The sequence below is a fragment of the Sulfurimonas sp. genome, assembly GCF_026196735.1.
Lineage (GTDB): Bacteria > Campylobacterota > Campylobacteria > Campylobacterales > Sulfurimonadaceae > Sulfurimonas.
Genome location: NZ_JAPHUF010000012.1, coordinates 461,372 through 519,042 on the forward strand (window position 1 = coordinate 461,372; position 57,671 = coordinate 519,042).

The window sequence follows — 57,671 nt, forward strand, 5'->3', positions numbered from 1 at the left end:
TTTCGCACCCATGCCAAAAGAGACACTAAAGCGGCTAGTCGCAAGTTTTACACCTCGTTCAAAGTCAATCCAACCATTTTGCTCGGCAAGCTCCCAATGTTCTTTAGGAGTAAAGCCAAACTCTTTTGGAGTAAGAACTTTTTTTATCTCTACATTGTCATCTTCATCTTCACCATCTGGAACACTGTCGTCTGGCATATTTGGAATTGCCATTGCAAGAGTTTCTAACTCCTCTTGTGCAGTTCTTTGAATATCTAGAGCCTCTGTTATTTTGATTTTATTTGCATCGACTTTAGCTTTAAGTTCACTAATGTCTTTGCCTTCTCTTTTATAGATACCAAAATCTTTACTCATAGAGTTTTGAGCTGCTTGAAGTGTTTCAAATTCTGTCTTTGCAAGTTTTAATTTTTCATTTTTTTCTTTTAAAGTCTTTATAAGTGTCGTATCAACACCTTTGCGAGCCAGCTTTGCGCTAATAGCATCAAAATCTTTTTGTAATAGTTTTAAATCAATCATAATATTCCCAGTAAATAATTATCGTGATTATATCAAAATATAATAAAGCAAAGCTACTTAATAAGTTTAAATATTTTGTGATAAAAATATGATAAAATACAAAATAAAATATGATATTTGAAAGACTTTATAAATGGATTTACCACAAGAGATGCTTAAAAATGAAATGATTCTTGATTCACTAGAGCAGAATATTTTTATTAAAGATGTTAACTCTGTATTTCTTTATGTAAACGCTTCTCTTGCTGATTTTATGGGTTTGAATGCGTCTGAAATAATAGGTAAAAATGATTATGATTTTTTTCCTAAAGAATTAGCACAAAAATATCGTAGTGATGATGCAGAGCTTTTTGGCAGCCAAAAGTCTATCAATGTTGAAGAAGAGATTTTTGTAGATAATAAAAAAAGAATTATACGAACTATTAAAAAACCACTATATGTAGATGGCAAGATTATAGCTTTAATCGGTCTTTTTTGGGATATCACAAAAGAAAAAGAACAAGAGCTTAAATTTAAAAAACTTCAATCAGGACTAAATAAAGCACAACAGCTTGCCAACATAGGTCATTGGGAATTAGACTTGGTAAATAACAGCTTATATTGGTCTGATGAGGTTTACCGTATTTTTGGTCTTGAACCGCAGGAGTTCGGCGCTACATATGAAGCTTTTTTAAATTATATTCATCCTGATGACCTTGAGCTGGTTAATGATAGTTATACAAATTCATTTGAGAAAAAGCATGGATATCATGTTGAACATCGTATTATCCGTAAAAATGGTGAAATCGGCTTTGTTGAAGAGAGATGCGAACATGAGTTTGATAAAGATGGAAATCCAATAAGATCAATTGGCACAGTCCATGATATAACTAAACAAAAAATTGCACAGAATGAACTTCTTTTAGCCTCTGCAGTTTTTGAGAAAATGAGTGACGGTGTACTTATCACGGATGCAAATGAGCAAATTATTACCATAAATAGTGCATTTACTAAAATATCTGGATATGACATTGAAGAGATTATAGGTAAAAAACCAAATATGTTAAGCTCTGGATGGCATGATGATATCTTTTATGGAGCGTTGTGGCATGATGTTAATAAAAAGGGTCACTGGGAAGGCGAGATTATTGATCGTAAAAAAAATGGAGAATTATATACAGCAGAGTCAAGAATAATTGCTTTGCGTAACGATGATGGAATATTGACAAACTATATCTCTATAATAAGCGACATAAGTGAGAAAAAACAGCAAGAAGAGCTGATTCATAATCTTGCTTACTTCGATTCTCTTACAGAACTTCCAAACAGAGTCTTGTTTGAAGAGCGTTTTGTTAGCAGAATACCGACACTTAAACGCAATAATAAAAAAGCTGCTTTAATTTTCATAGATATGGATAATTTTAAAAATATAAATGATACTCTTGGACATCTCACAGGGGATAAATTTCTGGTAGAAGTTTCAAAAACCATCCAAGGAGTCATTCGTGAAGAAGATACTTTTGCAAGACTCGGCGGAGATGAGTTTACAATTATGCTAGAGGGTATAGACTCGGCTATAGATGTGGTTCCTGTCGTAGAAAAGATTATCAATTCATTTAATAAACCAATATTAGTCGATGGTAAAAAACTTTATACCGGGGCTAGTATCGGTATAAGTATTTATCCTGATGATGCTACAAGTTATGAAGAACTCGTTAAAATGGCTGATACAGCGATGTACCAAGTAAAAGATAGTGGAAAAAACAGCTATAAATTTTACTCTCAATCAATGAATGATAAGATAACTGAACGATTGTTAATAGAAAATGATTTGCGCAATGCAATCAATAATAACGAGCTTTTTTTAGAGTATCAACCGCAAATAAGTCTTGAGACAAAGTCTGTGTATGGGATGGAAGCACTCGTGCGATGGAATCACCCAGAAATAGGGCTTATTAGACCTGATCAATTTATAGGTATATCTGAAGAGACCGGACAGATATCAAAGATAGGGCTTTGGGTAGCAAAACAAGCTATAAGTGATACTAAAAAATTACATGAAACCGGGCAAAAGTTAATTGTGTCTATTAATGTATCAAGCAAACAGTTAGAAGATGAATCTTTCGTGGATGATATATGTAATATCGCTGATGAAATTGGTTTAGATAAAAGTTATATTGATTTGGAGATTACAGAGAGTCATCTAATGAATAACATAGAGATATCATTAGTTATATTAAAAGAGCTAGATGCTAAAGGTTTTAAGCTGTCTATTGATGATTTTGGAACAGGTTATTCATCTTTAAGTTATCTTAAAAAACTGCCTGTAAAGACTATAAAAATAGATCGTAGTTTTGTACTCGATATTGATACAGATGAGGACGACCGTTCAATTGTTGGTACAATTATAGCAATGGCTAGAGCTTTAGGTAAAGATGTCATAGCTGAAGGGTCTGAAACACAAGAACATGTTGACACCTTAAAGTTTTTACATTGCCGTAAGGTACAAGGTTATTTCTTCAGCAGACCATTTCCTATCGAGAAATTTAAAGAGTTTATTCGTGATTTTAAATGTGAAGATAAATCAGTATAGATTTTATCTATACTAATATATCTTTAGCTATTTGAAACTGATTTGCTGTCATTAGGTGGATTTTTGGATGAATCTCTTTTAAATCATCAAAAAGTTTTTTGCTTAGTTCAAATCCAACTCTGTACTCTTCCTCGGCTCCTTTTTCATTTGCAACTCTAAGAGCTTCTATCCAATGAATGGGAACATTTATCCCTGGTACATGTGCAGAAAGAAATTGAGCAGTACGAAGTTTTGTAATGGGAAAAATACCCAATACAAGTTCAGCACTTTTATTTTCATTACAACACTCTTTGTTTGCCAAGTCACAAAGTTCTAGAAGTTGCTTAGCGCTCTGGTTATCATAAACCGGTTGAGTTATGATGCCCAAAGCACCGTGTTTTATCTTTTTTTGCATCTTCTTTTGAAGTGTTTTAGGGTTTTTTGCATAAGAGTTCACTACAGCAAAAGGATAAAGTGTTTCAGGCTTAACGCTTAGAGGTTTTCCCGCATAATCCATACCATGATTAAAAGCAGATATAATCTCTAGTAAAAGTGTGCTGTCAGCTTCAAATACACCCTTTGCATGAGGTTGGTCAGATATAGTTGCCGGATCACCGGTAAGTGCTAAAATAGCTCTTATGTCTACTTCATTAGCACCAAGAAGGTCAGACTGAAGGGCAATTTTATTTCTGTCTCTCATACTCATGGTCGCAATAACGGGTTTGTTAAATCTCTCTTGTAACATTTTTGCAGCAAAGAGAGAATTGTACTTTAGTTTTGCTAAAGGATTATCCGTAGTACTAAAGCCATCTACTAATTTATCCAGTCCTAATTCTGCTATTTTATCTATTATTGGAGAAAAAACAGGAGAGTGTCCCGGTGTAGTCTCAAGTGTGATATATATATCGTTTTTTAATTTATTTATTAGTTCATCAAACAAAAATCATCCTAAGTGGGTATAATTGCGACATTATAACTAAAGTGAGTAATATACATGTTGAAATTAGCTGTTTTTGATTTTGATTCTACGCTTATGGATGGCGAGACTATTGATTTTTTTGCCGAGGAGCTTGGTATCGGTGAAAAAGTTGCCGCGATAACAGAAGAGGCTATGAGCGGTAGACTTGATTTTTTTGAATCTCTTCAGCAGAGAGTTGGACTTTTAAAAGGTCTAGATTATAGTGTAGTGGAAAAAATCAGCCACAATCTTCCTTACATGCCCGGTGCTGTTGAAACGATAGCAGAGCTTAAAAAAAGGGGCATGACAGTGGTATGTTTTAGCGGCGGTTTTAGAACGGCGACTACTCATGCAAAAGATATTTTAGGGTATGATGCAGATTTTTCAAACGCTCTACATGTAAAAGATGGAAAACTTACCGGTCTTGTTGGTGGAGATATGATGTTTAACTTCTCAAAAGGCGACATGTTGACTAGACTTCAAAGTATTTTAGGCGTTAGTGAAGAGGAGACTTTAGTGTGTGGTGATGGTGCAAATGATTTAAGTATGTTTGCTCATGCTGGAACTAGAGTCGCTTTTTGCGCAAGAGAGATTTTGGCAAAAGAAGCAAATATAATTATAGAAGAAAAAGATTTAACAAAAATATTAGAAAAGATATAGGGAGAAAATGTGTTAGAGAACTCAGTTTGGAGACAGTATAACAGCGAGAATAATTTCAGGCAAATGTGTGCAAGATTTTGTAAGATGGATATAGCAAGTCTTATAGAAGATGATAAAATTCTTTATGCTGTTTTAAAAGCTAAACTTACAAAAAAAGAGTTGAGACTTTTTGCTATGGATAGCGCTCAATTAGACAATGATGAGATTAAAGCTGCTTTTGAGTATAGTGATGAAGATTTAGAAAAAGCAAAATTTAAATTATATAAAAAGTTAAAGCAAGACAAGGTGCGCCTTGATTTTAGAGCATCTAGCATTGAAGAATAAACTACTTTAGAATAATCTTAAAAGAGACCCTTCTTGATTTCTCTCTATCTTCTTTCTCATTAAACATCTGTTTTTTTGAGAAGCCAAGACCGCTTCCTTTTACCACATTTGAAAGCCACTCTTTAGTAATGCTGTCTTGATTTTTAAATATAAATGCAAGTGTGCTATATGATCGGTTCATAGATAGTTTTTCATTTTTTAAAAACGAATTTGTAAAGTCAGTTGTACCCCATTCGCTTGAAGTATGTCCACTGACTTCGAGGGTGTTTATATGCTCTTTATTTACATGTAGAAGCGGTAAAAGCTTTTTACTAAAGTCTTGTAAAAATATTTTTTGTTCACTGTTTAGTTCATATTGTCCAGTTTTAAAATACAAAGACTCGTCAATAAAACTAATCGATAAATCTTCTTTAATAGTGATTGATTTATTAGCTATTTCTTCTTTAAAAACTTCAGTTAACTTTTTATACATACTAGCAGAATTGGGAGCTATCTGCATCATTGAGATATCTCTGTTTAGTTGCACAATCCACATGTTAGATTCTTGAGATTCATTATTTGTATATACACCAACTGCCGCAGCTTGGGAGTTGTGAAGTATTGTTACAGCGTTAAATACATCGTAGTTCTCATCACCATAATGTTCTTGTCTTAGCATATTTAGATTATTGTCCAGCTGCATAACAAGACCATCTGTGTTGAAAGTATCTTTAACATAACCAACACCGATTAGTTTAGAATCTGAGTACTCTTTGATATCTTTTAATGCACTGCTGTATGTTGTATGAATAATTTTATCATTTAAAATATTTCTTTGTAAATCAAATTTGATAAGTCTTATCTGTTCTTTATCTATTTCATCTTGCTGTGACAAAGAAGCAATAAAATTACCATCTCTTAATTTTATAACTTTATATGGAGTAACATATTTTTCATTTTTGTAGTGTTTTAGCCAAATCTTATCGCCATTTTGCGTGACTCTCATCAATGTAATATTTTTAAACTTATCATAATTTGTCTGGCTTAGAACAACTATAGAGCCGTCATTGGCTTCAACTGCGTCAATCCCCGTATCATCATACTCTGTTCCATATTTTTTGCTCCAAAGTTTAGTGCCATCTTTTGAAAATCTACTGATATATATATCTTTTAAGCCAAGACCGGTTTCAAATAAATTATCATTATATGATCTTGTTGTCACGGATGAGCCGATTGCTAAGACTCCGCCATCTCGAAGTAGTATAAGATTTTGCATTATATTATTGTTGTCTGTTCCAAATGTTCTTGTAAAGATTATATTTCCATTTGAGTCCAGCTTTAAAATAAGTAAAGAACCATCTAGCGTATAACCACCTATAAAGTAACCGTTTGCTGGTGTTTTTACTACAGCTACTGCTTCGTTAAAATTTGAAAGATTAACAGATTTTCTAAGAGTAACTTCTGCTTTGTTGTTTAGTTTTATAAGATGAACTTGAGAGCCGACGGTGTTAGAAAGACTTGCTAAATAATCAAAAGCATTTGAGTAAGTAGAGCCTGTTTTTTGTGAGGAAGTTTTATAGTTTTTAGTAAATCCAACAGCTGTTATAGAACGATCATAATCTTGTGCAACATCAAGCAGTGCATCATTAAATGGTTCATTTATTACAACAGAGAAGTCAGTTGTTTTTGCATAAAGTGAAGCAGTTAGTAGAATAATGGCTAAAATATAGTTCATATGAATACTTTTTTACTACTCTTATAGCAATAAATATTCCTAAACTTTGGAATGAAAATCATACAAGATTATATAGATATTTTGTAGGTTTGAATTGTAAGATAAAACATGTTTCAGTTAATGATTTAGAATTTAAAATATAAAAAAGCAAGAAAACAGGAAACTTGCTTTTTTAGTTTTTTGTTAAAATTTGTAGTTCACACCAACATAAGCTCTTGTCATGTTTTCTAGCTCAAGATAAGCACTTGCATTTGTTAAAACAACATTATCATAAGTACCAGATACAGTTGGAGTAGTAGGTTTTGAATCCATATCAGAATAAGAAACACCTACTTCAAGTTCAATGTTTTTATTTATACTATATAACAAACCAGCTTGAATTCCATACATAATGCTACTATCGTCAAAACCAAGAGCTTCATAATCACTTTGTCCTATATGTGCTCCAACATAAACATTCATATCATTATTAACATCTATTAGATAATCATAATTCAATGTCATAATATCCAACTCAGTTTTTATACCTTCCATATCTGGTTCAAGCTGTGTATAATATGCATAAATACGGTGTGTTTTATCTAATATTACACCAGCCTTAATACCAACTGATGCATCCGAATCATCTGCACTAGCAGAAAGATTTGAATAATCAACTCCATCAATTGTAGCTGTACCAGTAAACCCAACTTTTGTATCTACTTTTGCACTAGTAGCATCTAATCCTACAAATACTTGTGTATCTAACGCCATTACTGAAGTTCCTGCTATTAATAAAGCAGTTGCAAGTAAACTTTTTTTCATTTTAAACCTTTAAGAATTTTCTAACTAGTAATTACTAGTTGATAGAAATAGTATAACACTCTAAAATGCAATTCACTAATATTTAGGTGGATTTATAATGCGAAGCATTGAAGAGTTACCATTAGAAACAATGAATAACTTTCATAAACAAATTGGGTTAAATGTTAAAAAATATAGAAATAAGAAAGGCTATACTCAACTTCAATTATCACAAGCTCTTGGTCATAAATCTGTTGGTTTAGTATCTCAAGCAGAGTTGTACCTTAAAAAACAGCATTTCAATCTTGAACACTTATATAAAATAGCATTTATTTTGGAATGCGATATATCAGATTTAATCCCTCAAACATTGCAAAATAAATCTTAAATTATCTCTATATAAATAAAATAGTAGTTGTATTAATACACAAAAGGTCGTGTAATTAAATACTTGGTTACATATAGTTATAGCGATGATAAATTGAATGTATCTATAAAAGTAGTAGGAAAGTTTGAAAAGTAGTTGTTGGTATAAGTCCCCAATTAAGGAGACTAATAAAACCTATCTTAGGTTTTCAAATGGTGCAGTTACAACTGCTTTACGAGTAACAGTATATGGAACTAATGCCGCAGCACGAGCTCTTTTGATAACTGTTGATATCATGTCTTGGTGACGCTTACAGTTACCTGTTAAACGACGAGGCATGATTTTATATCTTTCTGAAAGTGAAAAGCGTAATGCTCCCACATCTTTGTAATCCATAAAATCTACTTTTGCTTCACAATATTTACAAAATCTTTTTTTGTATTTTCTTCTTTCTGCCATGTTATTTCCTTTTGTTATTTATTTCTAAAATGGAATTTCATCTTCATCAATGTCGATTACTGGAACAGAGTTACTACTTGGCATCTGCTGACTTTGTGTGTTAGCTTGATACTGTTGAGCAGCTGGCTTTTGGTAGCTTTGCGGCTGTTGATAACTTTGCTGTTGTTGAGGTTGATTCTGTCCGTCTTGACCTTGAGGTGCTTGGTAATTGTTACCGCCGCCTTGGTTGTCACTTTTAGAATCAAGCATTTGCATAGTCTCTACAACTACAGAGTGCTTAGAGCGCTTCTGTCCATTTTGGTCTACCCATTGGTCAAAGTTAAGTCTACCTTCTACTAGGATTTTACTCCCTTTACGAAGATATTGGTTAGCAATCTCTGCACTTCTTGCAAAGAATGTAATATCTACAAAACAAACTTCCTCTTTTTTCTCACCATTGCTAGTGAATTTACGGCTTGTTGCAATAGCAGTATTTGCTATGCCCATTCCGCCTTGAGAGTATCTAAGTTCAATATCGCGAGTTAAGTTTCCAACCAAAATAACTTTGTTATACATGAATTTTCCTTATTTGTTTAGGCTGTTGCCAATTACTCTGCTGCTGGTGCTACAGCTTCTTCAGCTGCTGCTTCTGCAACCGGTGCTTCTGCTTGTGCAGCTGGTGCTTCAGTTTTTACTTCTTCTTTTGCAGGTGTTTCAGATTTTTTCTGAGCTTTTTGCACTAGTTTATTGAAAGCGATAACTTCACGGTTTGTATCATATTTGATAGTTACAAAACGAAGAAGATCTTCGTTGATACGAAATCGTCTTTCAATCTCTGTAATTGCTGAAGGAGCAACTGTGTAATAAATAACATGGAAATAACCACGCTCATTTTTATCAATTGGGTATGCTAATTTTCTCATTCCCATTGCGTCTGTTACAGCGATTTCGCCGCCATTTGAAGTAATAATATCTTCGATAGCTTTAACGCTAGCTTGAATTTCTTCTGCTGTTAATGTTGGTTTTACGATTACTAGGTTTTCGTAATTTCTCATAGAGTATAATCTCCCTTTGGTATTTTGCCCATTACTAAATAGTGCAAGGCTTTTGTTTCCCTTTCGGATATAGACATATCATCAAAATTTAATGATACAAAGAGAAAGGAACTCGGGATTATACAAAAACTATACTTAATCAGTAATTATAATTTAATTTATGTCTTGGTTAAAGTTAAAGCTTGAGTTAGATGGATACAAAAAATAGTATGTCAATATGCAATGTAATTGCGTCTGTTTTTTATTTTAGATATAGTTTTATAATCAATGGAGAAAGAATGCCAAAAAGAAAAAATAGTAAGTCAAAAAAAAGTTCAAATATTTTATTATATACAGCGTGGTCATTAGCAATAGTCGCAGCAATGCTTGTGGCACTTGTTGGAGGATATTATATAGGTTATGAACATGCCAAAAAAGATATATCGAGTAAAGATCAAAGTAAAGAGAAAAAAAGACTCTCTATGCTTAAAAAGCTTGAAGAAGCAAGCCTTAAAAAAGAAAAAGATGTAAGCGACAGATTAAAAGATGTACTTAAAAAGAGAAATACAGAGACTCTAACAGATGGCGAAAAGGCTTCAAGCCTGATAGGTGCTGCACATGAGTATGATATCAGCACTTTACCAAAAGCACCAAAGCGAGATATTAAAATAACCTCTAGCAAACCAAAACTTGCAATTATTTTGGATGATGTGAGTGTAAAGTCACATGTCAATGCGATAAAAAGCCTGAATTTGCCTATTACAATGTCTTTTCTGCCTCCAAGCGAGTTTAGACCAAATTCTCATATTTTAGCGGCAAAAGAAAATTTTTATATGGTTCATTTACCAATGGAAGCTGAAAATTTCACAAAAGAAGAACCGTTTACTTTGAGAATTAAAGATTCTCAAAAAGAGATAAGCCAAAGAATTGAAAAAATAAAAAAACTGTTTCCGAAGGTGCAATATATAAATAATCACACCGGCAGTAAATTTACATCAGATGAGTTGGCAGTTAATAAACTTATTTATGCATTGCAAAAACAACATATAAACTTTATAGACAGCAGAACTATCGCAACAACCAAGGTTCCTGCCGTCATGAAAAATTATGGAATGAAATATATGGCAAGAGATGTTTTTATAGACCATGAAATGGACAAAGCGTATATAAAATCACAGATTAAAAAAGCTGTTAAAATTGCCAAAGCTCATGGAAGTGCTATAGCTATCGGACATCCACATGCTAACACCATAATGGCTCTAAGTGAATCAAAAAAACTGTTTAAAGATGTAGAACTAGTGCTGGTAAACAGGCTTTATTAAAATGAATATAGTTCAAGAGAAAATCACTGAACTCTCATCAATGAAAAATTACCCTGATGAACTTTTTTATGATGGCAATCTTGAACTTTTAAAAAGAGTAAAAATATCAATAGTAGGAAGCAGAAAACCATCTAAATACTCCCGTTTAATGATTCAAAAACTCTCATCTTCTTTGTCAAAAGCCGGAGTTTGTATCGTAAGCGGAGGTGCTATGGGAATTGATGCCGTAGCTCACTCGGGAGCGGGCGCATCAAACACTATAGCTGTACTTCCATGTGGGGTCAATGTAAGGTATCCCTTAGTAAACAAAAACCTTTTAAACGATATACAAAAGAGTGGTCTATTGCTTAGTCAATTTGATGCAGATTTTAAAGTCACTTCTTGGAGTTTTGTAGTTAGAAATGAGCTTGTTGTTGCTCTTGGAGATGTGCTGGTTGTGGGAGAAGCCGAGTTAAATAGCGGAACCATGAGAAGTGTAGAATTTGCACTAAAAATGCAAAAAGAGATTTTTGTACTTCCGCAGAGACTAGGCGAGAGTGAAGCAACTAATAGGTTGGTAAAAGAGAACAAAGCAAAAGTGATTTATGATATCGATGAGTTTGTTTCAAGGTTTACAACATGTAATGATGAGCTACATGTAGAAGATGAATTTTTAAATTATTGCAGTACAAATCCAACTTACGATGAGGCTTTAAAGAAATTTCCAGATAAGATTTTTGAAGCTGAATTAAGCGGTGAAATTATTATTCAAAATGGAAGGATATTATCTAACCTATAATATTAACATTGCATCACCATAAGAGTAAAACCTGTATTTATTCTCAATGGCTATTTTATAAAGTTCTTGAGCCTTATCTACACCTACAAAAGATGCTACGAGCATCAGCAAGGTTGATTTTGGCAAGTGAAAATTTGTAAGCAGATGATTGACTCTTAGCGGTTTGTTATTTGGGTGTAAAAAGAGGTTTGCTTCTCCTCTTTGTTTGTCCTTATGTCTTGCGTAAAATTCTATGGTTCTTGTTGATGTTGTTCCAACGCTGAGTATGGGTATATCGGAGTCAAGCAGTTTTTTGGCTTTGTCTGATATGTCATAATACTCAGAGTGCATTGGATGGTCAGTTATAGTTTCACACTCAACGGGTTTGAATGTACCGCTTCCTACATGTAGAGTCACATAAGCATGTGGATGTTTGTCACAGATTCGTTTGTGTTGTTCATCTGTAAAGTGTAAAGAGGCGGTTGGTGCAGCGACCGCACCGGCATTTTGAGCAAATACACTCTGGTACTCGCTTTCATCATCTTTGTTATCTTCTCTTTGTATATATGGCGGCAGAGGAACATGCCCGATTTTATCTAAAACAGGTAAAACATCTTCAAATCTTGCAAGTTTTTTATCAATATAAAAATGCACAACTCTGCTTCCGTCATCGTTTAACTCTTGTACAACTGCAACTAAGTTTTCATCAAAAATAACTTCACTGCCAATTTTCACTTTTCCTCTAATATAAACATTTACATCATGTGCATTTAGGGCTCTGTTTATCAAAAGTTCGATTTTACCGCCACTTGGTTTTTTACCAAATAGTCTGGCTTTTATAACTTTTGTATCGTTAAATATCAGAGCACAACCTTGGGGGATAAAAGTTTCTAAATCAGAAAATATTGCATGTGTTATTTCATCTGTTTTACGATTGTAGACTAAAAGTTTTGCAGAGTCTCTTGGAGAGGCTGGATGTGTTGCTATGAGTTCACTTGGAAGCGTAAAGTCATAGCTTGATGTAAGAAGTTCTTTATTTGTCACTGTCGTTTAGTTATTAAACTAATCTTGCTTAGATTCTTGGAGTCTATTGACTTCTGAATCTTCTTTGGATTCGTTGTCATCTTCTTCATCTTCTTCTTCAAGCGGAGGAGCCGGATTTACCAATCTTACTATAAGTATAGAAAATCCATAAAGAATAATAAGCGGTCCGGCCATAAGTAGTTGAGTTAAAACATCCGGAGGAGTTAAAAGTGCCGCAACAATGAAGATTATAATTACTGCATACTTGAAAAAATCTCTCATCATTCTGTCGTCAATCATACCAAGAAGTGCTAAAAAGTATGCAAATATAGGTAGCTCAAAAGCTATACCAAATCCGAACATAATCTTTGTAAAAAAGCCGACATAATCTTCTATGTTTATAAGAGGAGTAAACTTGAAACTACCAAAGGTAATGAGAAAATCAAACCCAAATGGGGTAACAATATAGTAAGCAAATAAAACACCAACCCCAAACATTGTTGTTCCGCCAAGAATAAAAGGGATAATCATCTTTTTTTCATTTGCGTAAAGTGCCGGAGCTATAAACATCCAAATTTGAGCAAGTATAATAGGTAGAGCCCCTATGATAGCAGCAAAAAATGAAACTTTAAGAGCAACAAAGAATGCTCCTCCAACCTGAGAAGTTGTCACCATACCATCAGCAGCATGAACAGACTTTTTACCTACCTCTGCAAGTGCAACATTTAGCGGTTCTACCATCCATGCTAAAATAATTTCATGAAAGTAAAACATTACAAAAAACATAACAATAAGACTGGCAACCGAGATAGCTAATCTTTTTCTTAGTTCAATTAAGTGTGGTTTTATATCATCAAACATCTTTGTTGTCTTCTTCTGTTTTATTGGCTATTTCACTCTTTTTTTTCTTTTTAAGAGTTACTTCATCTGGTTTATTTTTTGGTGAGTCTGTGTCTTTTTTAGGTTTATCGAAGAATCCATCATCTTCAAATGTGTCATCTTCAAGTGAAGTTAGTTTTGCAGCCATCTGTTTTACATCAGTTGCACTTTTTATTTGATCACCGGCATGAAGCAACTCTTTTTTATATGCGAGAGCTTCCTCTTTTATATCTTTAACATTTAACTCTTCTTCTAAAGATTCTTTCATAGTTCCAAGAGTGTTTTTAGCACTTCTAAAAAACTTTGCTATTTCTACCATAGCACTTGGCAGCTTATCTGGACCAAGAAATAAAATGGCGATAACAGCAATAATCATTATCTCGGTAAAACCCATACCAAACATAAAATATCCTCTAATTTATAATAAAAATAAGATTCTATCTAAAGAATAATTAAACTATGATATAAACAGAGCAATCTCGTCTGCTAAAAGATAGTCATCATTATAAAAAGTATCATTTTTTAAAGTTAGTTTTTTTTCTTTGACTAATAGTTGGGCTTTTTTTAACTCGTCTTTATTTAAAATATCTCCCTTTATTCCAACGCAAGAGCGAAGACCTAGAAAAATTTGTTCAATTTTTTTGTCTTCTTCGCTTAAGATTTCAGTTTTAATATCAAGAGGATTTTTTATATAATCTTCCACAATGCCTGTCGGGTAAAATCTCTTTAAATCAAGTTTTCCGACTGCACCGCTTCCTAAACCGATATAGTCTTTATACTTCCAGTAACCAAGGTTGTGTATGCTTTGATATGTTCCAAAATTACTGATCTCGTATTGCATAAACTTATGCTCTTTGATAGTGTTAAAAAGCCATGTAGTCAACTCAAGAGTCTCTTTTGACATGTAAGGCTTTGACTCAAATGGAGTTCCCTCTTCAATGGTTAAAGCATAAGCACTGAGATGATTTATAGGCAGAGAAAAAGCAGTGTTTATATCCTTTTGTAAAAGCTCTTTTGTATCACCTAAAGTAGCGTATATCAGATCTAGTGAGATGTTTTCAAAACCAAGCTTTTTTGCATTTAAAACCGCTTCTCTTGCCTGTTCTTTAGTATGAGCGCGGTTAAGAAGTTTGAGTTTGTCTTTATCAAAACTCTGCACCCCAAAACTTATGCGATTGACACCAAGCTTTTGCATTTCCTTTAGCCATTGTAAAGTTGCACTGTTTGGATTTGCCTCACTTGTAATCTCAATCCCCTCAGCTAAGTAAGGTTTTAACATGTCAAATAAAGGTTTATAAAGTATTGGTTCTACGGTGGACGGTGTTCCTCCGCCAATAAACAGAGACTCTATCTCTTGATGCTTCGTATCAAATCTCTTTAGCTCGTAATTCAGCTGAGTTATTATGGCTGACATGTACTCTTCTTTTAGATGAAATTTATCAACATATGAGTTAAAAGCACAGTATGAGCATTTGGAGTCACAAAAAGGTATATGTATATATAGTAGCATTGTGAAATTATAGCCATTTAGTAATTAATAATGATAATACAAACAATTTTTAAGTTATATATGATAAAGTTAATATAAAGTTTTATTATATTTTATACTTACTGTGAGTGGAGAGCTTATTTGTTAGAATTCGATAAATGTATAGATAAATTAAAAAACATATATATCAATGGCAGCGATACCAAAAAAAATAAAATCATCAAAGTATTAAATAAACTATCTGTTGATGTTGCTGATGAGGATGACCTTGTTCTAAGCCTGAACGGGATAGATATTATAACAATGCTGCCTAACAGAGAAGCGCTTTTAAGCGACCTTCAAGTGCAAAAAGATGAATCAATGTTAATGTTTCTTCATAATAATCAAATGGCTGCATTACAAGAGCTTTATGGAATGGAAATAGTAAAAAAGATTATTATTGATAAAGCACAAAAATTAGAAAATATTGTGTCAAATGAAGAAGTTAGTGTCTACCATATAAACATACAAAAGTTTGCTATATTGGTAAAGAAAAAGTCACTATTTGATAAATATTTGTCAGTTCTTGAGTATTCAATATTCAACAATATTGATGATTTTATGTATAAGTCTGATGATGGCGAGAGGATTATATCGGATTTTACGGTAGGAATAGCATACGGCAAGGATGAGCTGTTTAATCATGCCAATATCGCACTTCAAGAAGCTATTGTAGCCAAAAAAAAATATAATATTTTTAAGAGTGATGAATACTCTAAAGAGGTAAGTAAAGCTGCACTACAAAGGCTTGATGTATATAAAAATGCTCTTCATAGCGGAAGTATAGTTCCATATTTTCAACCAATATTTGATATAGAAAATAATTCTATTTTGAAGTATGAAGCACTTGCAAGAATAATAACACAAGATGGTGAAGTAGTTACACCGGATAAATTTTTAACATCCGCCATAGAAGATAAGACTTTTGAGTTTTTTACAAGACAGATGATGCAAAAAGTCTTTAATATTTACGATAAAACACATGTAGAAATCTCCATAAACATAACATATGAAAATATCAACTCTGCGGATATGCTTGGTTATATTAAAAATAGACTAGATAAATATGGTGGAGATAGAATCACATTTGAGATAGTAGAAACACAAGAGATACAAGACTATAATGTACTTAAAGATTTTATAGTTATGGTAAAGATGTATGGAGCTAAAGTGTCTATAGACGATTTTGGTTCAGGGTATTCAAACTTTACAAATATAATCAGATTAAATATCGATTTTATCAAGATAGACGGCACCCTTATACAAGAGTTATTTGAAGATGCAAAAGTGCGTCATATGGTAGAAGGGTTGATAAAATATTCAAAAAATATAAATGTTAAAACAATTGCAGAGTTTGTAAGCTCCAAAGAACTCTCAGATGAGGTCAAACGAATGGGTGTTGATTATGTCCAAGGTTACCATCATGGCAAACCAAAAAGTGCTAAGTTTTACGGCTTAGAATAAATGGATTATTTAGTTAATCCACTTAAAGTTTTAATGATTTCATCCATTTTATGGTTCATCTGATTTACTTCTTCACTTACATCATTTACTTCTTTAGCATTTGATGTCAGCGAAGAAGCACTGTCTGCAATCGACTGAATTAAAACATTTGTAGTTGTAGTAGTTTCAGCCAAACTTTTTTGTGTGCGCTCTGCAAGTTTTCTTACTTCATCTGCAACAACAGCAAATCCGCGACCATGTTCACCTGCTCTTGCTGCTTCGATAGCTGCATTTAGAGCCAATAGATTTGTCTGCTCTGCAATATCTCCAATAGTTGCTAAAATCTCTTTAGTCTCATTGGCATTTGTAACAAGACTTTGAAGACTATCAACCATCTCGTTTTCTCTCTCAGAAACATTATGTATGCGATTAACTGTAGAACTTATCATATCTTTAAGCTCAATAATCGTAGTGTCGGTAATATCGCTGATAGTATCGTTTAATTTATTTGAAGTTTCTTGAATATGAGCTTGAGTGTCTTTATTTGTCTGTTGCATATTTTGAAGTGATTCACCAAGAGAGTTGATGTTGTTAAGTAAGTCTGCCATTTTTGCTTCAACATGAACTTCACTTCTTGAATTGAAATCTCCTTTAGAGAAGTTTTGAAGGGTATTGATTGCAACATCAAGGTTTTTTTCTGATGATGCCAGCATATTGTTCATGCTGTTTCTTAGAACATGAACATATGGTGTTTTAGAGTCTGCTGAAACTCTACATGTATAGTGTCCTTTTGAAACTTTGTCAGCTAAAAGAACCATCTCCCCTGCAACTTTTGTATCTTCAATTACAGACTCTTGGTAGCTTGTAACAATTTTGTTGAAGTTTATTTCTGCAATATCAGTAGAGTTTTCGTTGATACTTACTTTATTTCTATTAAACTCCATCATATCTATTAGCTCTAATCTTTTGTTGTTTAATAAATCTGAGTTACTTGAAACTGCTTTTAGATTCATAGCAATTGTGACCAAAAAAGCCACTATTGCTAAAGCAGCATGAATTATTGTAGAGTCGGTAAAAAACAGTGATGCTAGTAAAACAACAAAAACTATTGAAATTGTGATATTTTTTTGTAAAGTATTCATACTATTGTCCCTAATTTAATGTTTTATAAAGTGCTTGAGCTTCTGTTATTTCTTCTTCAGAAGGCTTTCTTCTACACGACATGTAAGTTTTTTCTTTTGTTGCTTCATCATACATTGGATAAACAGTTGCATATACCCAGTAGTAACCGCCGTCTTTAGTGCGGTTTTTTACATATCCGTCCCAGACTTTACCACTTTTTACAGTTTCCCATAAAGATTTAAAAGCAGCTTTTGGCATGTCTGGATGTCTAACAATATTATGTTGTTTGCCGACTAGTTCATCAAGCGAATATCCGGCAACTTTGCAAAAGTCATCATTTGCAAACAAAATAATGCCTTTTTCATTCGTTTGTGAAACTAAAAAATCGTCAGATTTTAATTTGTATTCAGTCATAATAAGTATCTTCCTATCATAGTTTAGTAAATAAAGTTTTGTACTATAAAAAAATTAGCATTAAATTGTCTTTATATTATGTAATTAAAAATAATATATGACTTGAAATGAATTATTTTATACATGTTGTTAATACTACAGTAAATTTGCTTTATATAATTAATAATAAATTATTTTATTTTAATCGCACATTCTGTATAATCCCCCAACTATATAATGAAGTGAAACTGATGAGCGAAAAAGATTTGTACCGTCCTAATGTTGCGATGATAATTGTTTCAAATAATTATCCACAAAAAAAAGAGATTTTTTTGGCGCACAGGAATGACTTAGCCGATGTTTGGCAGTTTCCTCAGGGTGGTATAGATGACGGTGAAGAAGTTCATGAAGCACTTTTTCGTGAACTTGAAGAAGAGATAGGCACGGATGAAGTAGAAGTCGTTGCTGAGTATCCGGAGTGGATAACTTACGATTTTCCTCACAAAATTGCTAAAACAATGAAGCCGTTTATAGGACAACAGCAGAGATATTTTTTAGTTAAGTTAAAAAAAAGTGCAAAGATAAATATTGAGACAGAATATCCGGAGTTTAGTGATTATAAATTTGTCAGTGTTGATGAAGTTTTAACTCTAAGTGCGAGTTTCAAAAAAGAAGTGTATAAGAGTGTTATAAAATATTTTAAAGATGAGGGACTATTGTAGATGTTAATAGTGCAAAAATTTGGCGGGACAAGTGTTGGTGATTTGGACCGCATTCAGAATGTTGCAAACCGCGTAAGTGCGACAAGAAAAGCTGGTAATGATGTGGTAGTAGTTGTTTCTGCCATGAGCGGAGAGACAAATAAACTGGTTGGTTATGCTGAACACTTCTCTAAAAATGCAAGCAGGGCTGAGATGGATATGCTTCTTAGTTCGGGAGAGAGAGTAACTGCCTCACTTCTTTCGATAGCACTTAATGAGATGGGTTTCCCTGCTATTGCGATGACGGGTAGAAAAGCCGGCATAGTTACTGACAGTGTTCATACAAAGGCTCGTATAGAAGGCATAAACCCTGAGGTTATGAACAATGCAATAAAAGAGGGCAAGATTATTGTAGTGGCCGGTTTTCAAGGTGTAAATGAAAAAGGTGATGTTACAACTCTCGGTCGCGGAGGAAGTGACTTGTCTGCTGTAGCAATTGCAGGAGCGATAGAAGCAGACCTTTGCGAGATATATACAGATGTTAGTGGAATTTTTACAACTGATCCTCGTATTGAACCAAAAGCTAAAAAACTTGACTATATCTCTTATGATGAGATGTTAGAGCTTTCTTCATTGGGTGCGAAAGTTCTTCAAAACCGCTCGGTAGAATTGGCAAAAAAATTAAATGTAAATCTAGTAACAAGAACAAGCTTTTCAGATGAAGAGGGAACATTAATAACGAAGGAAGAAAACATCATGGAAAAACCACTAGTAAGCGGAATAGCATTAGACAAAAATCAGGCTCGTATCTCTTTAATGGGTGTCTATGACAGACCCGGAATAGCATCCGAGATTTTTACAAAACTTTCAGACAATGATGTTAATGTAGATATGATTATTCAAAATAAATCTCATGACGGCACTACAAACATTGACTTTACAGTGCCTGTAGGTGACTTGAATGATGCAAAATCAGTTGTGGACACTTTTGTAAGCAGCGGAGATATTAAGGCTGATTCTTATAATGAAAATATTTGTAAGGTGTCAGTGGTTGGTGTCGGAATGAAATCTCATACCGGTGTTGCGGCAAAGGCATTCTCAGCAATGGCTAGCGAAAATATCAATATAAATATGATTTCAACTTCAGAGATTAAAGTATCAATGGTGATTGATATAAAATATGCAGAATTAGCAGTAAGAAGTCTTCATAACGCATATGAGTTAGACAAGTAATCGATTTATGGATGAAATACAAAATTTTGCACAGTGGAGCCTAGATGCCATCAGAGAAGAGGGTGGCAGTTTTAGTTGGCTAGAAGAGCAAAGATTTGATTGGACAACTACAACTTCACAGGCTCTAGAGCAGATTTTAAACGGTAAAACGATTATTTTAATTACAGACAAAAAAAGAAAATGGTTAGAAAAGTACATACTTTCTAATCTAAACAGCGAGAAACTTGAACGCCCTTTACTCCCAATCATAAGTATAGATTGTATGTACCAACACTATGACGGTGTAACCGGCGGAGAGATGATTGATGTTGTCGAAGATATGATTTCATTGTCACATAAAGAAAATTGTTTTTTTTGGTATATCGGTAAGGGCGATGACAAAAGAGCAGATATAGCAAAAAGAAAAGATACAAGTTATTTTTGGATATTTGATGAAGACTATTTAAACGCATTCAATTTAAAATCCTATGACAAATCATTAGATATAAAACTGCTTCAGCTTTATCGTCTTTTTGACGCATCTTTAAATGCCGCAATGTTTGGAGAGGTAGATGTTAATTCATGATTCAAGAAAGAGTCATATTTTAATCTCTACAGAGATTGAATCAGAATTTGAGAGATTACTTGATGAGCTAAAGCCAAACCGTGTTGTAGGATTTATAGAAGAAGATTTTAAAATTGAGCATGCAAAAGCTGTAGTGGCAGAGTCTTATATAAGCGAATCTCAAACAAAGTACATAGTTATCGGCTCTTCTAGCTTTACCAATGTAGCGCAAAATTCACTTTTAAAAGTTTTAGAAGAACCTCCGCAAAATATAGAATTTATAATTATCTCACCTACAAAATCAAATCTTCTTCCTACTGTTCGTTCTCGTTTGCCTATTGTAAAAGGTGAGGTTACACACGCAATACAAAAAGTTGAATTAAACCTAGCTAGGATTGATTATGCTGAAGTGTTCGCCTTTTTAAAAGCAAATGCCAGAATCAAAAAATCTGAAGCAAAAGAGCTTGTTGAAGCACTTTATCATAGAGCCACTGTAGTAGATATGCTCATTCTTTCTGATGAACAACTAGATAATTTTGATAAGGCATACAGACTTATAGAACTAAATTCAAGACCTCAGAGTGTATTGGCCATGATACTTATGAGTTTTGTTGGAGACAAAAATGCAGGTAATTAAACTATCTAACTCTATTGATGCAAAAAAGTATTTAAAAGAGCTTGGCGTTGATGACGGCGGGATTAAAATACTTTCTTTAAAAGCTTATACACATATTGTTTATATAAAAGATTTACATGTAGGCGGGGCAAATATTTTAAAACAAGATGCCTTAAGTATAGGTGCAGACTTGGCTGTGCCTCGCGGAACTGTTATAGCAAAAACTCCACATGTGGACTGTATCTTAATAGCTACAACTTCACAGTTGCAAAAACTCAGCAAAAAAGAGTTGGCTCAGCCATTTGGATTAAAAGAGCTGGCAACAAAGCTTCAAGATATGCTCCGTGTCAAAAAGCCTTCACATGTAGAAATAATGGGTGTGATAAATGCCAACAATGACAGCTTCTTTAGTGGTTCAAGGTTTAATGACAAAGATGCAATAAATAAAATCCAGCAGATGATAGAAGATGGTGCAGATATCATAGATATAGGCGGTGTCTCATCAGCCCCTAACTCTGTACATGTAGATAAAAATGAAGAGCTTGAAAGATTAAGACCAATACTTGAAGTAATTAAAAAAGAAAAACTATATAAAAAAGTGAAGTTTAGTATTGATAGTTACCAGCCAAATGTAATAGAGTCTGCACTCAAGAGCGGTTTTGAAGTTGTCAATGATATAACAGGTTTACAAAATGATGAAGTAAGTAAACTCTGCGCCAGCAATGGGGCAAGAGCTGTAATTATGCATATGCAGGGAACTCCACAGACAATGCAGGATAACCCAGAATATGAAAATGTTTTAAGTGATATTTACTCATTTTTCGAGAGTAGAATCGCAAAGGCAGAATTACTTGGTGTAAAAGATATAGTTCTTGATGTGGGCATTGGTTTTGGAAAAACACTAGAGCACAATCTTTTACTTATCAAAAATCTAGAGCACTTTTTAACTCTTGGTAAGCCGCTGCTTATAGGCGCTTCTAGAAAATCAATGATAGACAAGATTTCATCTTCACCCGCAGATGAAAGACTAGCAGGAAGCTTAGCTCTGCATTTAGAAGCAGCAAACAATGGAGCTTCAATACTTAGAGTTCATGATGTAAAAGAGCATGTTCAGGCTTTAAAAATTAAAAAAGCTTTGGATAAAATTTAATAAGGTGTATTATGAAATTTCCAACAATAGGTGAAATAGCAACAACATCAGTAGTATCAATAGATGTTAAAAGCTCAATCACAGATGCAATAGATATGATGCTTGAACATAACCACAGAAATATAATAGTTATAGATGAGGGTGAATTTCGTATTTTAACAATTGTTGATGTCTTAAATATTCAAACTAAAAAGATAGACTTAAGCACTCAACTAAAAGATTTAAAACTGCCTGCAGTTCCCGCAATATACAAGCATAAAAATGTTTTAGATACTTTGGAATACTTAAGTGATAATGTAGATTATTTATGTGTTATTAATGATGATGACTCACTTTACGGATTTATTACTCATACTGATATTACCAGCAATATTGACCCTGATACTTTGATGAATAATTTTCGTCTCCAAGATTTTTTAAAACTCGGTAAAAGGATGAAGTGGGTAAGTAAAGATGAAAAGACATCTGACTTGATAAATGAAATGGTTCATAACTCATATGACAATGTTATAATTGTTGAAGATTCAAAGCCTGTAGGTATTTTTACTACAAAAGATGTAATGAAGCTAATCAAAAATAATAAAGAGTTAGACTTGCCCATCAGCAAATACATGTCAACACCTGTAGATACCATAACCAGAGGTGCCTCTGTAAAGGAAGCCTTATCTTTTGTAAATGAAAAACATTACAAAAGGGCTGTTGTTGTAGATGAAGATGGCAATTTGTCTGGGATAATCGCACAAAAAGAACTTATCTCTTTAACCTATTCAGGGTGGGCAGAAATCATGAAAGAGTACCATGAGGAACTTAATGAAATCAATGCAAAGCTTGAGAATAAAAACAAAGAATACGAGACTAGAGCTTCTACGGACGCTCTAACAGGGCTATATAACAGATTTAAGTTTTCAGAACTTTATAATTCATCTTACACATCTATGGTTCAAAGACATAATGACATGTCATTGATTATATTGGATATAGACCACTTTAAAAATGTTAATGACACATATGGACATAATGTCGGAGATAATGTACTTATACAAGTTTCGCAAACACTATTAAAAACTTTAAGAAATATAGATATAGTGTGTAGATGGGGAGGTGAGGAGTTTATTATACTGCTTCCAACCGCAAACTTAGGCCAAGCAACTCTATTGGCAGAGAAATTGAGAACTTACATAGAAAAATTAGAAATAGATGTGGTTAAAAAGATAACTTCTAGTTTTGGAGTCTCACAAGTATATGAGGGCGATGATATGAAAACAGTCATCAATAGAGCAGACAAAGCACTCTATTTAGCTAAGAATTCAGGGAGAAATTGCGTTAAAACCGAGAAAGATTTGTAAAGTCTACCCTCCAACTGAGGTGTAGACTTATAGGATAGAGTAAGTTTTACTCTATCTCAGCGTCGATAACATCGTCATCAACTTTTTTCTTCTTTTGGTCAGCTTCACCAGCTTCGCCGCCTTCTTCTTTTTTGTACATTTGCTCAGCCATTTTATGAGAAGCTTCTGTTAATGCTTTTACTTTTTCTTCAATTTGCTCTTTAGTTGCAGACTCATCTTTTAGAGTGTCTTTAAGCTCAGTGATTGCAGTTTCAATTTTTGCTTTTTCTTCTGCTTCGATTTTATCACCAACTTCAGTTAATGATTTTTCACTTTGAGCGATTAGAGCGTCAGCTTGGTTTCTTAAATCAACCATTGCTTTTCTCTCTTCGTCTTCAGCTTTATGTGCTTCAGCATCTTGAACCATTTTGTTAATCTCTTCTTCACTTAACCCTGATGAACCGGAAATTGTGATTGATTGAGATTTGCCAGTACCTTTATCAGTTGAGCTAACAGTTAAAATACCATTTGCATCGATATCAAAAGTTACTTCAATTTGAGGTACACCTCTTGGAGCAGCTGGAATATCGCCAAGTTCAAATAGACCTAAAGATTTATTGTCTTTTGCAAATTCTCTCTCACCTTGAACAACTGAGATTGAAACAGCCGGTTGGTTGTCCTCTGCAGTTGAGAAAATTTGAGATTTTTTAACAGGTATAGTAGTACCTTTTTCAATAATCTTAGTCGCAACACCGCCTAGAGTCTCAATACCAAGAGATAATGGAGTAACATCTAAAAGAAGAACATCTTTTACATCTCCTCTTAGTACACCACCTTGAATAGCAGCACCGGCAGCAACAACTTCATCAGGGTTAACACCTTTATGTAAAGTTTTACCGTCGAAGTATTTAGATACCGCATCTTGAGCAGCTGGAACACGAGTAGAACCACCAACCATGATAATCTCTTTGATTTCATTAGCATCTAAGTCAGCTTCTTTCATTGCTACTTTGATATGATCAATCGTCTCATCAATTAACTTAGAAATCATACCCTCAAATTTAGCACGAGTAAGTTTTACAACTAAATGTTGTGGTCCAGCTTCTGTCATAGTGATAAACGGTAAGTTAATCTCAGTTTCAGTAGATGAACTTAACTCTTTTTTAGCATTTTCAGCTGCATCTTTTAGTCTTTGAAGAGCCATTTTGTCATTTTTAAGATCAATACCATGAGAGTTTTTAAACTCAGCATTTAAGAAATCGACAATTTTGTTGTCAAAATCATCACCACCCAAGAATGCATTACCGTCAGTTGAAAGAACTTCAAAAGTACCGTCAGAAATCTCTAAAACAGTAACATCAAATGTTCCACCACCAAGGTCATATACTAGTACATTCTCTTCAGCTTTGCTATCTAGTCCGTAAGCAAGTGCAGAAGCAGTTGGCTCATTGATAATTCTTAAAACATTAAGACCGGCAATTGTACCTGCATCTTTTGTTGCTTTTCTTTGTGCATCATTGAAGTAAGCCGGAACGGTAATAACTGCATCAGTTACAGTTGAACCTAAATAGCTCTCAGCATCTTCTTTTAGTTTTGTAAGAATCTTAGCTGAAATCTCTTGAGGCGTGTAAATCTTACCTGCAACATCAACAGCAGCCGAACCATCTTTATCTACGATGTTATATGTAACTTTATCGTGTGCAGCCTTAGCATTTTCCTCATTCATCATAAGACCCATAATTCTCTTGATAGAAGAGATTGTTTTTTCAGGGTTTGTGATTGCTTGACGCTTTGCCGGGTCACCAACTAAAACATCACCTTTATCTGTAAAAGCTACAACTGAAGGAGTTGTGTTTTTACCCTCTGCATTTGGGATGATTTTCGCTTCACCACCTTCGTAAACTGCTACACATGAATTTGTTGTTCCTAAATCTATACCTATTACTTTACTCATTATTTTATTCCTTATTTTTATTATTTAATATTTGTTTGTTCTGTACGAATTACTTCGCTACTATAACCATTGCTTCACGCAAAGGTCTGTTCTTGTATCTGTATCCCGTTTGAAATGTCTGTACTATCTGACCACTTTCAACATCTTCACTCTCAACACTTTGAACAGCATTGTGAATATTTGGGTCAAACGGCTCATCGTGAGCAACCATCGTTACACCATGTTTCTCTAGCGATGTTGTAAATTGCTTAAGAGTTAACTCAATTCCTTCATTTAGCTTGTTTAAATGCTCTTGCGGATCAGCTACTGTCGCAGTAGAAGTAAGTGCCATTTGAAGCGCATCCATAACAGGAATCATATCTTTTGCAAATTTCTCATTTGAGTATTCAACTGCTGTGTATTTTTCGCGTTCAAGTCTTTTTTTGATATTATCAAAATCAGCATGTACACGAGCATACTTCTCTTTTAACTCTGTTAATTCATTTTGAAGTAAGTCAAGCTCGTTTTCCACAGCCTCTGAATCAGCCTCAGCTTCTTCATCACTTATTTCTACTTTTTCCTCTTCATTTTCTAGAGGTTTGTTTTGTAATTCTTCATCATTTTGATTTGACATAATAATTAAATTAACTCCTTTTTTTAAAAGATATCAGTATTATACACATTGAGTGTAACAATGTCAAGCTTTAGTTGAGTAATTTTAGTAAAAAGAGTTGAGTCTTTATATATCAAGTTTGAAATTTGGCAAAAAAAAGCAAATTATAGTATCATATCAGTATATATGTATTTGGAGATTTTATGAAGTATTTAGCTTGGTTTAGCGGTGTTTTAGTTACTTTAGTTGCTGTTGTATATGTAGTTATATTTACATCTTTGGGCAATGGATTGCTTAAGCCTATTGTAGAAGACAAGATACAACAACAGACAAAACTAGATAGCAAACTTACAACATTTACTCTTAATATGAGTTCTTTTGAGGTACTTCTAGAGCTAAATGCAAACAATAGTGTTTTAATAAAGGGGAATTACTCTCTGTTTTCACAAGCCTTTGATGTAGCATATAGAGTTAGGCTTGATAATTTAGAGAGTTTAAAAGAGCTTAGCGATTTACCGCTTCAAGGAAAACTTTATACAGATGGAAAAGTTAAAGGTGACATGTCGTTTATGGAAGTTGACGGCAAAAGTGATGTAGGAGAGGGTGATACAACTTATCATGTTGAGCTGACTGACTTAAATCCTACTTCTATAATTGCTGAGGTAAAAAATGCAAAATTGTCATCTCTTTTGTATTTGGGAGCTCAAAGTCAATACGCGAGTGCAGATATAAATCTAGATGTAAACTTTAAAAACATTAATCCGGGTAAACTCGATGGAGATATACTACTAATAACTAAAAATGCTAAAATTGATTCACAATTAATGAAAAAAGATTTTAATGTAACTATCCCAAATACATCTTTTGCTATGAAACTCGATGCTAAATTAAAAGGTAATGATGTAGACTATAGCTATGATTTAAGCTCAAAGCTCTTTAGTATACTATCATCCGGAAATGTAAAACCTGAACCTCTTCAAACAGATATAACATACTCTTTAAACATAAAAGAGCTTGCTCTGCTGAAACCTGTCATAGGTGCAGACCTCAGAGGAGCATTTAAGCTTAATGGAACAGTTAAAGGGAGCAAGGAAAAACTTATAGTAAAGGGCAAAAGTGATTTGGCTGAATCAGATACAAAATTTGAAGCCGTGTTAAAAGATTTTGCTCCAAAGAGCATTGTAGCTAGTGTTAAAAATCTAAAATTAAAAAAACTACTATATATGATAAAACAGCCACATTATACAGATGGAATTTTATTTTTAAATGCTGACATAACCAATGCAGCCGTTGGAAGTTTAAAAGGAAAAGTACAAACAGATATAAAAAACGGTTTATTGAATTCTAAATATATAACAAAATTGGCTGGGTTTGAATCTTTGATGCCACGAACAACTTTTAATTCTACAACAACAACTATCTTAAATAAAAATCTATTGGATACAAAAGTAGATTTTAATTCAAACCTTGTAGATTTAGATATTAAAAAAGCTAGCTATAACCTAAAAGACAGCTCACTTAAAAGTGATTATTTGGCTACAGTTGCAAATCTTGACAAGCTTTTTTTCGTTACTCAGCGGCGCATGAAAGGTGACTTGAGTGTTAATGGCGAACTTGTAAAAATAAAAGATTTGGATTTAACAATCCACACTAAAATTGCCGGAGGCAATGTTGATGCTAAGCTTCATAATGATGATTTTCATGCTGAGTTTAAATCAGTTAGCACCAAAGAGCTGCTAGGCATGTTTATTTATCCTGAGATTTTTCAAGCAAACCTTGATGGCAAGTTAAATTATAATTTAGCACAGAGCAAGGGTGTATTTAGCGGGCATGTTATTGATGGAAATTTTGTTAATAACAATACATTTAATCTTATAAAACAGTATACGAAATTTGACATGTACAGAGAAAGTTTTAATGGAGATATTGCTGCAGAAATAAATAAAGAAAAAATTCTTGCTTCACTTGATTTTCGTTCAAAACAAGCTTCTGTAAAAACAACAAATGCAAAAATAAATACAAAAACTAAAATGATAGATTCTGATGTAACAATTCAAGCAAAGAAAAACACTGTAACGGCAAATATAATTGGAGACATAAATGCTCCAAAAGTTAAAGTAGATTTGGAAAAATTGATGAAGTCAAAAGCCGGAGATGCCTTGAAAAAAGAGATAAACAAGGGGATAGACAAACTATTTAAAAAGTTTTTTTAGCTCGCTAAAATAGTTCATGAACCTCAAGCAGAGTAGATTTTGGCTCAGCAATGTAATAACCTTGCAGATAATCTATGTCTAGTTCTAGTAACTTATCAAAAACTTCTTTTGAGTGAACAAACTCTGCAATAGTTTGCATATTGGCTTGATGTGCGAAATGTATAATGCTTTTTACGACTTTAAAGTCTTTGTCGTTAGTATCGATGTTTTTTATCAGTGAACCATCGATTTTAAGATAGTTTGCTTCAATATCTATAATAGTTTTAAAGTTAGAGTACCCACTTCCAAAATCATCAATTGAAACTTTTGCTTTAAGTGAATGCAGCAGCTTTATTTTCTCTTTAAATAGTTTAATGTTGTCTATTTCATCACTCTCTAGTATTTCAAAAGTAACACGAGACGCAAGATGAGGGTTGCTGCCTAAATGTGAAATAATAGTGTTTTCAATATCAGGGTTTATAAGGTCGGAGAAATTTATATTAATACTTACATGTTTTTCATTATGTTTAAATTTTTCAAAGACAAGCAATAAAATTGTTTGTGTTAATTTATAGTATATATTTGTATGTCTTAATTGAGGTAAAAACTGCAAAGGAGATATAATACTGCCGTCTTTTGCGATAATCCTTACTAAGGCTTCATAATTTTTAATAGTATTGTAGTTGTTACAATATATAGGTTGATAGTAGCATGTTATACGGTTTTCATTAAGGGCTTGCTTGACAAAACCTATATTTTTAGATGAAGAGGATATGTCGTTTTGTGATTTTTCATCATAGCAAACAATTTGATTCCTTCCATTCTTTTTTGCAATATAGAGCATTCTATCAGCAATTTTAATGGCTTCTTGCATGTTTTTTTCTAAAGCCGGATGTTTATGCAGACCAATAGAAACATTTACTTTTATTTCATTTGTATCGTATACAAATGTTTGTTTAGATAGGTTGTCTTTTAGTCTTTCGCATATGCTAAAGGTAGATGAATCTTTATGTCTATTGTTGATTAAGAGTAAAAACTCCTCCCCACCGTATCTTATGAGTATATCACTGTCTCTAATTGATTTTTTAAATACTTTAGCTGCCTGAGCTAGTATATAGTCACCTGCTTTATGTCCATAAGTGTCATTTATAACTTTGAATTTGTCTAAGTCAAGCATCGCTATACTATAATGACTTAGATTAAGCATAGATGATATCTCTTCTAAATAGTTTCTGTTAAATGTTCGTGTAAGCGGGTCTGTAAATATTTTTTTTCTTGTTACAAAGTAGTGAAAAAGTTGCATTACTGTCATAATCATTAATAATATTAAAGAAATTATCAAAACCATAAAGAATGTCTCAAGAGGCTTAATAGATTCTAGTATGATTTCTTGAATATTAGTTGTTATATCAATACTAAAGAGGCCAACAACAGTGTCATTGGCGATTATAGGATATAGATATGTCAAATATAAATTTTCCATATCATGTTGTTTTATGACTTGAGGTTTTTTTATTCTATAAATAGTACGATACTCAGAATTGGTAACATCAAGTTTTTGGTAAAAGTTAGCTTTATCGGTTTTTGAAGCATCTAGCAAAAATCTAAATCTATCTCTTTCATCTTTGTACAAAATATATGCATATTTAACATTTGAAGTCAGCATTAAAGAGATTATATGTTCGTAATCTTCTCTTGTACTCTTATTTTCAAATAGATATAACAGGTCTTTGGAATTTTTTATCTCAGAGTAATCAAGTATATCTTTTTCTATATTTTCTAGTACATGTGATATCTGTTCAACTTGATGTTTTTCAATACGATTGAAAATGTCTTCTTTGGCTTCTTTTATATTATCATAAACATAGATAAAAAATATACCAAGCAAAAACAGAAGCAAAAATAAGAAAAGCTCCTTTTTCTTTACCATACTCTTTCCTCTAGGTATGGCTCAAGATCTTTAGAGATTTTAATTAACTGTGATTTTATCCTCGGCTCTATAAGTACAATATTTGGTCTTCCTTTTTTCCAAAATAGCGCACCAAAACTTTGAGGAACATGGCTTAGAGAGTTATAGTTTAATACAAATATATGTTTTGAGCTACACTCTTTTTCAAGTTTTCTTTTATCTTGTAATATTATTACCGTTGCATCTTCACAGATATTTGTCGTTAAAAGGACATTGTGTTTTTTAAGCTCAGCTAAAAGATTTTTATTGTCGCTCCATACCACTATATTTTTATCTAGATGAATATTTGTAATAATGGTTTCTAAAATCTTTACCTGCAGATGATTTGTTTCAGATGCAAGCAGTACAAGACTTGAAAATAACAGAGTTATTATTGCTTTCATTTAAAAAGTGTACTCCATTGTAAGAATAACTCTTCTGTCTGTTGCTGATACCTTAATATCTCCCATAGGAGTCTCTGACGCTCTGTCAAAAATATTTTCTGCTTTTAGTTTTAGTTCTATTTTCTTGTTCAACTTGTATATTGCTCCAAGCGAGTAGTCAAATCCTTCTTTAATATCCACACCTTCTAGACTTGTGTATTTTGAATGATAAAGCAGTTCGTTGTAAATATCAAATTTTCCAATGGTGTTGAAAAGCTGGATAGAACCACCTTGCTTTGGGCTATAGTAATTATCTCTAAATTGTCTGTAAATCTCCATTTTTATTTTATTGTCTATGTTGAGCTTGTGCTCCATATTTGCAAAAATAAATTTAAAACTCTTCTCTTGAGCACTGTTTACATAGATACTCTCAGATGGATCTGTTGCATTCATATCAAAAATAATTGCGTTGTCTGTCGTATTTTTGCCAAATCCAAATCCAAAAACGCTATCTTTGAGTTTATAGATAATTTCCGCAGTTGTTGTAAGCGACTCTGCACTTTGTAAATCAGGGTTAATGTTGTAGTTTGGTGAAAAAGTTGTTTGCAAAAATGTCGGATACATATAACTCTGCATAGCAAAAAGTTTAAAGGTCCATTTTTCATCAAGAAGTGCTACATAACCGGCTCTAAGTATATGTTCTGTTGAGGACTTGTTGAAGCTATTTTTATAAAAGTCTATTTTTGCGCTAAGAGATATCAGGTGATTCTCATTTATATTGTATAGGTTCTCTGCAAAAAACATGTATATATCTAAATCTTTTGGACCCCAGTTCCTTGCATAATCAACACCGTCTACTTTGTATTCGTCGATACCGAATTTTTGATGTTTAAATTGCGCTCCCAAAAATAGCTCATTATTTGCGTTTATAAACCTTTTTTCTATGATTGCGCTATAAACTTGAGTAGATATTTCAGTGTTAAGCTGTTTTGGAAAAGGAGCTGTTGTTCCCGGCAGCGGTATGCCTATGTCATCCTTGTCGTAAAGTTCAAATTTTTCATAAGATGAAGTAAGCATTATTTTTAGATTATTCTCAAAATATTTGGTAATATGCGTGTATATATCGTTAGTTTGCGTATCTCCATCGACGGTAGCCATGCCTATCCCGCTAAAAATGTCGTATTTTTCTTTAATTGCGCCTATTTCGATATCATAGTCATCTTTTTTTGAAAATTTAAAATAGAATTGACCTCTTTCACCGTCTCTTGAGAGTTCTGAATTGTTTGAGGTATAGTTTTTGTAATAGTTTTTCTTTAAATCAACATTTGTCAAATATGAGTACTCGTCAAAAACTTTTGCATCAACTCCCTGCATTGTTACGCTTCCAAATGAATCAACAGAGGCTTGAATGGATGTGCTGTTTTCACGAGATGGGTCTTTAGTGAAAAGTTTTATAAGGAGTGTTCCCGGTTCGTTACCAAATGTTACTGAATTTCCCGCCTGATAGATTTCTATATAGTCGATAAAATATAGACCCATTCTTCCATATTGCACCAAAACATTACCAAGTGTTGCAGAGTTTAATTCATGAGAATTTATGTAAAGTTTTGCGGGGTGAGATGACATCTGTGTTTGACCGCTTCTTACAAGTGTAGTCATACCGTTTTTTCTTGGTTGAAGCGTAAAAAACCTTAAAGTTTTTAAAACATCGTTTAGTGTGTAAGCCTGCATTTTATCGAGTTCTGAGCGTGTTATTACTCTGATGTGCCCAGCACTCTCTTTTTTTGTGTGATGGTAAAGCTCCTCTGCACTTTTATACTCTTTTAACAGATCATCGAGAGAAAGCTTTTGAGAAAACGCAAGTGTAGACAATAGTAAGACAAGAGTAACTATTCTCATCAAGCGTACCTTAATTATAATAAATATTTATATCTGTAGTATAATGAATGGCTACTTAGTTTAAACTTGCATCGGCTAAAGTTATGCAAAATAATGTATTTTTGTTGTTGTTTTGCATTGTTTTAATTGCACTGTTTAATGTTAAGCCTGTCGTAATTATGTCATCAACTAAAATAACTTCATTCGTATCAATATCTTTGAGTTGAAACTCTCTTGGATTAAGGAGTCTAAATTCTCTGCTTTTTCCCGAATATGATACTCTGTTTTTGGCTCTGAGCTTATTAAACTTGGGTATTATACATTTATTTTTAAGTGCTTTGTTTAAAACAGCTGTATGTGAGTAGCCGTTGTGGGCATAATCATCAACTGCAATAGAAGTTATGATGTCCGGATAACTAAACTCATCAGCAAAGAATTTTAGAGAATTTTTTGCAAGGATAGAGTAGATGTAGTAGCCAAGGTCTGTGTGTTTTGTATGTAGAAGAGTTTTAATATCTCTGTACTTGTAAAAAGATATGACCTCAATGTTGTTTAGAATTTTTCGTTTGTAAATTGAGGGAGTTAAAAAAGTTGTTTGACATGTAGAGCAGATATGTGTGAGTGAAAAGCTCTCACACATCAAACATTTCACTTTTTAATCCATCTTTAAAACTGACATAAAGGCTTCTTGCGGAAGCTGTACTTTTCCTATGCTTTTCATTCTTTTCTTGCCGGCTTTTTGTTTTTCTAGTAGTTTTCTTTTACGAGTGATATCACCACCGTAACATTTTGCAGTAACATTTTTACCCATTGACTTTACAGTCTCTCTTGCAATAACCTGAGAACCTAAAGATGCTTGAACAGCTACTTCAAAAAGTTGACGAGGTATTATCTCTTTCATGTTTTTAACCAAAACACGACCACGAGAGAGAGCTTGATTGCGTGGAACAACAATACTTAGTGCATCAACAACTTCTCCGGCAACTTTTACATCAAGCTTAACAAGGTCGCCAACTCTAAAATCTATAGGGTCATAATCAAATGAAGCATAACCTTTAGAGATTGATTTTAGTGTATCGTAAAAATCAACCACTATCTCATTCATTGGTATTTCATACTCAAGCATAACTCTATCTTCATTAAGATAAGTCATTTTTGTTTGAATTCCACGCTTACTTATCAAAAGAGTTATTATATTACCAAGGTATTGGCTAGGAGTGATTACAGTAGCTTTAACATAAGGCTCTTCAATCCTGTCAATCTTGTTTACTTCTGGAAGTTCAGAAGGATTTTGAACATTGATTTTTTCACCGTTGTTAAGATAAACTTGATAGATAACTGATGGAGCAGAAGCTATCAAATCTAGGTTGAATTCACGCTCTAGTCTCTCTTTTACAACTTCCATATGAAGCATGCCAAGAAACCCTACACGAAAACCAAAACCAAGAGCTAGAGATGTCTCTGGCTCGTAGGACAAAGAGCTGTCATTTAGTCTCAGTTTATCAAGGGCATCACGCAGATTTTCAAATTCATCTGTATCTATTGGGTAAATACCGGCAAAAACAAATGGTTTTGCCGGCTCATAAGTTCCAACCGGCTCCGTCGCAGGATTTTTAGCATCCGTAATAGTATCACCGACATTTATAACCGCAACTTCTTTTAGTCCAAGAACAACAATCCCAATCTCGCCACACTCTATAGTTTGAGTTTTGATTTTTTTCATAGGGTGTGGATACATCAAGTCAAGTATATGATGCTCTTGACCATTACTCATAAGCTTGATATTTTGCCCTTTTTTAACCTGACCGTCAAATACACGAACAAGTGCAAGCGCACCTAAATATTGGTCAAACCAAGAGTCATAAATAATTGCTTTTGTTGTAGCTTCAGGGTCGCCAACAGGAGCAGGCACCCTGTCAACAATTGCGTCAATAAGCTCGCGTATGCCAACACCTGTTTTTGCAGAAACTAAACAGGCATCTGTCGCGTCAATCCCGATACTTGTCTCTATCTCTTCTGCAACTTTCATTGGATCAGCAGCAGGGAGGTCGATTTTGTTTATAACAGGAATAAGTTCCAAGTCATTATCTAACGCTAGATAAACATTTGCAATTGTTTGAGCTTCAACACCTTGAGCAGCATCTACAATAAGTAGTGCGCCATCACTAGAAGCTAGTGACTTGCTAACTTCGTATGAAAAATCAACATGGCCCGGAGTATCTATAAGATTTAAAATATAGTGTTGGCCGTCTTTTACATAATCAAGTCTAACACTTTGAGCTTTGATAGTGATACCGCGTTCTTGTTCGATATCCATAGTATCCATCATCTGGGTACCCAACTCTCTCTCAGTTACAGAGCCACACTCTTGGATAATTCTATCTGCTAGGGTACTTTTACCATGGTCAATGTGTGCAATGATAGAAAAGTTTCTGATATTTTTCAATTAATTACCTCTAATTATTCAAAAAGTGAGTTAACACTCTCGTTGTGATAAACCCTGCGTATTACTTCGGCAAAAAGAGGTGCCACAGATAAAACCACAATATTTTTGTGTGGTTTTGATACTAAAGTGTTTGTAATTATAAGCTCATCCAGCTCGCCATTTTCCAAATTATCATAAGCTTTTCCACTTAAGACACCGTGAGTAGCACAAGCCATAACTGATGCTGCACCTTTGTTTTTGAGTGCAGTTGCAGCTTTAACCATAGTTCCGGCAGTATCTACCATGTCATCAATCATGATTACATTTTTACCATTGACATCACCGATGATATTCATAACTTCGCTCTCATTTGCTTTTTCACGACGCTTATCAACGATAACCATCTCTAGACCCATTCTTTTTGCAAAGTATCTAGCACGAGCTACGCCACCGATATCCGGAGAAGCGATAATAGGGTTTTTAAGGTTTTTGCTTTTTATGTAGGTCTCAAATGTTATTGAGCCATAAAGATTGTCAACAGGAATATTGAAAAAACCTTGAATTTGACCGGCATGAAGGTCGATTGTAACCACTCTGTCTATACCTGCTGTTTCGTACATGTCAGCAACAAGTCTTGCAGTAATAGGTACACGAGGTGCCGCTTTTCTGTCTTGTCTTGCATATCCGTAGTAAGGAACAACGGCAGTTATGCTTGAAGCAGATGAACGACGAAGGGCATCCGTCATGATTAAAAGTTCCATTAAGTTATCGTTTGAGGGTGATCCGGTTGATTGAACAATAAAAACATCACGACCACGAACACTTTCAGAGATTTGAACTGAAATCTCACCATCACTAAACTTTTTAATATCAGCTTTAGCTAATGGAGCATCTAAAATCTGACAAATCTCTTTTGCAAACTCTGTACTTGCAGAACCTGCAAAAATCTTATAACCACGCATGGAATACCTTCTTGGAAAAATTGATAAGGAATTATACAAAAATAGTGCTGAGAAGTTGTTAAAGATAAATGTATTTAAAAAGTTATGACTTTGGTATCGTCACTTTGTAGCGCCTCTGTCAGCATTTCTCCTGTATGGGTAAGTTCTATGCCTAAATCTGCGAGCTTGTCTGAAACACCATAATCATCGCTGCAAACAACACAGGCATTAAATTTTACACCTGTTTCTTGAACAATTTTGAGCTGTTTTTGCAGCTCATCATCATGAGCTAAAAGTTTAGCAGATGGACCCCATATCATTATAGTTGCTTCATCCCAATAAGAGCGAGGAAGCATAACCGAACCATAGAGTAAAATAAGTTTTTTAGCAACTTCTTTTTCGCCGCTTGACCATACTATTAAAAGTTTGTTTTTGATTGTTTTTTTCATGTTGTAATTATATTGTTTTTTTTAGTAACTTTGATTGTGTAACTGTATCTTTTAGTCGGAGGGTAGACAAAGATACAGTTACAAGTTCTTTAAAGACCGAAGGATCAGCCTCCTCCATCGTCAAAGGTCATACTTATCTTTACCATATGCAAAAAAAGCTTGTTCTGGTCAATTTTAGGACAATGTGCAGTAAAAATATCAATACAGTTCATGTTATATCCTTGAGTGTTAAAGTACAGCAGTACTTAGATGTTTAAACAAAGAAAAAGTGTGACGACGATTATATAAAGCAAAAAGTGTTCACAAAAAAAACTTATTTATGATGGCTACTCTATGGTGTTGGATACTTTAAAATTAATTTCACTCTTGGTGCATATATCTTCTTTTAGGCATTTGTTTAGAAGTTTTTTGTAACTTCCGGTTTTCTCGTAAATGTATACTCCATCAACTCTCTCTTCGGAGAGACTTTTTATGGGTAAAATTGCTTTTGATGCAATTGCATAAAATTTAACTTCTCTTCCTAAGTCGTCTTTATATGCGGTTAAATTTTCTACATTTTCATTTGGAAAAAAGAGAGATTCATCTTTTTGTAAACGAGGCACTCTCTGCTTTTCATTTGGGAAAATCATTGCAACATCTAATCCCGTTTCATAAAACAGGTATAAATATCCATCTTGATTTAGTGAAACTTCTACTTCTATGGATTCATCCGGCACATAAGATTTTTTACTTAGGATGATTTTTGCATGGAGCAGGGAGTCTATGATAGTGTTTAGCCTTTTTTCTATAATTATTATGCTCTCATCAGTTTTTGCACTCTGTTTTTCTTTAGCTAAGTTGAGGAGTTTTTTAGCTTTAGAATACTTTTTTTTATCTATTGATGCTAGTATGTTTTTTTTAAGTTCATTAAACTCTTGTTCGTCTTTTATCTTATCAAGTATTGTTTTTTCATTTTTTTCATCTAGAAATATGATTACATGTACTCTAAAGTTTTTTTTGTTTTCATCAACTTCTTTATATGTTTTGAATGCTTTTAGGCTTAAGATAAGTTGATCTGTTTTTGTGTTGTTTTGTGAATTATTTAATTCTACATGTGATTTTATGCTTATACCAAAATACTTAGATATAAGAGCGTACGCATTTTGAGTTGCAGATTTTCCAGCAAGATGTTCTTTTGCAATATCTTCCGCAGGGTACCAATCAGAAACTCCCCTAAACAGCCTCTGCTTGTTGTTGGAATCTTTTTTAATGACTCCTTCTTCACCTATACATAGTGTTATCGTCAACAAAATAAGTAGAGTAATTCTTATCAACTATAATCCTCATATAATAAATATTTGTTATATTAGCAGATTAAATTTAATCTGTACATAATTGATTTGTTAAAGTTGTTTTTAGAGTCTGATGGTGTTTAGTATTTCATGTTCACCTATTATTGATTGAGTGCAATACTTTATGTAAAGCGACTTGCAAATGTCTTCTGAGCCGTTTGACTCAGCCTTTGCCAAAGCCCATAAACCTGCTCTTTTTTCATCTTTTTCTAAATCAACAACAACTTGTTTATATATTTTTTCTTCCCATGCTTTTCTTTTTATTTTATTTCTTTTATGAAAAACAATAAATGAAAAAGCCATAAATGAAAAAACAATAAATATTAATCCTGTTTCAAAAGATATTGGCATTTTTAATATCCTAAATTTAATAATGAAATTTTGAATAGTATCGACAAAAGAGGGATGTTTGTTTAGGATTTATTCGATTGAGTATTGGTGGAGACGTCCGGAATCGAACCGGAGTCCAAAACCACGCTACTCCTAATGTCTACATGCTTAGAAAAGTTGTTAAAGTTTAATCTTGCTTCACACTACTTGCAAAGCTACACAAGACGATCCTCTAGGGTTCATTTTATGCACGAGGCGGACATAAAATATATCTACATAAGGGTTATACTTCGAATCCTATTTATCTAGAGTCCATAGGTGAAGCAGCCCGTCCTCTAAGAGGGGGTAAAACTTAAGCTACTGCTAAAGCTGGGCGATAATTTGTATTGTTTGCATTTAAGCAAGTTGAGCCGCGTAACGGAAGTGCTCAGTCCGACATGCAATTAGAAGCCACTTGATCCTGTCGAAGCCAAGTCGTCCCCATATGTAATTATATCAAATTTCTGTACTTATTCTATTAATTATATATTTTTAGTGCTTTATATGTCAATTGTTTATAGTATGTGAACAATTATTTACAAAAGGATATATAATGGAACCAAGTTTAGAAGATATTGATGATTATAAAAAACCATTAAAAAAATCAAAATTAAAAAATATATTGATTGGTTTTGGGATACTGTTAACACTTTTTATTATTAGTGCTTTAGTTCAAAGTAATATGTAAATTAAAAGGTGGTGGCCAATCTCGGAATCGAACCAAGGACACAGTGATTTTCAGTCACTTGCTCTACCGACTGAGCTAATTGGCCATCTTTTAAAGAGCGAGATTATAGCTTCTAAGGGCTGAAAGCTAGCTTATGTTTTGCACAGCTGCTTTAAACTCATCACCTCTTTGTGCATATGAGCTAAATTCGTCTAGACTAGCTGCTGCTGGAGAGAGTAGGGCAACTTCATTTTCTTTTAGATTGTTGTCTATTTTGCTTATGGCATCTGCTAAATTTTTGCATAATTCAAAAGAGATTTTGTACTCTTGAGCCAGTTTCGAGAGTCTGTCTTTATTTGAGCCAATATTGTAGATTTTAACACTACAGTTTTGTAAGTATTCAAATAACTCGTTTAAATCAACACCCTTATCGTCACCGCCTAAGATTAAATGTACATGTGACTCTTTATATCTATCTAATGCTGCAATAGTGGCATCAATGTTTGTTGCTTTGGTGTCATTTACCCATAAACGGTTTTTAGAGTCTCTTAGCTCTTCTTGTCTATGCGGGTCAAGTACAAAAGAGTTTATTTTTTCATAATCAACTCTATCAAAAAGTATTTTATCAACGGCCATTGCTAGAAGAGCATCTGCCAAAAAGGCACCTTTGAAATCTACCTTCGCGGTATCTATTTCAAAATATGAGGCTAAATCATTTACATCTTCATAATGAATGACATGTGCAGAGGTCTTAATGTTTTTATAGTCACTTGGAACTATTGCAACCTCGCCCTCTTTCATAGACTCAATAGGCTTTAGTTTTGCCTTGACATACTCATCCATACTTCCATGCCAAGAGAGATGGTCTGGATTTATTGGAAGCAGGACATATATGTTAGGAAGAGCTATGTTTGTATAGTGCATAGTAAAAGAGCTGGTTTCTAAAATCCACATGTCGGCATTTTGGTTCAAGTCAGCAAGGGGAGTTCCAATGTTTCCGCCAGCCTCAGAGCCTTTGTCTTGTAAAAGATGTTGCATCATCTGTGTTGTAGTAGTTTTACCGTTAGTCCCGCTTATCCATATAGTCAGTGGGGCGTTTTTTGCAAAACAGTCATATTCACTGATGAGATTTTTTGCTTTCATGATAAGTGAATTTGATGGCGGTATACCCGGTGATGGAATTTCCAAATCAGAGTAATTGGGATTGAAATCAGATGAGGGCTTAACTTTAAATCCGTTATCGTCTGTAAATGGTTTTACCACTTTGTCATCATAAAAAACAGCATTTGGAAAAATCTTAGTTAATGTCTTTGTTGTTTTTCCATATCCAAACAGAGATACTCTTTGCATTAACGAATCTTTAGAGAGATTAGTGCTAGCAGGTTAGATATAATAGCAACTATCCAAAATCGAACAATTATTTTATTCTCTGCCCACTGTTTCATCTCAAAGTGGTGATGAATGGGCGCCATTAAAAAGACTCTTTTTTTTCTGATTTTATAACTTCCTACTTGAAGAATTACAGAGAGTGTCTCTATAACAAATATAGAACCGATTAGTAAAAGAAGAATTTCACTTTTAGAGATGATTGCAAGATAACCTAAAAAAGCCCCGATAGTGAGCGAACCGCTGTCACCCATAAAAACTTCAGCAGGATGGCAGTTGTACCATAAAAACCCTGTCAAAGCTCCAATCAGAGCACTTGCAACAATTGCAACTTCTCCAACATTGAAATGGGGCATAAGAAGATATGAACTTATTGTTGCGTTACCTGTTATATATATAATGATACTAAATGATGTAAGAGCTACAATAGACGGTACAGTAGCAAGCCCGTCAAGACCATCAGTCAGGTTGACAGCATTTGAAGTTGCAATCATAACTAGTATCCACAAAATAATAGAGTAGACACCCATGTCAAGAACAGGATTTTTAATAAATGGAACATAAAGCTGCGTATTAAAATCAGCTAAAAAATACAAAAAAGATGCAATTATAAGGGCAGAAACTATTTGCAATATAAGTTTTGTTCTTGCTTTAAGACCTGCAAGATTTTCATTTTTTCTAATTTTTGCAAAGTCATCTTTAAAGCCAATCATCGAGAATAGTCCAAGCGTAAGTATTGAGCCAAGAGCGTATATATTTGTAAATTTAATACTGATTAGTGATGCAAGTATTGTCGCACTAATAAACACTATACCACCCATAGTCGGAGTCTTGGCCTTTTCTTTATGTCTATCAGGTGCCAAATCATTTATGGGTTGAACACTAGAAGTTTTTTGTGCCCAACTTATAAAACGAGGCATTAAAAATAGTGTAAAAAACAGAGCTAAAAAGAATGATATTCCGGCTCTAATTGTAATGTAGCTAAGTATATTTATGTTTAGTGTTTCTGATAGCCAGTATAACAAAGTGATAATTCCTTATAAAATAAAAATGACATTATAGTATAATTGCATAAAACTTTAATTATTAAGGGGAATAATTGGCAAAAAAAGCTGTTTTAATAATAACAGATGGTATTGGATATAGTTCAAAAACTGAGCATAATGCGTTTTATAATGCAAAAAAACCAAACTATGACAAGCTCTTTAAGGATACTCCTCACTCCTTAATAGATACATTTGGATTAAGCGTAGGTCTTCCAGAAGGGCAGATGGGTAACTCTGAAGTTGGGCATATGAGCATAGGAAGCGGAAGGGTTCTTTATCAAGATTTGGTAAAAATATCTTTGGCTCTAAGTGAAAATACCATGCAAGACAATGAAGAGTTAAAAAACCTACTAAATGCTTCAAGCAGATTACATCTTATAGGACTTATGAGCGACGGCGGTGTTCATTCTCATATAGATCACTTTATGGGCATTGCCAAAATAGCAGCTGCACAAGGCAAAAAAGTTTTTTTACATTTAATTACAGATGGCAGGGATGTCTCTCCGACTTCTGCACAAAAGTATTTGGCTCAAGTTGAAAAACATTTAAATGATAGTGTTAAAATTGCTACAATAAGCGGCCGTTTTTACTCTATGGATAGAGATAATCGCTGGGAAAGAGTCCAAAGAGGATATGATGCAATAGTAAACGCAACTCCTAAAACTGACTATGAACCTGCAGAGTATATTGGCTCATCTTATGAGCTTGGCGATACCGATGAGTTCATTGCTCCAACTGCATTTGATGGTTATGATGGGTTTGAAGACGGTGACAGCGTACTTACTATAAACTTTAGAAGCGACAGAATGAGAGAACTTGTCTCTGCTATAGGAGATGAAAACTTTAGCGGTTTTTCAAAATCACATGTAGATGTTAATCTAGCAACAATAACAGAGTATGATAAAAGTTTTTCCTATCCTGTATTGTTTAGAAAAGATGCTCCAAAAAACACACTGGCTGAAGTTATCTCATCAAAAGGTTTAAGACAGTTTCATACTGCTGAAACTGAAAAATATGCACATGTGACTTTCTTTTTAAATGGGGGTATTGATGAACCTTATGAAAATGAGACAAGAGTTCTTATCCCTTCTCCTGATGTGAAAACTTACGATGAAAAACCTGAAATGAGCGCAATAGAAGTAGGTTCTGCTGTCTTAAAAGCTATGGATGAAGAGTATGATTTTGTAGTTGTAAACTTTGCAAATGGCGATATGGTAGGCCATACCGGTGATTTTGAAGCAGCTAAAATAGCCGTGACAACGGTGGACACTCAGCTTGGCTTGATACTTCAAAAAGCTAAAGAGCAGGGCTACGCAGTTGTTATTACTTCTGATCATGGTAATTGTGAAGAGATGAAAGATGAAGACGGAAATGTTTTGACAAATCATACAGTCGGTAAAGTATGGTGTTTTGTTGAAGCAGATGGAGTTAGCAAAGTTCAAACCGGTGGTTTAAATAATATTGCTCCAACGGTTTTAAAACTTATGGATGTTGAAATCCCTCAAGAGATGGATAACGCTCTAATATAGATGGTGTTTAATTTAAAAATGGAGAAATCAAGAAAATGAAATTCAGTGGAAAAAATGTTTTAGTAACAGGTTCAAGTCGTGGTATCGGTGCAGAGATAGCAAAAACTTTAGCAGGGTTTGGTTTAAAAGTATGGGTGAATTATAGAAGCGGTGCAGCAGAAGCTGATGCAGTAAAAGATGCGATTGAAACAGCAGGAGGCAGTGCGGCTGTTATTGGTTTTGATGTAAGTGATGAAGCTGCATTTATTGATGCAATAAAAACTATTATGGATAGTGATGGTGAACTTTCATATCTTGTAAATAATGCAGGTATTACAAATGACAAGCTGGCTCTTCGTATGAAAACAGAAGATTTTATGAGTGTAATAAATGCAAATCTTACATCATGTTTTATAGGATGTCGAGAGTCTATGAAAGTAATGAGAAAGAAAAAATTCGGTGCTGTAGTAAATATCGCTTCTATAGTAGGAGAGACTGGAAATGGCGGTCAAACCAACTATTCAGCATCTAAAGGCGGAGTTATCGCAATGACAAAAAGTTTTGCGATAGAAGCTGCTACGAGCGGAATCCGTTACAATACCGTAACACCAGGTTTTATTGCAACAGAGATGACTGATGTATTAAGCGATGAGGTAAAGGAGAGTTTTACTTCAAAGATACCGATGAATCGTTTTGGAAAGCCTAGTGAAATTGCTGAGGCAACAGCTTTTTTGCTTTCTGATCACTCTAGTTATATAACCGGTGAAACACTTAAAGTTAACGGTGGAATGAATATGGCATAAGAGATTTTCTCTTAATTTACTAACGCATTTTAAAATAATTAAGTTAGTTATGTTATAATTTCGTGAATTTAAACATAAAATACAGGAGCTAGAATGGCACTATTAGACGATATTAAAGAAGTTGTAGTTGAACAATTAAGCGTTAACGCTGATGAGGTAAAAGAAGATGCAAAGTTTGTTGAAGATTTAGGTGCTGATAGCCTTGATGTAGTTGAATTAGTTATGGCTCTTGAAGAAAAGTTTGATATAGAAATTCCTGATGATGAAGCAGAAAAAATTCAAACAGTTAAAGATGTAGTTAACTATATAGAAAGCAAATAATTAGCTTTTTTTCCCTACTGAGGAACTCCTCGGTAGTAAATATTTTTTAATACTCAGAATGTTTACTGGTTCTTAAAAAGTATTTTATATTTTCACGGAGATTTTGAATGAGAAGAGTTGTAGTTACTGGTTTAGGCATGATTAATGCAGTTGGAAATGATAAAGAGAGTTCTTTTAAAGCTATTTGTGACGGTGAGTGCGGCATAGATAAAATTACTCTATTTGATCCTGAAAACTATGCTGTTAAAATTGCCGCTGAAGTTAAAAACTTTGACCCAGAAACTGTGATGTCACCTAAAGAAGTTAAAAAAGCAGACAGATTTATTCATCTTGGTCTTAAAGCTGCTCAAGAAGCGATGCTTGATGCTAACCTTCCAGAAGATACAGACATGCATAGGATGGGCATAAGTGCCGGTTCTGGTATCGGTGGGCTTCCTTCAATTGAGAAAAACTCAATAATTATAGAGACTCGTGGACCTCGTAGAATCTCTCCATTTTTTATTCCAGGCGCTTTAGTGAATATGCTTGGCGGCTTTGTATCTATAGAGCACGGTACAAAAGGTCCAAACCTTTCAAGTGTTACAGCTTGTGCAGCAGGAACTCACGCAATCAGCGAAGCATGTAAGACTATTATGTGTGGTGGCGCTGATAAGATGTTAGTAATTTCAGCTGAGTGTGCTGTAACGGGTGCCGGTGTTGGTGGTTTTGCAGCAATGAAAGCACTTTCAACAAACAATGAAAATCCTAAGGGTGCTTCTCGCCCTTTTGATGCAAACCGTGATGGTTTCGTAATGGGTGAAGGTGGAGCAGCTCTTATATTGGAAGTTTATGAAGATGCTGTGGCTCGCGGAGCAAATATCTACGGTGAAATCGTTGGTTTTGGTGAGAGTGGAGATGCAAATCATATTACTACACCAAGTCTTGATGGTCCGGCTCGTGCTATGAAAGCCGCATATAAAATGGCAGGTGAGCCTAAGCTGGATTATGTAAACGCGCATGGAACAAGTACTCCAATTAATGATAAAAATGAAACAGCTGCAGTAAAAGAATTACTTGGAGGGAAAGAAAATTGTCCTCCAATGAGTTCTATCAAAGGTCAAATCGGTCACTGTCTTGGTGCTGCTGGCGGTATAGAAGCTGTTACATGTCTTATGGCAATGAGAGATGGAATTATTCCTCCAACAATTAATCATGAAACACCGGATGAAAACTGTGACTTAGATATAGTTCCAAATATTGCAAGAAAAGCAGAACTAAATACTGTAATGAGCAATTCATTTGGATTTGGTGGAACAAACGGCGTTCTAATCTTTAAGAAAATCTAAGTATAAGGATTCAATTTGGCAACATATTTAGACTTTGAGCACAAGATTAAATTTATCCAAGAGGATATTATATCTGCACAAGTTCGTCATGATGAAGGTGCAGTTGAGAATCTTCAAAAAGATTTAGATAAAGCTGTTTCAAAAATATTTAATAATTTAACTCCATTTCAACAGCTTCAGCTTGCTCGACATCTAGATAGACCATATGCACTTGACTATATTAACTTGATTATGAGAGATAAATACGAGATTCATGGAGACAGACACTTTCGTGATGATGCTGCAATTTTATGTTACTTAGGCTACATTGGCGGCGAAAAAGTTATGGTTATCGGCGAGCAAAAAGGTCGTGGAACTAAAAATAAAATCAAAAGAAATTTCGGTATGCCTCATCCAGAAGGTTATAGAAAAGCTCTTCGTGCAGCTAAACTTGCAGAAAAGTTTAACATACCGGTTCTTATGCTTATTGACACTCCGGGTGCATATCCTGGTATCGGTGCAGAAGAGAGAAATCAAAGTGAAGCAATTGCGCGAAATCTAATTGAATTAGCTGAGCTTAACACTCCAACAATCTCTATTGTTATAGGAGAGGGTGGAAGTGGTGGAGCACTTGCTATAGGTGTTGCTGATAAGCTTGCTATGATGAGATACTCTGTATTTAGTGTTATTTCTCCTGAAGGCTGTTCTGCGATTTTATGGAATGATCCGGCTAAAGCAGAAGCTGCCACAAATGCCATGAAGATTACTAGTAAAGACTTAAAAGAGTTAGACCTTATAGATGATATAATCGATGAACCGCTAATTGGTGCTCATAGAGACAGAGATGGTGCTGCTGCTGCAATTGCAGACTACTTCTTAGATGAACTCTCTAAACTTCGCGAAATGTCTGATGAAGAGAGAATGGATGCTAGATATAAAAGATTAACTAACCCTGGAGCTTTTTCAGAGTAAACTATTTTTCTTCTTGATTCTCTTGAAGAGGGTCGAACTTCGGCCTTTTTAACCTTTTTCCCTCTTTAGAAAACTTTATCAAGTCTTCTACATTATGTATATTTTCACTTATATTTTCAAGTGATAGTTTAAAAAGACCATAAGTTGTCATAACATCACTCATAGCTCTATGATGACTTGCATCAGGATTTAATCTAAATGTATTATTTAAATAAGAAAGAGCATATCTGTAAGACTCTATCGTTCTCTCAGCAAGAGCAAGTGAGCATATACTTCTATTTAAAAGAGGTTCTAAACCGACTTTTTGCATTGATTGTGAGATGAATTTATAATCAAATTTTACATCATGTGCAATAAATACGGCATCTCCCAAAAAAAGTTTAAATTTGTACAAAACTTCTTTTAGCAAAGGGGCATCTTGTGTATCTTCTGCGCTTATTCCTGTTATGGCTGTTATGTGTTTATTGATTTCTTTACACTTTACAAGAGACTCATAACTATCGATAATCTTGCCATTTTTGATTTTAAGAGCTGCAATTTCTATGATTTGATGTTTATCTATTTTAGAACCGTTAGTCTCAATATCTACAATACAAAATTCTGCTTTATCCATAGGAATAAATTTTGTTGAGAAATAATAGTAGCCCTTGTTTTTCACTATATCAAGACCTTGTGATCTCCATAGTTCAAGCGAGAAGTCTATACTGTCATCAATTTGAGATTTGAGATTTTCAAGAGGCAAGCCTTTTGTCGCTAATCTTGAGACACTTTTTGCATCAAGTGGAAAATCATTACTTAGCATAGGTCAGGAGTTGGCATTTTTTATAAATTCTTTAACTTTTTGTGCATTTTTAATACCGTGAGATATCTCAACACCGCTACTTACATCGACTCCATAAAAGCCATACTCTTTAACAGAAGCTACATTTTGAGGATCTAAGCCGCCCGCAAGGATGATTTTAGAGCAATCAACATCTTTGAACCACTCTATGTTTAATCTTTTGCCGGCTCCGCCATAAGCTTCACAGTAAGCATCAACTAGTCTATACTCATCACTGTATTTTAATATATCTTTAGCTTCTTTTGCTCTTATAACTTTAATATATGCAACAAAGAGTTGTTCATACAGTTCATCGGGAGCTTCGAAGTGAAGTTGCGCAAGCGTACAGCCAGACTCTTGAATATATGAGTTGATAACTTGTGCATCTACATTTACAAAAAGACCGACTTTTTCTACAAATGGCGGGAGTTTTTCAATTATACTTTTAGCATCAGAGGGTGAAATGTATCTAGGTGATTTTTCATAAAAAACAAAACCAAGCGCATCTGCACCGGCTTCAATCGCCACCATCGCATCTTCAAAAGATGTAATACCGCAAATTTTTGTTCTCATTATATTTGTAAACTTTTGATGGCTTCTTCTTTTGAAGCGTGTTTAAATACATAACTTCCAGCAACAACAACATCAACACCAACATCTTTAAGACTTTGAATGTTTTTATCACTTACTCCGCCGTCAACTTCTATGAGACATTTAGGGTTAAGTCTATTTCTCATTTCATTAAGTTTTGAAGCCTTTGGTATTACAGTGTCAATAAAACTCTGGCCGCCAAATCCAGGATTTACGCTCATTAAAAGTACCATGTCTAAATCTTGTAGCAAATACTCTATGGATTCAGGAGGAGTATGAGGGTTTAGCACTATGGCTGGCTTGATTCCGTATGAGCGAATCTTTTGAATAAGCCTGTGCGGATGTTTTTCTTCTTCTATATGAAAAGATATATACTCTGGCTTTAGCGGTGCAAAGAGTTCAACAAAAAAAGTATTGTTTTGAACCATTAGGTGTATATCTAGGGGTTTTGTCGCAGATTTGGCTATAGCAGAGACTACAACAGGCCCTATAGTCAGATTTGGAACAAAATGACCATCCATAACATCTACATGTACTAAATCACAGCCAGCATCACAGATAGCTTCAACATCTCTTTGTAGATTGCCAAAATCGGCACTTAATACACTTGGAGCCACTTTAATCATTATAAACCTTTGTTTTTAAAGTATGAAATGGTACTATTAACTAGCTTTTATCTTGTTAAGAAAAATAAAAATTCATCATCATCAAAAGATAAATCTACTTGAACACCTTTTTTATCACCAACAACTTCTAGCAGGCTATCTACATCTTGGTAAGTTCTTGGCAGGGTAATGTCTACTTTTATATTATGTTCAGACAAAAGAGTTTTAATTTTACCGCCTACTATGTTTACAAGTTCCGCTAAAGTGTCTAAAATGAGTTCGATATCGTCTGTTGACTCACCAATAAGAAGTTCACAAGCTTTCTTTGCGATAGTAACCGGAAAAACTAATATTACCATACCGTCTAGTTCTCCATAGTACCCAATTGAACTGGCAATTTTGCCTTTTTTAATATCTATAGTTAAATTGTGTATTTCTGCAGATTTTTTTATTGCTTTAGAGTTTGTCATCATCTCAATTGTGATAATGGCTGCATCAATAAAGCTTGGCAGTTCTTTAACGGTTTGTTTATTTAAAGCTCTTTTGTTTTTTATGTTTGCAGCACTGCTGGCACCTAATTCATTTAATAACTCTTTGTTTTTTAAAATATCATCCATCTGTTCATAAAAAAGTATTCCAGCATCTTCAAGAGTTTCTTTAAATTCTATTTGTGTTTTTTCAAATGAGAGACCGACAAAGCATATGGTTGCATTATACTCAGCAGCCGAGCTTGAAAGCTTTGAGAAAAAGTTAAGAGCGTGAACATTCATACTGACGACTTTATATGCGTCAAAAATAAATAGTCTAAAACCGACATTTAGTGAGTTTTGATGATATAAAAGATTGAATCTTTCATTTATCTGGGCATCTAAAAAACCTGAAACCGTGTAAATAATAGCATTTCCGGTGACACGAGTAGCAACCTTGTCTCCTGTGTCTCCAAGAAATGTTGAATCAATAATATAATCATATGCATCAGTATTCTTTTTTTTACTCTCATACTCTTCTTGCGATTGTGCAACTATTGGATTGTGACCGCCATCATGCAGCTCAATAGCCATAGTAGTTCTTTGAGATTTGTCACTGCTGTATAGTAGGATTTTTTTATTTTGATTTTTAAAACCTGTTGAAAATAGATATGCAATATCTAATGTTTTAAACAATGAAAAATTTATTTCACCTTTATAAAATTTCTTAATAGCATGATATTTTTTATCATCATAATCACAAAATCCGACTATTGCATGATTTTTTTTGCGAATTTTATAAAAAAGTTTTACAAAAGCATCTAAGCCGTTACGATTAAAAAAGATAACTTTTTTTAATGAAACTAAAATCATGTCAGCTTTTAAGTTTTCTGCTGCCGTTACATCTTCAATATTTAAAAAAGCACTGGTAGAATTGGCATCAAGAAAGCCTTGAGGCGAGAAAACTGCTACACCATTTTTAACTACGGCTTTCATTTAATCTCCATAAGAGTTGCAAACTCATCGTATATGTCGCTGACATAATCAACTTGAAAATCAACAAAATCATTCAATCCAGCTTCTATAAACTGCGGCTGAGATAGTTCAAAAAACAGTAAGAGATGCATCCATTTTCCTAGCTTATTTATCTCTTCATCGTCAGATGGTCTTACTCCCGATGCTGAGTGTATTATTTGTGGGATTATTTCATTCATCTCCCATTTATGAGCTATCTTCTCACAAATATCAAAAAGCCCAATACCACATAAACGGGTGAGAATGGTGTTGTAATCAAGAGCTTTTGTTGTTCTTAACAAGGTGACATCATCAATGCTTTTACAAAAAAGTGCTTCTGAGACTATGATACTTGATGGAAGCAGACTTATAGCTGCATATATATCTTTATCCTCAACTTTTAAATATGTTAATATTGCTTCCCACTTTTTTGATAATTGAGCTTGAAGTTCATAAAAAGATGCAGCATTTAGTTTGAACAGAAGCCACTCATCTGGACTCAAAAGAGAAGTCATATAGTTGTACACTGCTTGTTGTGAAAGTGAAACACCTAGTATCCCAAATATCTGAGATATATCACTAACTTCGTTTTTAAATCCATATATAGGCTTATTAACAAGATTTTTAAGATACGATTTTAGTGCCAAATCACTCTCGGCAAGCTTCGCAGCTTTTACTAAATCTCCAATTTGCAAAAGTCCAAAAGTATCTTTTAGCGTTTTTGGCGCTGGAGGAATTTTACTTATAAAAATATCTATGTCATTTTTAGTTATCATGTTTTCACAATTCAGTATATTACTTTTTTTTCATTCTACCGACATATGCATAAAAAGTATATAAAAAGCACAAGAAGTTTATTTATAGTAAGTATTAAGCAGAAGTTTTGTTTGGGCTTGATATAATTCGCAACTTTAAAACCTAAAATAAGGAATTTGATATGGCAAGAAGATGTGCTATAAGTGGCAAAGGCCCAATGAGCGGAAACAATGTTTCTCACGCTAAAAATAGAACAAAACGTCGTTTTTTATTAAATCTTAGAACAGTACGCATTACTCTAGATGACGGTACTACTCAAAAGATTAAAATATCTGCAAGAGAATTACGCACACTTAAGAAAAATTCTTAAGAGAAATAGGAAATTAGCTTGAGTCTCTTAAGCAAAATTCGAATATTTCTACACTGGGAGTCCGCTCCCAAACCTGATGTAAAGCTTCTTCCTGAAGTTTACCCTCACCTCAAAGCATTTCGTTTACCTCTAATTTTAACAGTCATAACTATGTTACTTGGAACTACAGGTTATATACTTATAGAAAACGCAACATTAATGGATGCAATATACCAAACAGGAATCACATTCACTACGGTTGGTTTTGGAGAGGTTATTCCGATCTCAAATGCAGGAAGAATCTTTACAATAACACTCATTATTGCTGGTTTTGCTATCTTTACGAGTGCCATAAGTATAGTGGTGGCAGAATTAAATAGAGGAAATATATTTGCCATTTTAAAGGAGCGAAGTATGTTATATAGTATAGCTAGACTCAAGAAACACTTTGTCATTTGTTATCATAATGATTATACTCTCGAAGTTACAAAACAGTTAAGAAAAAATCATATCCCTTTTGTCGTTATTGACCCCAGAGAAGAGATTCATCAATGGGCTATAGAACACAACTACCCAACATATTTAAAAGCAGAACCACATACTGAATTAAGTATGTTAAAAGCTCATCTTGCATCTGCTAAAGGTATTATTACACTATCTAATTCTATTAGTGATAATATCGCATTAATCGCCTCAGTAAGACTTTTTGAAAAAGAGCACTTTTTACCAAGACCATATTATATTATCTCATCAGCAGAGAGTGTTAGTGATGTTGATAAACTGAAAAAATTAGGAGCTGACACAGTTGTTTCGCCTACAAAATTAACTGCTCAAAGAGTTAGTGCTATGGCTTCTCGTCCGGATATGGAAAACCTTCTTGAAGAATTTTTATATAAAAGTGACAACCCTCTTGATATGGAAGAAGTTGAAGTTCCAAAATACAGCTGGGCAGTTCTTAAAAAATTAAAAGAGACACATATACGCCAAATTACAAATACTTCAGTTATCGGTATCACAAAAAAAGATGGTGACTTTTCGGCTATGCCAAAGGGCGATGTATTGATTACAAGTGAGTGTAAACTGCTGATCATTGGAACTCAAAAAGATATCACCGTAACTAAAGAGTTATTAAGAAAAAGAGATAAGCCTAAGGAACTGAAATTTGTATAATATAATTTATTCACAGAATGGAGTCTGTGCAAGTGATGGTTTTTTTGCCGATGGCGTGAGCGCTGGACTTAAAAAAGACGGTGCAAAAGATATGGCTTTTATATATAGTGATAGTGAATGTGAAGTGGCTTCAGTCTTTACAACAAACAAAATGTTTGCGGCACCTATAAAACATTTTCAATCAATGGGTTCGTTTAAAACAAACTTCATACTTATTAACTCTAAAAATGCTAATGCAATGACCGGTAAAGCAGGTATTGAAGATATAAATGAAGTTCTTCGTACATGTAAAGATGTAATCAACCCGATTATGAGTTCAACAGGTGTAATCGGAGTTAGATTGCCAAAAGAGAAAATCATTGAAGGTGCTAAGCTTTTTGATTATTCTAAAAGAGACTCATCTTCTGCTTCAAAAGCTATAATGACTACAGATACATTTGCCAAAGAGATAGCATTTAAAGTTAAGCTGGATGATGGCAGCAGTTTTAACATTGGTGCAATAGCAAAAGGTGCGGGTATGATAAACCCTGCAATGGCAACAATGTTGTGTTTTATTACAACTGATGCTGCTGTACCTAAAAATGAGATGCAAGAAGCGTTAGATGAAGTGACCAAGACAACTTTTAATGCGATAAGTGTTGATGGGGATACTTCAACCAATGATACCGTTTTGCTTTTAGCTAACAAGAAAAGCGAAGCCTATGACAAAGAGGCTTTTAAAGAGGCTCTGTTTAAAGTTATGCACTTTTTAGCCCTAGAGATGGTTAGAGACGGCGAAGGCGCTACAAAGCTTGTTACATACAAGGTTACAGGTGCAAAAGATGACAGGGAAGCTGAAGTAGTAGCAAAAGCACTTTCAGATTCTCTTCTTGTAAAGACTGCACTTTTTGGTGAAGACCCAAATTGGGGAAGAATAGCTTCAACAGTTGGAGCAAGCGGTGTGGAGTGCAGCGAAGAGACTCTCAAGATATCTTTTGATAATTTATGTGTTTATGATAGAGGAAAACTTTACTTTGACGAAGAGATGGAAAAAAAATGTGCAATTGTTATGCAGCATAAAAAATTCACTATCTCTTGCGACTTAGGTATCGGCGAGGGAAGTTTTAAAGCATATGGATGTGACCTTGGTTATGAGTATGTTAAAATAAATGCGGATTATAGGACATAATCTGCTTTAATTTAGTTTTGGAAGATGCCACTTTTTTTTATAGGCTATAAGTCTCAGTGCAATACAAAATAATGCAATAGAGATTATGGTAAATTCATTTAACATGTCGAATAGTTCAACAACTGCTAAGAGCAGAGCAACTATAACTGCTATAGAACCGTAAAAATCACTTACTAGAACTGTTGGAACTTCATTTATCATAATATCTCTGGTAACACCACCGCCAACTGCTGTAATAAAACTCAGAATTATTATCCCAAAGAAGTTGTACTCAGCATTTATTGCCAAAAGAGCACCTGTAATACTAAATGCAACCAAACCAATAGTGTCACTCACTACAAATATCCATTTCTTTTCAATAGAAGTATTGTTATATAGTTTAAACATGTAGGCAATAAAAATTGTAAAAATCAGTGTGATAGCTGGATATAGTGAGGTAAATGCAAATGGAGCAGAGCTTAATATAGCATCTCTGATTATCCCGCCACCTAAAGCTGTAAGGGCTGAGGCTATAACTATTCCTAAAATATCAAGGTTGTTTTTTATAGCAATTAAAAAACCACTTATTCCAAAAGCTATGATTCCAATAATGTCTGCAAATATAAAGTAATCAGGCAAAGGTTTTTACTCTTGGTAGTGAGACTTAAATTCTACATATCTTGATGCAGAAGCGTATAGCTCTTCAACCTCTTCATCATTCAGCTCTCTTACAACTTTAGCAGGACTTCCCATGATAAGTGAGCGGGGTGGGAATTTTTTGTTTTTTGTTACAAGCGAGCCTGCACCGACAATAGACTCTTTACCAATCACAACACCGTCAAGTATTGTTGCACTCATGCCAATGAGACAGGCATCTTGTATTGTACAGCCGTGAAGCATTACTTTGTGTCCAACTGTTACATCATCGCCAATGATAGTCGGGTGCCCATCACTCATATCAGCTTTTTTATGATGAGTTACATGTATCATACTTCCATCTTGTATACTTGTGCGAGAGCCGATTTTGATAAAGTGAACATCTGCTCTTATGGCGACTTGAAACCATACAGAACTATCTTCGCCAATTTCGCAACGACCTATCACATCCGCAGATGGCGCTATCCAAGTTCTTTTTCCTATATTGGGTGAAAAATCTTTAAAATCGATAATCATAGTTAACTCTCGATAAAAAGACGGGTAGCCAGTTGTTCAACAGAGTTAGCTGTCTCTTTTTTTGTAGCTCTTGAGATTCTATTAACATGATCTTCTAAAAGTTTATGGTTATTAATAGTTTTAACTCCATCATTTTTGACTTTTATATATGAGCCATCGCTTTGAAGCTCATGAGCTAAAGAGTTGTCAGAACATTGAAGTTTAAGAATCTGAATAATTTTATCTTTAGCTTTTTCATCTTTTATGGCAGTTAAGAGCTCTATTCGTCTAAGTAAATTTCTTGGCATCCAATCAGCAGAAGAGATATATACTTGAGCTTCGTCATTTTTAAAGTAGAATGTTCTTGGGTGTTCAAGGTACTTGCCTAAAATAGAAATTACTCTGATGTTTTCACTTACACCTTCTATGCCTGGTTTTAAGCAGCATATTCCTCGAACAATAAGGTCGATTTTTACACCAGCTTGACTTGCTTTGTATAAGGCACGGATAACATCCTCATCAACAAGAGAATTTAATTTTACAATTATCTGTCCTTTAGTGCCTTTTCTCATCTCGTTTTGGATTAGCGAAAGTATCTTCGGTTTAATCTGTGAAGGTGACATGTAAAGCTCTTCAAGTTTACCTTTTTTACTAAAACCGGTTAAAAAGTGAAAAAATCTAGTCATATCATTAGTGATCTCATCTTTTGATGTCATATAACTCATATCTGTGTATATTTTTGATGTTGCAGGGTTGTAATTACCGGTACCAAGATGAGCATACTGTTTAAGTTTTCCATTTTTTCGTCTAGTTACTAAAGTTGCTTTTGCATGAACTTTAAAACCTTTTATTCCGTAAATAACATGTGCTCCCGCTTTTTCGAGTGCTTTTGCCCAGATAAGGTTGTTCTCTTCATCAAATCTGGCTTTTAACTCAACCATTACAGTAACCTGTTTTCCAGATTCACTAGCAGCCATAAGTGCTTGAACTATCGGAGAGTTAGTACCTGAACGATAAAGTGTCATTTTGATGGAAACTACATCAGGATCTTTTGAAGCATCCTGTATAAATTTTACAATAGGATCAAAACTCTCATATGGATGGTAGAGTAAAACATCCTGCTTCTCTAAAGTTAGAAAAATGTTTTCATTACTATCGAGTGGAGGCAGAGTTTTTGGCTTAAATGGTGTTGCTAAAAGGTGAGCAAAATTTTTGTTTGAGACTATCTGCCATAGACTGGAAAGATTTAAAAATATATGAAATTTATAGATATCATCCTGATAAACATTCGTGTGGCGGTTAAAGAAGTTGATAATCTCCTCATCACCGTTAATGCCAACTTCCAATCTTACCATTGCACCTTTTCTGCGAAGCTTTAATCCCTCTTCAAGAATTTCCATAAAGTCGTCAGCTTCTTCCTCTTCTATCTCTATATCAGCGTTTCTTGTAACTCTAAAAGATGCATACTTGATAAGAGTATAACCAGGAAATAGCTCTTCGACATGTTGAGCAACAATACTCTCAACAGGAACATAAACACCGTTGTTAAGCTCTACAAACCTATCCAAAACTCTTGGAATACGGATAAATCCAAATCTTTCTATTGCAGGGTTGTCACTATCACTTAGTTTTACAATAAGACCAAAACTTAGATTGTTGAGGTGTGGAAATGGGTGAGTCGCATCTACTGCAATAGGAATGATTACCGGATATATGTTTTCATTGAAAAATCTTTTGAGTTGATTTTTCTCATGAGGAGTTACATTGTTGAATGACTTTATGCTTATGCCTTCAACTTCAAGCTTTTTTAGTATTCCACCCATACAGTGTTCAACTACTTGCTGTTCTTGGTGAAGATATTTTCTTATTTCACGAAGCTGTTGAAGAGGTGTAAGTTTGTCCGCGCTTGAGACGATGATACCGGCTGCAAAAAGCTTTTTAAGCCCTGCTACTCTTATCATATAAAACTCATCAAGATTTGTTCCATAAATAGCTAAATATTTCAGGCGTTCCAAAAGAGGTAAGGATTCATCTTGAGCCAGTTTTAAAACTCTGGTATTGAATTGCAACCACGACAGTTCTCGGTTATTATAAAAGTCTGGATTTTTAAGATTTAACATGAAATAGCCTATAGTGTTATATATTTTAATGGCTATTATAGCTAAAAGCTTGTTACAAGTGTATTACTTGATAATTCCAGTACCTTTGTAGTTTGCAGAGTGATATATGGTAACACCGTTTTTACGGGCATAAAACCGCATAAGCAGTTTTTGTAAAGTCGGCTCTATAGATGGAGAAAACCAGGCATTATTACTTATTGCAATCACAAAATCAACATCTCCTTCATATATCTCTTGACATGTCGCTTCGTAGCAGATTGCATTTCTAAACTTGACACCTTTAATTATAAAATCTGTAGGCTCTGTTGCTGTTTTAAAGTCAGAAGCACCCGCAAAAAAAGTATCGTTTACAAATTTTTTAATAAATTTAGGAAGAGGAATATACTCACCAAATGGAACCAGCACTAATTTTTTTGCTACTTGTAAATTGCCGTTTGTAAACATATAGGTTACATTGTAGTGTTGATTGTCTTCATTTAAAAGTGAGCCTGCAATTATAGTAATATCTTTAGAGAGCAACAAGAGTTTTTGTACGAGTTTTGGAGCTTGATTCATAAATAGAGGAAAAACGGATTCGGGTAAAACAACTACATCATAATTGTTTTTTATTGCATCTTTTATCTCTCTTTGTGCCATCTTTATAGTTGGTGCTAAAGTCTCTCTCTTCCATTTTACATCTTGTGTTATGTCAGTAGAAACCAGTTTAATTTTAAGCGGTGCGTCTTTTTGAATTTGTGGATTAAAATTAAGAGCCGCCAAAATCAATAGCAGAGGTGTGTATTTATACTTGTTTTTTATATAGTTTGGAAGAGATAAAGCTATCAAAACAACTATAAGCTGGTACTTTAAAACACCTATATAGCTATCTACAAATACTAACTCGATTTGCATCCAGTTCCAATCAGCCGGCTCAAAAAAACTAAGTGCGAAAAGTAAAATGGCTCTTATATAAACTTTGTTTGTTAAAGCCAGTATGCCAAAAAAGAGCATATATATAAACGCAAAGATGAGCGTAATTACAGGAGTTAGATACCCAACACCATTATACTCGAAGCTGTATCCAATCCAGTAAAACCAAAGTAGTCCTATGAAAAAACCGGCAATCAAAACAGCTCTTTTTGACATGTATAAAAGCAGCGCCAAAGAGATGATTCCAAAAAGAGTGTTTAAGAGTTTTAGTGTGATACCAAAGTGCTCTAAGTATATAAACGCACTAAACAAAAGTGCAGTGATGATTCCGCCTATTAAATCAATTGTTAGAGGCTTTTGTGATTCTTGAAGTTTTTTTATTTTTTTCAACATATGAAATTATACACATATTCAGTCTTTTATTAATATACTTTTTGTATAATCGCCACAATTAATTCAAAGGAAACCCCAAATCATGGAAATCATAAGTCAACTTTTACCGTTCGTATTCTTAATCGCAATAATGTATTTTGTAATTATTCGTCCTCAACAAAAAGAGGCAAAAAGCAGAAGAGAGATGATAGAAGCTCTTAAAAAAGGTGACAAAGTAGTAACTGCCGGCGGCATGATAGTTGTTGTATATAAAGTAGAAGAAGAATTTTTAAGCGTAAAAATAAATGATGATACAATAATAAAAATCACTAAAGAAGCTGTTACAAGA

At 34.0% G+C, this 57,671-nt stretch carries 59 protein-coding genes, 1 tRNA gene and 1 other RNA gene (2 of these 61 running past the window's edge); 24 read left to right on the forward strand and 37 right to left on the reverse strand.

Annotated elements, in window-relative coordinates:
• Positions 1 to 516, reverse strand: the beginning of a protein-coding gene (serS, locus tag OQK60_RS08590) for a serine--tRNA ligase (protein WP_297686058.1). Its footprint begins 732 nt before the window's first position; the window shows 516 of its 1,248 coding nt (coding positions 1-516); the start codon lies at positions 514 to 516; the stop codon falls past the left edge of the window.
• A gap of 133 nt (positions 517 to 649) precedes the next feature.
• Between serS and OQK60_RS08595 the strand changes: the two genes are divergently transcribed.
• Positions 650 to 3,088, forward strand: a complete 2,439-nt coding sequence (locus tag OQK60_RS08595) for a GGDEF and EAL domain-containing protein (RefSeq protein ID WP_297686060.1) — start codon at positions 650 to 652, stop codon at positions 3,086 to 3,088.
• 7 nt (positions 3,089 to 3,095) lie between these two features.
• On the opposite strand, the gene OQK60_RS08600 is transcribed toward OQK60_RS08595, so the two are convergent.
• Positions 3,096 to 4,007 carry a methylenetetrahydrofolate reductase gene (locus OQK60_RS08600; RefSeq protein ID WP_297686062.1) on the reverse strand — a complete coding sequence of 304 codons (912 nt, stop codon included), beginning with the start codon at positions 4,005 to 4,007 and terminating at the stop codon, positions 3,096 to 3,098.
• Positions 4,008 to 4,061: 54 nt separating this feature from the next.
• Between OQK60_RS08600 and serB the strand changes: the two genes are divergently transcribed.
• Positions 4,062 to 4,685, forward strand: a complete 624-nt coding sequence (serB, locus tag OQK60_RS08605) for a phosphoserine phosphatase SerB (RefSeq protein ID WP_297686064.1) — start codon at positions 4,062 to 4,064, stop codon at positions 4,683 to 4,685.
• Positions 4,686 to 4,694: 9 nt separating this feature from the next.
• A complete protein-coding gene (locus OQK60_RS08610) occupies positions 4,695 to 5,009 on the forward strand; it encodes a hypothetical protein (RefSeq protein ID WP_297686066.1) in 315 nt (104 codons plus the stop codon).
• A 1-nt stretch (position 5,010) separates the two neighbouring features.
• On the opposite strand, the gene OQK60_RS08615 is transcribed toward OQK60_RS08610, so the two are convergent.
• Both OQK60_RS08615 and OQK60_RS08620 read right to left on the reverse strand, forming a co-directional pair.
• On the reverse strand, positions 5,011 to 6,723 hold the full coding sequence (locus OQK60_RS08615) for a hypothetical protein (protein ID WP_297686068.1): 1,713 nt from the start codon (positions 6,721 to 6,723) through the stop codon (positions 5,011 to 5,013).
• Positions 6,724 to 6,906: 183 nt separating this feature from the next.
• Positions 6,907 to 7,527, reverse strand: a complete 621-nt coding sequence (locus OQK60_RS08620; RefSeq protein WP_297686070.1) for an outer membrane beta-barrel protein — start codon at positions 7,525 to 7,527, stop codon at positions 6,907 to 6,909.
• 97 nt (positions 7,528 to 7,624) lie between these two features.
• Here OQK60_RS08620 and OQK60_RS08625 point away from each other — a divergent pair, with 97 nt between their 5' ends.
• Positions 7,625 to 7,894 (forward strand): helix-turn-helix transcriptional regulator, encoded by a 270-nt coding sequence (locus OQK60_RS08625; protein ID WP_297686071.1) that lies wholly within the window; start codon positions 7,625 to 7,627, stop codon positions 7,892 to 7,894.
• A gap of 174 nt (positions 7,895 to 8,068) precedes the next feature.
• Here the strand turns inward: OQK60_RS08625 and rpsR are convergent, their stop codons facing one another.
• From rpsR to rpsF, 3 genes are read right to left on the reverse strand one after another with little or no spacing between them, the layout of a single operon-like run.
• The gene (gene rpsR, locus OQK60_RS08630) at positions 8,069 to 8,332 is read right to left on the reverse strand and encodes a 30S ribosomal protein S18 (protein WP_297686072.1); all 264 of its coding nucleotides are present in this window, start codon (positions 8,330 to 8,332) and stop codon (positions 8,069 to 8,071) included.
• A gap of 24 nt (positions 8,333 to 8,356) precedes the next feature.
• The gene (locus OQK60_RS08635; RefSeq protein ID WP_297686074.1) at positions 8,357 to 8,887 is read right to left on the reverse strand and encodes a single-stranded DNA-binding protein; all 531 of its coding nucleotides are present in this window, start codon (positions 8,885 to 8,887) and stop codon (positions 8,357 to 8,359) included.
• A 32-nt stretch (positions 8,888 to 8,919) separates the two neighbouring features.
• Positions 8,920 to 9,366 (reverse strand): 30S ribosomal protein S6, encoded by a 447-nt coding sequence (gene rpsF / locus OQK60_RS08640; protein ID WP_297686076.1) that lies wholly within the window; start codon positions 9,364 to 9,366, stop codon positions 8,920 to 8,922.
• A gap of 278 nt (positions 9,367 to 9,644) precedes the next feature.
• Here rpsF and OQK60_RS08645 point away from each other — a divergent pair, with 278 nt between their 5' ends.
• Both OQK60_RS08645 and OQK60_RS08650 read left to right on the forward strand, forming a co-directional pair.
• Positions 9,645 to 10,667 carry a divergent polysaccharide deacetylase family protein gene (locus OQK60_RS08645; RefSeq protein WP_297686078.1) on the forward strand — a complete coding sequence of 341 codons (1,023 nt, stop codon included), beginning with the start codon at positions 9,645 to 9,647 and terminating at the stop codon, positions 10,665 to 10,667.
• Position 10,668: 1 nt separating this feature from the next.
• Positions 10,669 to 11,445, forward strand: a complete 777-nt coding sequence (locus tag OQK60_RS08650; RefSeq protein ID WP_297686080.1) for a DNA-processing protein DprA — start codon at positions 10,669 to 10,671, stop codon at positions 11,443 to 11,445.
• Here OQK60_RS08650 and queA read toward each other — a convergent pair.
• Genes queA through hemW form a run of 4 tightly spaced genes read right to left on the reverse strand, consistent with a single transcriptional unit; the run spans position 11,440 to position 14,836 of the window.
• On the reverse strand, positions 11,440 to 12,468 hold the full coding sequence (gene queA, locus OQK60_RS08655; RefSeq protein WP_297686081.1) for a tRNA preQ1(34) S-adenosylmethionine ribosyltransferase-isomerase QueA: 1,029 nt from the start codon (positions 12,466 to 12,468) through the stop codon (positions 11,440 to 11,442). The two genes, OQK60_RS08650 and queA, sit on opposite strands and share 6 nt — an antisense overlap.
• A gap of 18 nt (positions 12,469 to 12,486) precedes the next feature.
• A complete protein-coding gene (gene tatC, locus OQK60_RS08660) occupies positions 12,487 to 13,308 on the reverse strand; it encodes a twin-arginine translocase subunit TatC (RefSeq protein WP_297686082.1) in 822 nt (273 codons plus the stop codon).
• Positions 13,301 to 13,729, reverse strand: a complete 429-nt coding sequence (tatB, locus tag OQK60_RS08665) for a Sec-independent protein translocase protein TatB (RefSeq protein ID WP_297686083.1) — start codon at positions 13,727 to 13,729, stop codon at positions 13,301 to 13,303. The genes tatC and tatB overlap by 8 nt, the downstream gene beginning before the upstream one ends.
• 54 nt (positions 13,730 to 13,783) lie before the next feature.
• On the reverse strand, positions 13,784 to 14,836 hold the full coding sequence (hemW, locus tag OQK60_RS08670; RefSeq protein WP_297686085.1) for a radical SAM family heme chaperone HemW: 1,053 nt from the start codon (positions 14,834 to 14,836) through the stop codon (positions 13,784 to 13,786).
• A gap of 120 nt (positions 14,837 to 14,956) precedes the next feature.
• On the opposite strand from hemW, the gene OQK60_RS08675 reads away from it, so the two are divergent.
• Positions 14,957 to 16,318: an EAL domain-containing protein gene (locus OQK60_RS08675; RefSeq protein WP_297686087.1), complete on the forward strand. Its 1,362-nt coding sequence runs from the start codon at positions 14,957 to 14,959 to the stop codon at positions 16,316 to 16,318.
• A gap of 5 nt (positions 16,319 to 16,323) precedes the next feature.
• On the opposite strand, the gene OQK60_RS08680 is transcribed toward OQK60_RS08675, so the two are convergent.
• On the reverse strand, positions 16,324 to 17,439 hold the full coding sequence (locus OQK60_RS08680; RefSeq protein WP_297686089.1) for a methyl-accepting chemotaxis protein: 1,116 nt from the start codon (positions 17,437 to 17,439) through the stop codon (positions 16,324 to 16,326).
• 10 nt (positions 17,440 to 17,449) lie between these two features.
• On the reverse strand, positions 17,450 to 17,833 hold the full coding sequence (locus tag OQK60_RS08685; RefSeq protein ID WP_297686091.1) for a PAS domain-containing protein: 384 nt from the start codon (positions 17,831 to 17,833) through the stop codon (positions 17,450 to 17,452).
• A gap of 230 nt (positions 17,834 to 18,063) precedes the next feature.
• Between OQK60_RS08685 and OQK60_RS08690 the strand changes: the two genes are divergently transcribed.
• The 6 genes from OQK60_RS08690 to OQK60_RS08715 are packed head-to-tail and all read left to right on the forward strand — an operon-like array spanning position 18,064 to position 23,402.
• Entirely contained in the window at positions 18,064 to 18,534 is a 471-nt protein-coding gene (locus tag OQK60_RS08690; protein WP_297686093.1) for an RNA pyrophosphohydrolase, read from the forward strand.
• Positions 18,535 to 19,746 (forward strand): aspartate kinase, encoded by a 1,212-nt coding sequence (locus OQK60_RS08695; protein WP_297686095.1) that lies wholly within the window; start codon positions 18,535 to 18,537, stop codon positions 19,744 to 19,746.
• Positions 19,747 to 19,753: 7 nt separating this feature from the next.
• Positions 19,754 to 20,311 (forward strand): HobA family DNA replication regulator, encoded by a 558-nt coding sequence (locus OQK60_RS08700; RefSeq protein WP_297686097.1) that lies wholly within the window; start codon positions 19,754 to 19,756, stop codon positions 20,309 to 20,311.
• Complete coding sequence (locus OQK60_RS08705; RefSeq protein WP_297686101.1) at positions 20,298 to 20,927, forward strand: DNA polymerase III subunit delta'; 630 nt, start codon at positions 20,298 to 20,300, stop codon at positions 20,925 to 20,927. The genes OQK60_RS08700 and OQK60_RS08705 overlap by 14 nt, the downstream gene beginning before the upstream one ends.
• Entirely contained in the window at positions 20,914 to 22,056 is a 1,143-nt protein-coding gene (gene folP / locus OQK60_RS08710) for a dihydropteroate synthase (RefSeq protein ID WP_297686103.1), read from the forward strand. Before OQK60_RS08705 ends, folP begins: the two co-directional genes overlap by 14 nt.
• 11 nt (positions 22,057 to 22,067) lie before the next feature.
• Positions 22,068 to 23,402, forward strand: a complete 1,335-nt coding sequence (locus OQK60_RS08715) for a diguanylate cyclase (RefSeq protein ID WP_297686105.1) — start codon at positions 22,068 to 22,070, stop codon at positions 23,400 to 23,402.
• A 46-nt stretch (positions 23,403 to 23,448) separates the two neighbouring features.
• On the opposite strand, the gene dnaK is transcribed toward OQK60_RS08715, so the two are convergent.
• Entirely contained in the window at positions 23,449 to 25,335 is a 1,887-nt protein-coding gene (gene dnaK, locus OQK60_RS08720) for a molecular chaperone DnaK (protein WP_297686107.1), read from the reverse strand.
• A gap of 49 nt (positions 25,336 to 25,384) precedes the next feature.
• Positions 25,385 to 25,948: a nucleotide exchange factor GrpE gene (gene grpE / locus OQK60_RS08725; protein WP_297686109.1), complete on the reverse strand. Its 564-nt coding sequence runs from the start codon at positions 25,946 to 25,948 to the stop codon at positions 25,385 to 25,387.
• Between the two features lie 182 nt (positions 25,949 to 26,130).
• Between grpE and OQK60_RS08730 the strand changes: the two genes are divergently transcribed.
• The gene (locus tag OQK60_RS08730) at positions 26,131 to 28,140 is read left to right on the forward strand and encodes a hypothetical protein (protein WP_297686111.1); all 2,010 of its coding nucleotides are present in this window, start codon (positions 26,131 to 26,133) and stop codon (positions 28,138 to 28,140) included.
• 4 nt (positions 28,141 to 28,144) lie between these two features.
• Here the strand turns inward: OQK60_RS08730 and OQK60_RS08735 are convergent, their stop codons facing one another.
• From OQK60_RS08735 to ssrA, 10 genes are all read right to left on the reverse strand, one after another.
• Positions 28,145 to 30,049 carry an EAL domain-containing protein gene (locus OQK60_RS08735; RefSeq protein WP_297686113.1) on the reverse strand — a complete coding sequence of 635 codons (1,905 nt, stop codon included), beginning with the start codon at positions 30,047 to 30,049 and terminating at the stop codon, positions 28,145 to 28,147.
• On the reverse strand, positions 30,043 to 30,471 hold the full coding sequence (locus tag OQK60_RS08740; protein WP_297686115.1) for a hypothetical protein: 429 nt from the start codon (positions 30,469 to 30,471) through the stop codon (positions 30,043 to 30,045). Before OQK60_RS08740 ends, OQK60_RS08735 begins: the two co-directional genes overlap by 7 nt.
• A complete protein-coding gene (locus OQK60_RS08745) occupies positions 30,472 to 32,349 on the reverse strand; it encodes a TonB-dependent receptor (protein WP_297686117.1) in 1,878 nt (625 codons plus the stop codon).
• A 55-nt stretch (positions 32,350 to 32,404) separates the two neighbouring features.
• Positions 32,405 to 32,980 (reverse strand): phosphoribosyltransferase family protein, encoded by a 576-nt coding sequence (locus tag OQK60_RS08750; protein ID WP_297686119.1) that lies wholly within the window; start codon positions 32,978 to 32,980, stop codon positions 32,405 to 32,407.
• A 3-nt stretch (positions 32,981 to 32,983) separates the two neighbouring features.
• Positions 32,984 to 34,774 (reverse strand): translation elongation factor 4, encoded by a 1,791-nt coding sequence (lepA, locus tag OQK60_RS08755; RefSeq protein ID WP_297686121.1) that lies wholly within the window; start codon positions 34,772 to 34,774, stop codon positions 32,984 to 32,986.
• A 14-nt stretch (positions 34,775 to 34,788) separates the two neighbouring features.
• Positions 34,789 to 35,715: a ribose-phosphate pyrophosphokinase gene (locus OQK60_RS08760; RefSeq protein ID WP_297686123.1), complete on the reverse strand. Its 927-nt coding sequence runs from the start codon at positions 35,713 to 35,715 to the stop codon at positions 34,789 to 34,791.
• 74 nt (positions 35,716 to 35,789) lie between these two features.
• Entirely contained in the window at positions 35,790 to 36,143 is a 354-nt protein-coding gene (locus tag OQK60_RS08765; RefSeq protein WP_297686125.1) for a DsrE family protein, read from the reverse strand.
• 326 nt (positions 36,144 to 36,469) lie between these two features.
• On the reverse strand, positions 36,470 to 37,456 hold the full coding sequence (locus OQK60_RS08770; RefSeq protein WP_297686127.1) for a DUF4384 domain-containing protein: 987 nt from the start codon (positions 37,454 to 37,456) through the stop codon (positions 36,470 to 36,472).
• Positions 37,457 to 37,537: 81 nt separating this feature from the next.
• Entirely contained in the window at positions 37,538 to 37,825 is a 288-nt protein-coding gene (locus OQK60_RS08775; protein ID WP_297686129.1) for a hypothetical protein, read from the reverse strand.
• An 85-nt stretch (positions 37,826 to 37,910) separates the two neighbouring features.
• Positions 37,911 to 38,286, reverse strand: a transfer-messenger RNA (tmRNA) gene (gene ssrA / locus OQK60_RS08780).
• Between the two features lie 110 nt (positions 38,287 to 38,396).
• Between ssrA and OQK60_RS08785 the strand changes: the two genes are divergently transcribed.
• Positions 38,397 to 38,531 (forward strand): hypothetical protein, encoded by a 135-nt coding sequence (locus OQK60_RS08785; RefSeq protein WP_297686132.1) that lies wholly within the window; start codon positions 38,397 to 38,399, stop codon positions 38,529 to 38,531.
• A gap of 9 nt (positions 38,532 to 38,540) precedes the next feature.
• On the opposite strand, the gene OQK60_RS08790 is transcribed toward OQK60_RS08785, so the two are convergent.
• From OQK60_RS08790 to mraY, 3 genes are all read right to left on the reverse strand, one after another.
• Positions 38,541 to 38,616: transfer RNA gene (locus tag OQK60_RS08790), tRNA-Phe, on the reverse strand.
• A 41-nt stretch (positions 38,617 to 38,657) separates the two neighbouring features.
• Positions 38,658 to 39,860, reverse strand: a complete 1,203-nt coding sequence (gene murD / locus OQK60_RS08795) for a UDP-N-acetylmuramoyl-L-alanine--D-glutamate ligase (protein WP_297686133.1) — start codon at positions 39,858 to 39,860, stop codon at positions 38,658 to 38,660.
• Positions 39,860 to 40,921: a phospho-N-acetylmuramoyl-pentapeptide-transferase gene (gene mraY / locus OQK60_RS08800; protein WP_297686135.1), complete on the reverse strand. Its 1,062-nt coding sequence runs from the start codon at positions 40,919 to 40,921 to the stop codon at positions 39,860 to 39,862. Before mraY ends, murD begins: the two co-directional genes overlap by 1 nt.
• Positions 40,922 to 40,995: 74 nt before the next feature.
• Here mraY and gpmI point away from each other — a divergent pair, with 74 nt between their 5' ends.
• The 5 genes from gpmI to accA all read left to right on the forward strand — a co-directional run bounded on the left by gpmI (position 40,996) and on the right by accA (position 45,850).
• Complete coding sequence (gene gpmI, locus OQK60_RS08805; RefSeq protein ID WP_297686137.1) at positions 40,996 to 42,471, forward strand: 2,3-bisphosphoglycerate-independent phosphoglycerate mutase; 1,476 nt, start codon at positions 40,996 to 40,998, stop codon at positions 42,469 to 42,471.
• 35 nt (positions 42,472 to 42,506) lie between these two features.
• The gene (gene fabG / locus OQK60_RS08810) at positions 42,507 to 43,253 is read left to right on the forward strand and encodes a 3-oxoacyl-ACP reductase FabG (RefSeq protein WP_297686140.1); all 747 of its coding nucleotides are present in this window, start codon (positions 42,507 to 42,509) and stop codon (positions 43,251 to 43,253) included.
• Positions 43,254 to 43,346: 93 nt separating this feature from the next.
• Positions 43,347 to 43,574, forward strand: coding sequence for an acyl carrier protein (gene acpP, locus OQK60_RS08815; protein ID WP_297686142.1), 228 nt, complete (start codon positions 43,347 to 43,349; stop codon positions 43,572 to 43,574).
• Between the two features lie 107 nt (positions 43,575 to 43,681).
• A complete protein-coding gene (locus tag OQK60_RS08820; RefSeq protein ID WP_297686145.1) occupies positions 43,682 to 44,899 on the forward strand; it encodes a beta-ketoacyl-ACP synthase II in 1,218 nt (405 codons plus the stop codon).
• A gap of 15 nt (positions 44,900 to 44,914) precedes the next feature.
• The gene (gene accA / locus OQK60_RS08825) at positions 44,915 to 45,850 is read left to right on the forward strand and encodes an acetyl-CoA carboxylase carboxyl transferase subunit alpha (RefSeq protein WP_297686147.1); all 936 of its coding nucleotides are present in this window, start codon (positions 44,915 to 44,917) and stop codon (positions 45,848 to 45,850) included.
• A gap of 1 nt (position 45,851) precedes the next feature.
• Here accA and OQK60_RS08830 read toward each other — a convergent pair whose 3' ends face one another.
• Genes OQK60_RS08830 through OQK60_RS08850 form a run of 5 tightly spaced genes read right to left on the reverse strand, consistent with a single transcriptional unit; the run spans position 45,852 to position 50,123 of the window.
• On the reverse strand, positions 45,852 to 46,652 hold the full coding sequence (locus OQK60_RS08830; RefSeq protein ID WP_297686149.1) for a 3'-5' exonuclease: 801 nt from the start codon (positions 46,650 to 46,652) through the stop codon (positions 45,852 to 45,854).
• A 3-nt stretch (positions 46,653 to 46,655) separates the two neighbouring features.
• Entirely contained in the window at positions 46,656 to 47,243 is a 588-nt protein-coding gene (locus OQK60_RS08835; RefSeq protein ID WP_297686150.1) for a phosphoribosylanthranilate isomerase, read from the reverse strand.
• Complete coding sequence (gene rpe / locus OQK60_RS08840; protein WP_297686247.1) at positions 47,243 to 47,884, reverse strand: ribulose-phosphate 3-epimerase; 642 nt, start codon at positions 47,882 to 47,884, stop codon at positions 47,243 to 47,245. Before rpe ends, OQK60_RS08835 begins: the two co-directional genes overlap by 1 nt.
• A gap of 50 nt (positions 47,885 to 47,934) precedes the next feature.
• Positions 47,935 to 49,329: a chemotaxis protein CheX gene (locus OQK60_RS08845; RefSeq protein ID WP_297686152.1), complete on the reverse strand. Its 1,395-nt coding sequence runs from the start codon at positions 49,327 to 49,329 to the stop codon at positions 47,935 to 47,937.
• A complete protein-coding gene (locus tag OQK60_RS08850) occupies positions 49,326 to 50,123 on the reverse strand; it encodes an HDOD domain-containing protein (protein WP_297686154.1) in 798 nt (265 codons plus the stop codon). Before OQK60_RS08850 ends, OQK60_RS08845 begins: the two co-directional genes overlap by 4 nt.
• 161 nt (positions 50,124 to 50,284) lie before the next feature.
• On the opposite strand from OQK60_RS08850, the gene rpmB reads away from it, so the two are divergent.
• The 3 genes from rpmB to argJ are packed head-to-tail and all read left to right on the forward strand — an operon-like array spanning position 50,285 to position 52,790.
• A complete protein-coding gene (gene rpmB / locus OQK60_RS08855) occupies positions 50,285 to 50,473 on the forward strand; it encodes a 50S ribosomal protein L28 (protein WP_294930808.1) in 189 nt (62 codons plus the stop codon).
• 18 nt (positions 50,474 to 50,491) lie between these two features.
• Complete coding sequence (locus tag OQK60_RS08860) at positions 50,492 to 51,622, forward strand: NAD-binding protein (RefSeq protein ID WP_297686156.1); 1,131 nt, start codon at positions 50,492 to 50,494, stop codon at positions 51,620 to 51,622.
• Positions 51,615 to 52,790 carry a bifunctional glutamate N-acetyltransferase/amino-acid acetyltransferase ArgJ gene (argJ, locus tag OQK60_RS08865; protein WP_297686158.1) on the forward strand — a complete coding sequence of 392 codons (1,176 nt, stop codon included), beginning with the start codon at positions 51,615 to 51,617 and terminating at the stop codon, positions 52,788 to 52,790. The genes OQK60_RS08860 and argJ overlap by 8 nt, the downstream gene beginning before the upstream one ends.
• 6 nt (positions 52,791 to 52,796) lie before the next feature.
• Here argJ and OQK60_RS08870 read toward each other — a convergent pair whose 3' ends face one another.
• The 4 genes from OQK60_RS08870 to OQK60_RS08885 all read right to left on the reverse strand — a co-directional run bounded on the left by OQK60_RS08870 (position 52,797) and on the right by OQK60_RS08885 (position 57,343).
• Positions 52,797 to 53,408 carry a trimeric intracellular cation channel family protein gene (locus OQK60_RS08870; RefSeq protein WP_297686160.1) on the reverse strand — a complete coding sequence of 204 codons (612 nt, stop codon included), beginning with the start codon at positions 53,406 to 53,408 and terminating at the stop codon, positions 52,797 to 52,799.
• 6 nt (positions 53,409 to 53,414) lie between these two features.
• Positions 53,415 to 53,942, reverse strand: a complete 528-nt coding sequence (locus tag OQK60_RS08875) for a gamma carbonic anhydrase family protein (RefSeq protein ID WP_297686162.1) — start codon at positions 53,940 to 53,942, stop codon at positions 53,415 to 53,417.
• 2 nt (positions 53,943 to 53,944) lie between these two features.
• Positions 53,945 to 56,041 (reverse strand): RNA degradosome polyphosphate kinase, encoded by a 2,097-nt coding sequence (locus tag OQK60_RS08880; protein ID WP_297686164.1) that lies wholly within the window; start codon positions 56,039 to 56,041, stop codon positions 53,945 to 53,947.
• 63 nt (positions 56,042 to 56,104) lie between these two features.
• Complete coding sequence (locus OQK60_RS08885) at positions 56,105 to 57,343, reverse strand: apolipoprotein N-acyltransferase (RefSeq protein WP_297686166.1); 1,239 nt, start codon at positions 57,341 to 57,343, stop codon at positions 56,105 to 56,107.
• Positions 57,344 to 57,425: 82 nt separating this feature from the next.
• Here OQK60_RS08885 and yajC point away from each other — a divergent pair, with 82 nt between their 5' ends.
• A protein-coding gene (gene yajC / locus OQK60_RS08890) for a preprotein translocase subunit YajC (RefSeq protein ID WP_297686168.1) crosses the window boundary here: on the forward strand, positions 57,426 to 57,671 show its 5' portion. Its footprint extends 21 nt past the window's final position; only the first 246 of its 267 coding nucleotides appear in the window; it begins with the start codon at positions 57,426 to 57,428; its stop codon lies off the right edge, out of view.

Coding starts and splice junctions, on each gene's coding strand:
- OQK60_RS08595 (WP_297686060.1), top strand. CDS start 650: ATGGATTTACCACAAGAGATGCTTAAAAATGAAATGATTCTTGATTCA.
- serB (WP_297686064.1), top strand. CDS start 4,062: ATGTTGAAATTAGCTGTTTTTGATTTTGATTCTACGCTTATGGATGGC.
- OQK60_RS08615 (WP_297686068.1), bottom strand. CDS start 6,723: ATGAACTATATTTTAGCCATTATTCTACTAACTGCTTCACTTTATGCA.
- OQK60_RS08620 (WP_297686070.1), bottom strand. CDS start 7,527: ATGAAAAAAAGTTTACTTGCAACTGCTTTATTAATAGCAGGAACTTCA.
- OQK60_RS08625 (WP_297686071.1), top strand. CDS start 7,625: ATGCGAAGCATTGAAGAGTTACCATTAGAAACAATGAATAACTTTCAT.
- rpsR (WP_297686072.1), bottom strand. CDS start 8,332: ATGGCAGAAAGAAGAAAATACAAAAAAAGATTTTGTAAATATTGTGAA.
- OQK60_RS08635 (WP_297686074.1), bottom strand. CDS start 8,887: ATGTATAACAAAGTTATTTTGGTTGGAAACTTAACTCGCGATATTGAA.
- rpsF (WP_297686076.1), bottom strand. CDS start 9,366: ATGAGAAATTACGAAAACCTAGTAATCGTAAAACCAACATTAACAGCA.
- OQK60_RS08645 (WP_297686078.1), top strand. CDS start 9,645: ATGCCAAAAAGAAAAAATAGTAAGTCAAAAAAAAGTTCAAATATTTTA.
- OQK60_RS08650 (WP_297686080.1), top strand. CDS start 10,669: ATGAATATAGTTCAAGAGAAAATCACTGAACTCTCATCAATGAAAAAT.
- tatC (WP_297686082.1), bottom strand. CDS start 13,308: ATGTTTGATGATATAAAACCACACTTAATTGAACTAAGAAAAAGATTA.
- tatB (WP_297686083.1), bottom strand. CDS start 13,729: ATGTTTGGTATGGGTTTTACCGAGATAATGATTATTGCTGTTATCGCC.
- hemW (WP_297686085.1), bottom strand. CDS start 14,836: ATGCTACTATATATACATATACCTTTTTGTGACTCCAAATGCTCATAC.
- OQK60_RS08680 (WP_297686089.1), bottom strand. CDS start 17,439: ATGAATACTTTACAAAAAAATATCACAATTTCAATAGTTTTTGTTGTT.
- OQK60_RS08685 (WP_297686091.1), bottom strand. CDS start 17,833: ATGACTGAATACAAATTAAAATCTGACGATTTTTTAGTTTCACAAACG.
- OQK60_RS08690 (WP_297686093.1), top strand. CDS start 18,064: ATGAGCGAAAAAGATTTGTACCGTCCTAATGTTGCGATGATAATTGTT.
- OQK60_RS08695 (WP_297686095.1), top strand. CDS start 18,535: ATGTTAATAGTGCAAAAATTTGGCGGGACAAGTGTTGGTGATTTGGAC.
- OQK60_RS08700 (WP_297686097.1), top strand. CDS start 19,754: ATGGATGAAATACAAAATTTTGCACAGTGGAGCCTAGATGCCATCAGA.
- OQK60_RS08705 (WP_297686101.1), top strand. CDS start 20,298: ATGTTAATTCATGATTCAAGAAAGAGTCATATTTTAATCTCTACAGAG.
- folP (WP_297686103.1), top strand. CDS start 20,914: ATGCAGGTAATTAAACTATCTAACTCTATTGATGCAAAAAAGTATTTA.
- OQK60_RS08715 (WP_297686105.1), top strand. CDS start 22,068: ATGAAATTTCCAACAATAGGTGAAATAGCAACAACATCAGTAGTATCA.
- dnaK (WP_297686107.1), bottom strand. CDS start 25,335: ATGAGTAAAGTAATAGGTATAGATTTAGGAACAACAAATTCATGTGTA.
- grpE (WP_297686109.1), bottom strand. CDS start 25,948: ATGTCAAATCAAAATGATGAAGAATTACAAAACAAACCTCTAGAAAAT.
- OQK60_RS08730 (WP_297686111.1), top strand. CDS start 26,131: ATGAAGTATTTAGCTTGGTTTAGCGGTGTTTTAGTTACTTTAGTTGCT.
- OQK60_RS08735 (WP_297686113.1), bottom strand. CDS start 30,049: ATGGTAAAGAAAAAGGAGCTTTTCTTATTTTTGCTTCTGTTTTTGCTT.
- OQK60_RS08740 (WP_297686115.1), bottom strand. CDS start 30,471: ATGAAAGCAATAATAACTCTGTTATTTTCAAGTCTTGTACTGCTTGCA.
- OQK60_RS08745 (WP_297686117.1), bottom strand. CDS start 32,349: ATGAGAATAGTTACTCTTGTCTTACTATTGTCTACACTTGCGTTTTCT.
- OQK60_RS08760 (WP_297686123.1), bottom strand. CDS start 35,715: ATGCGTGGTTATAAGATTTTTGCAGGTTCTGCAAGTACAGAGTTTGCA.
- OQK60_RS08765 (WP_297686125.1), bottom strand. CDS start 36,143: ATGAAAAAAACAATCAAAAACAAACTTTTAATAGTATGGTCAAGCGGC.
- OQK60_RS08775 (WP_297686129.1), bottom strand. CDS start 37,825: ATGCCAATATCTTTTGAAACAGGATTAATATTTATTGTTTTTTCATTT.
- OQK60_RS08785 (WP_297686132.1), top strand. CDS start 38,397: ATGGAACCAAGTTTAGAAGATATTGATGATTATAAAAAACCATTAAAA.
- murD (WP_297686133.1), bottom strand. CDS start 39,860: ATGCAAAGAGTATCTCTGTTTGGATATGGAAAAACAACAAAGACATTA.
- fabG (WP_297686140.1), top strand. CDS start 42,507: ATGAAATTCAGTGGAAAAAATGTTTTAGTAACAGGTTCAAGTCGTGGT.
- acpP (WP_297686142.1), top strand. CDS start 43,347: ATGGCACTATTAGACGATATTAAAGAAGTTGTAGTTGAACAATTAAGC.
- OQK60_RS08820 (WP_297686145.1), top strand. CDS start 43,682: ATGAGAAGAGTTGTAGTTACTGGTTTAGGCATGATTAATGCAGTTGGA.
- OQK60_RS08830 (WP_297686149.1), bottom strand. CDS start 46,652: ATGCTAAGTAATGATTTTCCACTTGATGCAAAAAGTGTCTCAAGATTA.
- OQK60_RS08835 (WP_297686150.1), bottom strand. CDS start 47,243: ATGAGAACAAAAATTTGCGGTATTACATCTTTTGAAGATGCGATGGTG.
- OQK60_RS08845 (WP_297686152.1), bottom strand. CDS start 49,329: ATGAAAGCCGTAGTTAAAAATGGTGTAGCAGTTTTCTCGCCTCAAGGC.
- OQK60_RS08850 (WP_297686154.1), bottom strand. CDS start 50,123: ATGATAACTAAAAATGACATAGATATTTTTATAAGTAAAATTCCTCCA.
- rpmB (WP_294930808.1), top strand. CDS start 50,285: ATGGCAAGAAGATGTGCTATAAGTGGCAAAGGCCCAATGAGCGGAAAC.
- OQK60_RS08875 (WP_297686162.1), bottom strand. CDS start 53,942: ATGATTATCGATTTTAAAGATTTTTCACCCAATATAGGAAAAAGAACT.
- OQK60_RS08880 (WP_297686164.1), bottom strand. CDS start 56,041: ATGTTAAATCTTAAAAATCCAGACTTTTATAATAACCGAGAACTGTCG.
- OQK60_RS08885 (WP_297686166.1), bottom strand. CDS start 57,343: ATGTTGAAAAAAATAAAAAAACTTCAAGAATCACAAAAGCCTCTAACA.